The organism is Nonomuraea candida, assembly GCF_000725485.1.
GTDB classification, from domain to species: Bacteria; Actinomycetota; Actinomycetes; order Streptosporangiales; family Streptosporangiaceae; genus Nonomuraea; species Nonomuraea candida.
In genome coordinates, this window is sequence record NZ_JOAG01000048.1 from 56456 (window position 1) to 113946 (window position 57491).

48 protein-coding genes and 3 pseudogenes (1 of these 51 cut by a window edge) are annotated in these 57491 nt (G+C 73.1%); 22 read left to right on the top strand and 29 right to left on the bottom strand.

Annotation, left to right across the window (positions count from 1 at the left end):
* Positions 1-99: 99 nt before the first annotated feature.
* Together IO39_RS35990 and IO39_RS35995 are read right to left on the bottom strand one after the other, a co-directional pair.
* Positions 100-1923 carry a flavin-containing monooxygenase gene (locus IO39_RS35990; protein WP_043633250.1) on the bottom strand — a complete coding sequence of 608 codons (1824 nt, stop codon included), beginning with the start codon at positions 1921-1923 and terminating at the stop codon, positions 100-102.
* A 234-nt stretch (positions 1924-2157) separates the two neighbouring features.
* A complete protein-coding gene (locus tag IO39_RS35995; RefSeq protein ID WP_043633253.1) occupies positions 2158-2907 on the bottom strand; it encodes an SDR family NAD(P)-dependent oxidoreductase in 750 nt (249 codons plus the stop codon).
* 191 nt (positions 2908-3098) lie between these two features.
* On the opposite strand from IO39_RS35995, the gene IO39_RS36000 reads away from it, so the two are divergent.
* Positions 3099-3341, top strand: coding sequence for a hypothetical protein (locus IO39_RS36000; protein WP_043633261.1), 243 nt, complete (start codon positions 3099-3101; stop codon positions 3339-3341).
* Positions 3342-3386: 45 nt separating this feature from the next.
* Here the strand turns inward: IO39_RS36000 and IO39_RS36005 are convergent, their stop codons facing one another.
* Positions 3387-3767 (bottom strand): STAS domain-containing protein, encoded by a 381-nt coding sequence (locus tag IO39_RS36005; RefSeq protein WP_052423806.1) that lies wholly within the window; start codon positions 3765-3767, stop codon positions 3387-3389.
* 263 nt (positions 3768-4030) lie between these two features.
* Here IO39_RS36005 and IO39_RS36010 point away from each other — a divergent pair, with 263 nt between their 5' ends.
* On the top strand, positions 4031-4357 hold the full coding sequence (locus tag IO39_RS36010; RefSeq protein ID WP_245642486.1) for a helix-turn-helix domain-containing protein: 327 nt from the start codon (positions 4031-4033) through the stop codon (positions 4355-4357).
* Between the two features lie 109 nt (positions 4358-4466).
* Here the strand turns inward: IO39_RS36010 and IO39_RS36015 are convergent, their stop codons facing one another.
* The 9 genes and pseudogenes from IO39_RS36015 to IO39_RS36050 all read right to left on the bottom strand — a co-directional run bounded on the left by IO39_RS36015 (position 4467) and on the right by IO39_RS36050 (position 13094).
* On the bottom strand, positions 4467-5657 hold the full coding sequence (locus IO39_RS36015) for a DUF2786 domain-containing protein (RefSeq protein WP_043633266.1): 1191 nt from the start codon (positions 5655-5657) through the stop codon (positions 4467-4469).
* 263 nt (positions 5658-5920) lie between these two features.
* The gene (locus tag IO39_RS36020; protein WP_439331496.1) at positions 5921-6379 is read right to left on the bottom strand and encodes a transposase; all 459 of its coding nucleotides are present in this window, start codon (positions 6377-6379) and stop codon (positions 5921-5923) included.
* Between the two features lie 168 nt (positions 6380-6547).
* Positions 6548-6952 (bottom strand): hypothetical protein, encoded by a 405-nt coding sequence (locus tag IO39_RS51310; RefSeq protein WP_211267289.1) that lies wholly within the window; start codon positions 6950-6952, stop codon positions 6548-6550.
* Positions 6953-7003: 51 nt separating this feature from the next.
* Positions 7004-7942 (bottom strand): alpha/beta hydrolase, encoded by a 939-nt coding sequence (locus tag IO39_RS36030; protein ID WP_342671464.1) that lies wholly within the window; start codon positions 7940-7942, stop codon positions 7004-7006.
* Between the two features lie 6 nt (positions 7943-7948).
* A pseudogene (locus IO39_RS59175) lies at positions 7949-8125 on the bottom strand (SDR family oxidoreductase); the annotation flags it as partial.
* A gap of 71 nt (positions 8126-8196) precedes the next feature.
* Complete coding sequence (locus tag IO39_RS36035) at positions 8197-10404, bottom strand: xanthine dehydrogenase family protein molybdopterin-binding subunit (protein ID WP_043633269.1); 2208 nt, start codon at positions 10402-10404, stop codon at positions 8197-8199.
* On the bottom strand, positions 10401-11378 hold the full coding sequence (locus tag IO39_RS36040; RefSeq protein WP_043633270.1) for an FAD binding domain-containing protein: 978 nt from the start codon (positions 11376-11378) through the stop codon (positions 10401-10403). The genes IO39_RS36035 and IO39_RS36040 overlap by 4 nt, the downstream gene beginning before the upstream one ends.
* Positions 11379-11380: 2 nt before the next feature.
* On the bottom strand, positions 11381-12013 hold the full coding sequence (locus tag IO39_RS36045) for a (2Fe-2S)-binding protein (RefSeq protein ID WP_043633273.1): 633 nt from the start codon (positions 12011-12013) through the stop codon (positions 11381-11383).
* A gap of 58 nt (positions 12014-12071) precedes the next feature.
* Positions 12072-13094 (bottom strand): zinc-dependent alcohol dehydrogenase family protein, encoded by a 1023-nt coding sequence (locus IO39_RS36050; protein ID WP_043633275.1) that lies wholly within the window; start codon positions 13092-13094, stop codon positions 12072-12074.
* A 265-nt stretch (positions 13095-13359) separates the two neighbouring features.
* Between IO39_RS36050 and IO39_RS36055 the strand changes: the two genes are divergently transcribed.
* Positions 13360-14277 carry a helix-turn-helix transcriptional regulator gene (locus IO39_RS36055; protein ID WP_043633442.1) on the top strand — a complete coding sequence of 306 codons (918 nt, stop codon included), beginning with the start codon at positions 13360-13362 and terminating at the stop codon, positions 14275-14277.
* 65 nt (positions 14278-14342) lie between these two features.
* Here IO39_RS36055 and IO39_RS36060 read toward each other — a convergent pair whose 3' ends face one another.
* Entirely contained in the window at positions 14343-17522 is a 3180-nt protein-coding gene (locus IO39_RS36060; protein ID WP_043633277.1) for an alpha-L-rhamnosidase, read from the bottom strand.
* A 399-nt stretch (positions 17523-17921) separates the two neighbouring features.
* On the opposite strand from IO39_RS36060, the gene IO39_RS36065 reads away from it, so the two are divergent.
* The 5 genes from IO39_RS36065 (at position 17922) to IO39_RS36085 (ending at position 23114) form a co-directional block, all read left to right on the top strand.
* A complete protein-coding gene (locus tag IO39_RS36065) occupies positions 17922-18959 on the top strand; it encodes a LacI family DNA-binding transcriptional regulator (protein WP_157549376.1) in 1038 nt (345 codons plus the stop codon).
* Positions 18960-19160: 201 nt separating this feature from the next.
* Entirely contained in the window at positions 19161-19694 is a 534-nt protein-coding gene (locus IO39_RS36070; RefSeq protein WP_043633282.1) for a 2,4'-dihydroxyacetophenone dioxygenase family protein, read from the top strand.
* Between the two features lie 37 nt (positions 19695-19731).
* A complete protein-coding gene (locus IO39_RS36075; protein ID WP_043633284.1) occupies positions 19732-20982 on the top strand; it encodes an MFS transporter in 1251 nt (416 codons plus the stop codon).
* Positions 20979-22016, top strand: a complete 1038-nt coding sequence (locus tag IO39_RS36080) for a 2,3-butanediol dehydrogenase (protein WP_043633287.1) — start codon at positions 20979-20981, stop codon at positions 22014-22016. The genes IO39_RS36075 and IO39_RS36080 overlap by 4 nt, the downstream gene beginning before the upstream one ends.
* Before the next feature lie 81 nt (positions 22017-22097).
* On the top strand, positions 22098-23114 hold the full coding sequence (locus tag IO39_RS36085) for a helix-turn-helix domain-containing protein (RefSeq protein WP_043633445.1): 1017 nt from the start codon (positions 22098-22100) through the stop codon (positions 23112-23114).
* Between the two features lie 79 nt (positions 23115-23193).
* Here IO39_RS36085 and IO39_RS36090 read toward each other — a convergent pair whose 3' ends face one another.
* Together IO39_RS36090 and IO39_RS36095 are read right to left on the bottom strand one after the other, a co-directional pair.
* Positions 23194-24279 (bottom strand): FAD-dependent oxidoreductase, encoded by a 1086-nt coding sequence (locus IO39_RS36090; RefSeq protein ID WP_043633288.1) that lies wholly within the window; start codon positions 24277-24279, stop codon positions 23194-23196.
* Positions 24280-24363: 84 nt separating this feature from the next.
* Positions 24364-24804, bottom strand: a complete 441-nt coding sequence (locus tag IO39_RS36095) for a MarR family winged helix-turn-helix transcriptional regulator (RefSeq protein ID WP_043633290.1) — start codon at positions 24802-24804, stop codon at positions 24364-24366.
* 53 nt (positions 24805-24857) lie between these two features.
* On the opposite strand from IO39_RS36095, the pseudogene IO39_RS55210 reads away from it, so the two are divergent.
* Positions 24858-25016: pseudogene (locus tag IO39_RS55210) on the top strand (VOC family protein); the annotation flags it as partial.
* Between the two features lie 90 nt (positions 25017-25106).
* Positions 25107-28211, top strand: a complete 3105-nt coding sequence (locus tag IO39_RS36100) for a DUF7824 domain-containing protein (protein ID WP_157549382.1) — start codon at positions 25107-25109, stop codon at positions 28209-28211.
* Between the two features lie 294 nt (positions 28212-28505).
* On the opposite strand, the gene IO39_RS36105 is transcribed toward IO39_RS36100, so the two are convergent.
* On the bottom strand, positions 28506-28982 hold the full coding sequence (locus IO39_RS36105; protein ID WP_043633297.1) for a winged helix-turn-helix transcriptional regulator: 477 nt from the start codon (positions 28980-28982) through the stop codon (positions 28506-28508).
* Between the two features lie 88 nt (positions 28983-29070).
* Between IO39_RS36105 and IO39_RS36110 the strand changes: the two genes are divergently transcribed.
* Together IO39_RS36110 and IO39_RS36115 are read left to right on the top strand one after the other, a co-directional pair.
* Positions 29071-30288: an MFS transporter gene (locus IO39_RS36110; protein WP_043633300.1), complete on the top strand. Its 1218-nt coding sequence runs from the start codon at positions 29071-29073 to the stop codon at positions 30286-30288.
* Positions 30289-30329: 41 nt separating this feature from the next.
* Entirely contained in the window at positions 30330-31256 is a 927-nt protein-coding gene (locus IO39_RS36115; RefSeq protein ID WP_245642487.1) for an FAD-dependent oxidoreductase, read from the top strand.
* Between the two features lie 36 nt (positions 31257-31292).
* On the opposite strand, the gene IO39_RS36120 is transcribed toward IO39_RS36115, so the two are convergent.
* The 4 genes from IO39_RS36120 to IO39_RS36135 all read right to left on the bottom strand — a co-directional run bounded on the left by IO39_RS36120 (position 31293) and on the right by IO39_RS36135 (position 34678).
* Positions 31293-32711: an oxygenase MpaB family protein gene (locus IO39_RS36120; protein ID WP_043633302.1), complete on the bottom strand. Its 1419-nt coding sequence runs from the start codon at positions 32709-32711 to the stop codon at positions 31293-31295.
* Positions 32708-33433 carry a polyprenyl diphosphate synthase gene (uppS, locus tag IO39_RS36125; protein WP_245642488.1) on the bottom strand — a complete coding sequence of 242 codons (726 nt, stop codon included), beginning with the start codon at positions 33431-33433 and terminating at the stop codon, positions 32708-32710. The genes IO39_RS36120 and uppS overlap by 4 nt, the downstream gene beginning before the upstream one ends.
* A 108-nt stretch (positions 33434-33541) precedes the next feature.
* Complete coding sequence (locus IO39_RS36130) at positions 33542-33904, bottom strand: hypothetical protein (RefSeq protein ID WP_052423809.1); 363 nt, start codon at positions 33902-33904, stop codon at positions 33542-33544.
* 99 nt (positions 33905-34003) lie between these two features.
* Positions 34004-34678, bottom strand: a complete 675-nt coding sequence (locus IO39_RS36135) for a Dph6-related ATP pyrophosphatase (protein ID WP_043633307.1) — start codon at positions 34676-34678, stop codon at positions 34004-34006.
* 208 nt (positions 34679-34886) lie between these two features.
* Here IO39_RS36135 and IO39_RS36140 point away from each other — a divergent pair, with 208 nt between their 5' ends.
* Entirely contained in the window at positions 34887-35993 is a 1107-nt protein-coding gene (locus IO39_RS36140; protein WP_157549385.1) for a WD40 repeat domain-containing protein, read from the top strand.
* 70 nt (positions 35994-36063) lie between these two features.
* On the opposite strand, the gene IO39_RS55215 is transcribed toward IO39_RS36140, so the two are convergent.
* Together IO39_RS55215 and IO39_RS36155 are read right to left on the bottom strand one after the other, a co-directional pair.
* A complete protein-coding gene (locus IO39_RS55215; RefSeq protein ID WP_157549388.1) occupies positions 36064-36516 on the bottom strand; it encodes a hypothetical protein in 453 nt (150 codons plus the stop codon).
* A 281-nt stretch (positions 36517-36797) separates the two neighbouring features.
* Positions 36798-37655 (bottom strand): helix-turn-helix transcriptional regulator, encoded by an 858-nt coding sequence (locus IO39_RS36155; protein WP_043633320.1) that lies wholly within the window; start codon positions 37653-37655, stop codon positions 36798-36800.
* An 87-nt stretch (positions 37656-37742) separates the two neighbouring features.
* Between IO39_RS36155 and IO39_RS36160 the strand changes: the two genes are divergently transcribed.
* Positions 37743-38579 (top strand): SDR family NAD(P)-dependent oxidoreductase, encoded by an 837-nt coding sequence (locus IO39_RS36160; protein ID WP_084774069.1) that lies wholly within the window; start codon positions 37743-37745, stop codon positions 38577-38579.
* A gap of 385 nt (positions 38580-38964) precedes the next feature.
* Positions 38965-39651 carry a hypothetical protein gene (locus IO39_RS36165; RefSeq protein ID WP_043633321.1) on the top strand — a complete coding sequence of 229 codons (687 nt, stop codon included), beginning with the start codon at positions 38965-38967 and terminating at the stop codon, positions 39649-39651.
* 74 nt (positions 39652-39725) lie between these two features.
* Here IO39_RS36165 and IO39_RS36170 read toward each other — a convergent pair whose 3' ends face one another.
* Both IO39_RS36170 and IO39_RS36175 read right to left on the bottom strand, forming a co-directional pair.
* Positions 39726-40760: an arabinan endo-1,5-alpha-L-arabinosidase gene (locus IO39_RS36170; RefSeq protein ID WP_211267291.1), complete on the bottom strand. Its 1035-nt coding sequence runs from the start codon at positions 40758-40760 to the stop codon at positions 39726-39728.
* A 337-nt stretch (positions 40761-41097) separates the two neighbouring features.
* On the bottom strand, positions 41098-42117 hold the full coding sequence (locus tag IO39_RS36175; protein WP_245642489.1) for a LacI family DNA-binding transcriptional regulator: 1020 nt from the start codon (positions 42115-42117) through the stop codon (positions 41098-41100).
* Between the two features lie 337 nt (positions 42118-42454).
* On the opposite strand from IO39_RS36175, the gene IO39_RS36180 reads away from it, so the two are divergent.
* The 5 genes from IO39_RS36180 (at position 42455) to IO39_RS51945 (ending at position 49134) form a co-directional block, all read left to right on the top strand.
* On the top strand, positions 42455-43804 hold the full coding sequence (locus IO39_RS36180) for an ABC transporter substrate-binding protein (RefSeq protein ID WP_043633326.1): 1350 nt from the start codon (positions 42455-42457) through the stop codon (positions 43802-43804).
* The gene (locus tag IO39_RS36185) at positions 43801-44772 is read left to right on the top strand and encodes a carbohydrate ABC transporter permease (RefSeq protein ID WP_084774072.1); all 972 of its coding nucleotides are present in this window, start codon (positions 43801-43803) and stop codon (positions 44770-44772) included. Before IO39_RS36180 ends, IO39_RS36185 begins: the two co-directional genes overlap by 4 nt.
* A complete protein-coding gene (locus IO39_RS36190; RefSeq protein WP_043633331.1) occupies positions 44769-45668 on the top strand; it encodes a carbohydrate ABC transporter permease in 900 nt (299 codons plus the stop codon). Before IO39_RS36185 ends, IO39_RS36190 begins: the two co-directional genes overlap by 4 nt.
* Positions 45669-45715: 47 nt before the next feature.
* Positions 45716-47239 carry an arabinosylfuranosidase ArfA gene (gene arfA / locus IO39_RS36195; protein WP_043633334.1) on the top strand — a complete coding sequence of 508 codons (1524 nt, stop codon included), beginning with the start codon at positions 45716-45718 and terminating at the stop codon, positions 47237-47239.
* A gap of 200 nt (positions 47240-47439) precedes the next feature.
* Positions 47440-49134 (top strand): family 43 glycosylhydrolase, encoded by a 1695-nt coding sequence (locus IO39_RS51945; protein ID WP_063765411.1) that lies wholly within the window; start codon positions 47440-47442, stop codon positions 49132-49134.
* Between the two features lie 118 nt (positions 49135-49252).
* Here the strand turns inward: IO39_RS51945 and IO39_RS59750 are convergent, their stop codons facing one another.
* From IO39_RS59750 to IO39_RS36210, 3 genes and pseudogenes are all read right to left on the bottom strand, one after another.
* Positions 49253-49495, bottom strand: a complete 243-nt coding sequence (locus IO39_RS59750; RefSeq protein WP_369332899.1) for an RICIN domain-containing protein — start codon at positions 49493-49495, stop codon at positions 49253-49255.
* Positions 49405-50709 (bottom strand): annotated as a pseudogene (locus IO39_RS36205) (RICIN domain-containing protein); the annotation flags it as partial. The gene IO39_RS59750 and the pseudogene IO39_RS36205, both read right to left, overlap by 91 nt.
* A gap of 177 nt (positions 50710-50886) precedes the next feature.
* Positions 50887-52254, bottom strand: a complete 1368-nt coding sequence (locus IO39_RS36210; protein ID WP_043633337.1) for an ankyrin repeat domain-containing protein — start codon at positions 52252-52254, stop codon at positions 50887-50889.
* Positions 52255-52642: 388 nt separating this feature from the next.
* On the opposite strand from IO39_RS36210, the gene rph reads away from it, so the two are divergent.
* Together rph and IO39_RS36220 are read left to right on the top strand one after the other, a co-directional pair.
* Positions 52643-55264 carry a rifamycin-inactivating phosphotransferase gene (rph, locus tag IO39_RS36215; protein ID WP_245642495.1) on the top strand — a complete coding sequence of 874 codons (2622 nt, stop codon included), beginning with the start codon at positions 52643-52645 and terminating at the stop codon, positions 55262-55264.
* A 153-nt stretch (positions 55265-55417) separates the two neighbouring features.
* Entirely contained in the window at positions 55418-55786 is a 369-nt protein-coding gene (locus IO39_RS36220; RefSeq protein WP_043633342.1) for a hypothetical protein, read from the top strand.
* Positions 55787-55881: 95 nt separating this feature from the next.
* On the opposite strand, the gene IO39_RS36225 is transcribed toward IO39_RS36220, so the two are convergent.
* Both IO39_RS36225 and IO39_RS36230 read right to left on the bottom strand, forming a co-directional pair.
* The gene (locus IO39_RS36225; protein ID WP_043633345.1) at positions 55882-56493 is read right to left on the bottom strand and encodes a TetR/AcrR family transcriptional regulator; all 612 of its coding nucleotides are present in this window, start codon (positions 56491-56493) and stop codon (positions 55882-55884) included.
* Between the two features lie 113 nt (positions 56494-56606).
* On the bottom strand, positions 56607-57491 hold the 3' portion of the coding sequence (locus tag IO39_RS36230; RefSeq protein ID WP_043633465.1) for a hypothetical protein. Its footprint extends 366 nt past the window's final position; the window shows 885 of its 1251 coding nt (coding positions 367-1251); its start codon lies beyond the right edge, outside the window — the gene reads right to left on this strand; its stop codon occupies positions 56607-56609.

Genomic DNA, 57491 nt, shown 5'->3' on the forward strand with positions numbered 1-57491 from the left:
GCTGCCCGCCCGCCGGCTGCCCGCCCGCCGGCTGCGCGCCCGCCGGCCGCCCGCCTCCCCGCTGCGCGCCTCCCGGCCGGTCGTCCGCGTCCCGGTCGCTCATCGGCCGGCCGCCAGCACCTCGTCCATGCCGCCCTCGGCGCGCCAGCGGCGCAACAGGTCGTGGAAGGCGACCGGGCCGGGCCCGTACGTCATGGTGACCGGGCGGGGCATGCCCTCGTTGTTGTAGTAGCCAGGCGTGCACTCGGCCTGGAACCGGCTGTTGTCCGGCGCCAGCTCCCGGATGGTGGCCACCCACGCCTCCTCGGCGTCCTTGGTCGGCTCGATCACCGCGACGCCGCGCCGGCGGGCCTCGGCGACCACGGCGCCGATGTGCGTGGCCTGCTCCAGCAGGATGTGCACGAAGTTGACCGCGGTGGCGTTCTGCAGCGGGCCCAGGTGGAACAGGTTCGGGAAGCCGTGGCTGTAGAAGCCGTGCAGCGTGCGCGGGCCGCCCCGCATCCAGGTGTCCAGCAGCGACTCGCCGCCCCGGCCGGTCACCGGCAGGGCGCCGGAGACGATGCCGGAGACGCCCACCTCGAAGCCGGTGGCGAAGATGACGCAGTCCACCTCGTACTTCTGGTCGCCGACGACCACCGCCGACTCCGTCATCGCGGTGACGCCGCCGTGATCGGCGGTGTCGACGAGGGTGACGTTGGGCCGGTTGAACGTCTGCAGGTAGTGGTCGCTGAACGTGGGCCGCTTGCACATGTAGCGGTACCAGGGCTTGAGCAGCTCCGCCGTGGCCGGGTCGTGGACGACCTCGTCCACCCGGGCGCGGATCTCGTTCATCTTCTGGAAGTCGGCGATCTCGTCCAGGTACGCGCGCTGCTCGGGCGACAGGCTGGTGTCGATCGTGCCGGCCATCAGATTGCGCTGCAGCCGCGCGGTGCTGGTCCAGCCGTCGTCGATCAGGTCCTGCTCGGCGTGCCCGCCGGTGACGACGGTGAGGAAGTTGTCCATGCGCTCGCGCTGCCAGCCGGGCTTGAGCGAGGCGGCCCAGGCCGGGTCGGTGGGGCGGTTGCCGCGTACGTCGACCGTCGAGGGGGTGCGCTGGAAGACGTACAGGTGCTGCGAGTCGCGGGCCAGGTGCGGGATGACCTGGATGCCGGTGGCGCCGGTGCCGACGATCCCGACGCGCCTGCCGGCCAGCTTGTGCAGGCCGCCCTCCGCCGAGCCGCCGGTGTAGCCGTAGTCCCAGCGGCTGGTGTGGAACGTGTGCCCCTTGAACGTCTCGATGCCCGGGATGCCGGGCAGCTTCGGCTGGGCCAGGGTGCCGGCGGACATCACCACGTAACGCGCCCGGAAGTCGTCGCCCCGGTCGGTGCGCACCTGCCACTCGTCGGCGTCGTCGTCCCAGCGCAGCTCGGTGACCCGGGTGTGGAACATCGTGTCGCGGTACAGATCGTAGAGCTTGGCGATCGCGACGGCGTGGCGGCGGATCTCCTCGCCGGGCGCGTACCTCATGGTGGGCACGTAGCCGACCTCTTCGAGCAGCGGCAGGTAGATCGACGACTCGATGTCGCAGTGGATGCCGGGGTAGCGGTTCCAGTACCAGGTGCCGCCGAAGTCGCCGGCCTCGTCCAGCATCCGGATGCCGGCCACGCCGGCCTGGCGCAGCTTGGCGCCGGTGAGCAGCCCGCCGAAGCCGCCGCCCACCACCAGCGCCTCGACCCGGTCGCGCACCGGCTCGCGCTCGACCCGCTCGGTGTACGGGTCGGCGGCGTAGTAGCCGAACTCGCCGCGGGCGCCCCGGTACTGGGCGTTGCCGTCGGGGCGCAGCCGGCGGTCGCGCTCGTGGCGGTACCGGGCGCGCAGCTCGTCCGGGTCGAAGCCCAGGTCCGCGACGGTGAGGCGGGCGGGCGGCGTCGGGGAGTGGTCCATGGATGCCCTTCCGATCAGGGGGTGGGGGAGTGGAGGTGGTCCGGCTCGGCGGTGTGGCGCGAAGGCGTTCCCGTGGTGGCGGCCGGCGGCGCGGGCGTACCGGCCCCTGACCGGCATCCTCCTCCTCGGGCGCGCCGGCGCACACCCGCCGGACCACACCGGACCACGGCCTCGCACGGCCCCGCGCGGCCTCGTCCGGTTTCGCGCGGTACGCGTGGCCTTTGTGGGGCCGGGTCAGGCCGCTGACCAGCCGCCGTCCACCGGCACGATCGCGCCGTTGACGAACGAGGCCGCGTCGGAGGCCAGGAAGAGCGCGGCGTCGGCCATCTGCTCGGGCTGGGCCAGGCGCTCGCCCAGGGCGAGCACGGGCCCGAGCCGGGCCGCGCCGGCCGGGTCGAAGGTGGCGCCGGTGGCGATGCCGGTCATGGTGGGGCCGGGCAGGATGGCGTTGCAGCGGATGCCGTCCTTGGCGTACGCCCAGGCGACGCTCTTGGTCAGGCCGACCACGCCGTGCTTGGAGGCGGTGTAGGCGGCGCCGGCCGCGCCGCCCCTGATGCCGGCCTCGGAGGCGGTGTTCACGATCGCCCCGCCGCCCTGCCGCAGCAGGTGCGGCAGCACCGCGTGCGTCATGAGGAACGTGCCGGTCAGGTTGACCCGCAGGACGCGGTCCCACTCGGCGGGGGTGAGGTCGGCGGGCAGGGCCATCGTGTCCATGATCCCGGCGTTGTTGCACAGCACGTCGATCCGGCCGCACGCGTCGATCGCCGTCTCCACCAGGGCCGCGACCGCAGCCTCGTCGCCGATGTCCGCGCGCACCGCGAGCGCGGCGTCGCCGATGGCGGCGGCGGTGCGGCGCGCGCCCTCCTCGTCGACGTCACAGACGACGACGCGGGCGCCGGCCCGGGCGAAGGCGACCGCCATCGCCCGGCCGATGCCGGAGGCCGCACCGGTGATCAGGCACACCTTGTTCTCGAAAACGGTCAAACGTCCTCTCCCATCCGAAGCGGGGACCACAAACCGGACAATGTTGTCCGGTAACAAGGTAGCCCGCCTGACTGATCGTTGTCGAATGACGAGCGCGCCGCTGTTAAGCCTGTTGTCCGATGGGCGGCATGTGACTCACGTCGGTGCGGCCGGCGGTGTTGTTGCGGTGGGTGAGTCGTCAGGCTCGCAGGGTGACCCATGCGCTGGCCCGGGGCCGGCGCGGCAGCGTCGGCGTGGTGTTTCGCGCTCCGGAACGGTCGTGGCGGTCGCTGTCCGCCTGCTCCGGCGCGTCGGCGGCGGCTGACCGGGCCCGGGGGTGTGAGCCGGAGTTCGACCGCATCACGCGGGTGTCGTCGGCCGGCGATCTCGCCGCTCTCGGCGGGCCGCACGTGGACTACCTCGAACCGGTCGTGCGCCGATACGTGTGCCGGTGACGGGACGGTCACCGCTGCGGCGTACCGGGTGGAGACGGTTCCGTCTCAAGACAGCCGCCGCAGGCGGCGCGCCGGTGCGGAAGGGTCGATCAGCGCGGTGATGGCGGCCTCGGTGCTGGGATGGATGTCGAGGGCGTCCCACACCTCGGTGATCTGCAGCAGGCGGGCGGGCAGATCCTGGACGGCCGCCAGGTGCAGGGCCGTGCCCTGCTCGCGCACCTCGGCGTGGACGCGGAGCAGGACGTGCAGGCCGGTGCTGTCCATGAAGGTGAGCCCGCCGAGGTCGAGCACCAGCGGGCGGCCCGGATGCCGCATCCGGCCGATGTAGGACTCCAGGTGACCGGCGTTGGTCGCGTCGAGCTCGCCGGTGACGGCGATCACCGTGCAGGCGGTGAGCAGGCGGGAGTCAAGATCGAGAGCCGTCATGCCGGCCCCGGCCGAGTGCCGGCCGTCGCACGTCGAACGCTGGCGATCATCACCGTCTCGAAGGGTAGGCCCTGCTGGTCCGGCGGCATCAATGCCGTCACCGTCGAGCTTATGGGTGAACGGTGGTACAGGAAAGCCCGTTCGGCATATGGTCGTGAGACAGCCACGTTGGATCCGTCCCGCACGTTCGGGAGGCGTGTCAGGCCGTGAGCGCAGCCGAGGATCGTCCAGCCACCTGGACCTTCCTCACGCATCATGCCCGGGTGCTGGTGGGGATCGCCCGTGACCCCGAGGCCCGGGTGTGCGACCTGGCCGAGCGCATCGGCATCTCACAACGAGGCGTCCAGAAGATCCTCGCCGACCTGTACCTCACGGGGTATCTGGAGCGTGAGCGCGTCGGCAGGCGCAACCACTACAGCCTCAACCTCGACCAGCAGTTCCGCTACCCGACCGAAGCGGGGCGGCCCATCCGCCTGCTGATCGACACCTTCGTCGGCCGGGGTGCGGCGGCCCGGGATGCGGCGAGCCGGGATGCGGCGAGCCGGGGTGCGGCGGCCCGGGAGGCGCCGGACCGGGACACGCCCCGCTGAGAGGCTGGACCGACCGACCGACCGACCGACCGGCTGACCGGCCGACCGACTGACCGGCATGGCACAAGCGCCTGCCACGGCGGACGATGGACGTTCGGCAGCCGGAGCGTTACCGGTCTCGCGTCCCCAGGCTGGCCTGATCGGCGGCGGTACGGCCCGCCACCCAGCCCTCCTGGTCCCAGGACGCGCGCATCCTGTGCGAGACCAGGTTCGGGAACATACGCTCGACCGCCTGCTCCACCTCCTGCTCGCGGGCCGCCAGCACCGGCACCAGGTCGGTGCCCCGGCTGGCGCTCTCCTGCGCGACCGCGCCCGCCGTGGCCTCGGCGAGCCGCTCCCCGATCCGGGAGGCGAACGCCGACAGGAACGACTGGCGGAACTGCTTGTTCCTCGACCGGCCGCCGCCGTGCTTCTTGGTGCCCGAGTTCACCAGCGCGGTCTGCGCCTGCACCAGCAGCGAGGTGAACAGCATCTCCACCCAGGACAGGTCCGCCGCGAACCCCAGCACGGTGGCGAACCCCAGCTCCTTGGACCAGATCACCCGGCACCGGTTGGCCTCGGCGACGAGGTTGAGCAGCACGGCCTTGGGCTGCTCGTATGGTGCGTCGATGCCGACCCGGATGCCCGACGGGGCCTCATCTCCGCCCGGCTGCGCGTCCAGCATCGCCGCGTCGATGCTGTACTTCGCCATCAGGCTCTGCGCCGCCGACGTGAACGTCTCGGCCTCCGCCTCGTACGTCGTCGACTCCGCCTTGGCGAGCAGCGCCCGTACCCGCGCGAACGTCTTCTCGCTGACCCCGCGCGGGCGTGCCCGGACCGCACGGCGCGCGGCCCCGGGCGGCGGGATCAACGATTCCAGCCGGGGCAGCCCGGTCAGCAACCCCAGCAGCTCCAGCACACCGGAGACGGTCACGAGCCGGCCGGCCCCCGCCCCGTCGCGCGCCTGCCGCGCCGCCAGATAGCCGCCCTTCCACCACACCGCGGCCTCCAGGCGGGCGAGCTGGTCACGCCAGCGCTCGTCCACCGTGGCGGGGGCGTAGCCGCGCAGCTCCCAGGCGATGAGGTCGGCCGCCACCCGCCCGTGCCAGTCGCTCAGCCGCCTGGCCGCGATCCTGACCACGTCGGCCGGCTGCCAGCCGTCGCGCCACAACCCTGAGATCGCCCGGGTCAGGGCCTCCACCAGCGCACGATCGGCGTCGTCGCGGTCGGCCAGGAAGGCGGCGGCGGAGTCGAAGGCCGCCTGATCCTCCCGGGCAAGCGCCTCCATCGCCGCGCCGATCAGCTCATTGGCCCTGTTCACCCGTGCCGTCCATCTTGAGGAAAGTCCGCCAGAACCTTACCGTGACGCAGCCCCGTCCCTGCTCACCGGCACGGCAGAAGGCACGGAGACCCTGACCGAGACCGGCCGTGCCGTCATTCCGACCAGCACAGTCGACATGAGCCCGGCTCTCGATCCGTGGAAATGCGATGTCCCGTCTCCTGTGATTCTGGTGCAGGGCACGCTGAGTCATGCCGGCCGAGGTTGTCACTTCAGGGGCTCTGCCAAGATTCCCGTGGTAACGCTCAGTTCCTGGCGATGGTGAGAAGTATCCGTTTGCGGAGCAGGGCGAGGCCGGCTCGTCCGTACAGCTGCCGTTTCAGTAGTTTGATCTTGTTGATCACGCCTTCGGTGGGGCCGTTGCTGTAGGGCAGGGTGAGCCCGGCGGCGACGGCGTCGTGGTCGATGAGCAGCCCTTCGGCGAAGGAGCGCAGGGGTTGCAGATTGCTGGCGCGGACGTCGTTGACCCAGTCGTCGAGCCGGTGTCCCTGGCGCTGGGTGAGCAGGTCGGCGATGGCGCGTACGTGTCCGGTGGCCTGCTTCAGCTCCTGGCAGCGGTCCAGTACGTCCTGCAGCTGAGCGGTGTGGCCGGGGCTGAGGTGGGCCGGGTCGGTCATGATCCAGATGGCGACGCGGCGAGGTGAGGGCGGTGGCTGGGCATCTTCGGCGTGTCCTTGGCCCAGGTGGCGATACAGCAGGTTGATACCCCATTGACTTGATCTCCTGCAGTAGGGTCTGCACGGTCACGCCGGGTTCGGCGGCCCGGCGTCCGCGCAGGTGGCCGCGGAACGGGTCGACCAGCGTGGCACCCCGTTTGGAGCCGCCGATCAGCTGCTCGGCCCGTGGGGCACGGGCGTACTTCTTGACGGTGTTCAGAGCGAGGTTGAGCCGGCGGGCGACTCGCGGTTCGGCACGTGCTGGCTGAGCAGGGCGTGGATGGCCGCATGCCGGCTGCGGGTGCGCCGCGCGGTGGGGCCTTCGGAGCGGCCCTGGCCTGTGGCGATGTCGCGGAAGCAGCGGACATCCGGCGCCGGCTCCGGCACTGCCATCAGGACGCTCAGCACGCTGGTGCGGCTGAGCAGGAACCCGATCGCGGCTGGCAGAGCGGCGCCACCTCGCCCGGCCGGCGCCAGTCCGCACGCGATCACCAGTGCCGTCGCGCCCGGCGTGCGACGCCCGTAGCGGCCGGCCAAACCAGGGACCTGCTCATGGAAGGTCTGCCGCGTGCAGTCCAGGTTGACGCACGTCAGGCGCCGTAACCTGAGCTCGATCACCACGGGCATCCCGTCCACCGGACGGTCGGCCAGGCGGCGCCGGTGATAGCGTGCTTAGCGGTTCTCGTTCGTCAGCCATCCGGCCACCGTCCGAATGACGAAGGCCTGCCACTCCTGACTCTGCGGATCGAGGTACTGCGGGTCGTCGTGCACGGCGAAGCCGTGCTGAGCCCCATCGATCTCGACGAGCCGGCACGGCGCCCGGAACTGCGATACCGCCGCTCTGGACGCTTCCACCGGCACGAAGGTGTCCTTGGTGCCGTGCACGATGAGCGTAGGCGCGGCCACCTCGCCGAGCGCTTCGTGGGGACGCAGCCAGAACACCTCGTTGTAGATGGCCCGTCCGTGCTTGAGGGTGGGGGAGTGGAAGAGGTAGCCCTGGGCGCGGAGCTGCGCCGCCGCCTCCTCGGTCAGATGGTCGTCCTGCCAGAACGGGCGGCTGTCGACGGTGCGCTCCTTGTAGTCCAACCGGGGGTTGAGCAGCACCAGGCGAGAGACCTCGTCCGGGCACTTGGCGGCGTAGTAGGCCGTGACGCCGCCGGTGAAGCTCGTACCGACCAGGCTCAGCTCTTGCGCGCCCGTCACGTCACGGAGATGCCGCAGCGCTACCCGGATGTCGTTGAGGATGGCCGCGAGCGTCAGTTCTTCTTGCCGGCCTTCGCTCTCTCCGTGACCCCGCAGATCGAAGCGCAGAGACGCCAGACCGAATTCGCTCAGACCCCTGGCCAGGCGGGTGAAGAACCCGCCCTCCTCACGCGTCACCCCGCCGCCGTGCACCAGGACGACAGCGTGGCGGGATGGTCCGGCGGGTGTGACCACTGTTCCGGCAAGGTGAAGGCCGTCGAGGGTGCGGAGCGTGATCTCTTGCTCGGTAGGAGCCACTACAGCAGCATAAGGACGGCCCTGCCGGCGTGGAAGCGTCCTCGACGGCCCGGCGGGAAGAAGCCGCCAGGCGGCGGCTTTATGCAGGTGTGGGCGCCTTTCAAGGCCCACGACGCGGTCCCACTCCTCCTCGGTGATGTCGGTGAGCGGTTTGACCGGCTGCTCGAGGCCGGCGTTGTTGAAGGCGACGTCGAGGCGGCCGAACCCGCCGGCGGCGGCGTGCGCGGCCGCCCGCACGTCCTGGTCGCTGGTGACGTCGCAGGTGACCGCGAGCGCGCGGCCGCCCTGGTCGCCGGCGGGCGCTGTCCGGCAGGTCCGTACGGTGGTCGTCGCTTGCCCGGCGGGGGTCGCCGCTGGCGATCACCTCATAGGAGGGCCTCGAGGGTGATGGGCAGGTCGCGGACGCGGCGGCCGGTGGCGTGGAAGACGGCGTTGGCGATGGCGGGCGCCACGCCGACGATCACGACCTCGCCCAGGCCCTTGACGCCGAGGGGGCCGGCTTCGCGGTCCTCGCCGTCGAGGTAGACGGCGTTGACGTCGGGGACGTCGGCGTTGGTGGGGACGAGGTAGTCGGCCAGGTTGGCGTTGACGACGCGGCCGTCGCGCGGGTCGGTGACGGTGTGTTCCAGCAGGGCCATGCCGATGCCGCCGACCAGGCCGCCGATGGCCTGGCTGTGGGCGAGCTTCGGGTTGATGATGCGGCCGGCGTCGTAGACGCCGAGCACCCGGCGTACGCGGACCAGGCCGAGGCGCTCGTCGACGGCGACCTGGGCGAAGACCGCGCCGTAGGCGTGGGTGGAGTAGCGTTCGGTCTCCTCGCCGGGGGTGTAGCCGCCGCGCGCCTCCAGGCGAGGGCGGCCGGTGCGGGCCAGGAGCTGCTGGTAGGTCTCGCCGCGGCCGGGGTCGTCGCGCAGGCTCAGGCGGCCGTTCTGGACGACCACGTCGCCGGCGGAGGCGCCGTGCAGGGGCGAGCCCGGATCGGCGATGGCGAGCCGGACGGCCTGCCGCCGGAGCTTGTCGCAGGTGTCGGCGACGGCGGAGCCGACGCTGGCCATGGTCATGGAGCCGCCGTGGGGCGGGGCCGGCGGCATGGCGGAGTCGCCGAGCTGGAACCGCACCCGGGAGACGGGCAGGCCGAGGGCGTCGGCGGCGACCTGGGTCATGGAGGTGTAGGTGCCGGGTCCCATGTCGGAGGTCGCGGACTGGACGGTGGCGGTGCCGTCGGCGTGCAGCCTGGCCAGCGCCTGGGCCGGGGCGCGCGCGGTGTGGTACGTGGCCACGGCCATGCCCATGCCGAGCAGCCAGTCGCCGTCGCGCGTGGAGCGCGGCTCGGGGGCGCGGTCGTCCCAGCCGACGGTACGGGCGCCGGTGCGCAGGCACTCGCGCAGCCGCCGGGTGGAGAACGGCGCCCCGGTGCCGGGATCCCGTTCGGGCTCGTTGCGCAGGCGCAGCTCGATGGGGTCGATGCCGGTTTCGTGGGCGAGCTCGTCCATGGCGCATTCGATGGCGTAGGCGGCGGTGGCCGCCCCGGGGCCGCGCATCCAGGTGGGGGTGTTGATGTCCAGCGGGATGGATCGGTAGGTCTGGCGGACGTTGGGGGTGGTGTACACCATCTGCCCCTGGGTCAGCAGCGACTCGCGGTAGTCCTCGTAGGCGGAGGTCTCGGCGCGGATGTCGTGCACGGCCGCGGTGAGCCGGCCGCGCTCGTCGGCGCCCAGGGTGAGCTTGTACTCGGTGACCGGGCGGAAGCCCGTCCCGGTGTACAGCTGCTCGCGGGTGAGGACGACCTTGACGGGGCGGCGTACCTGGCGGGCGGCCAGCGCGGCGATGGTGACGTGCGGCCAGGCGCGCAGGGCGCTGCCGAACGCGCCGCCGACGAACGGCGAGACGACGCGCACCGCGTCCTCGGCGATGCCGAAGACCGAGGCGAGGGCGGCGCGGGTGTTGAGCACCACCTGCGTCTTGTCCCACACGGTGAGCCGGTCGCCGTCCCAGCGGGCGATGGTGGCGTGCGGCTCCATCGGATTGTGGTGCTCGCGCTGGAGCCGGTAGGTCTGCTCGATGCGGGTGCGGGCCTGCCGCAACGCCTGGTCGACGTCGCCCCGCTGGTAGTTCTCCGGCTCGTTGGGCGATCCGGCGGGGGCGTCCAGGCCGGTGGCGGGACGTTCGGCGGCATAGGTGACCTTGACCAGGCTCGCGGCGTGCTGGGCGGCCTCCAGGGTTTCGGCCACCGCCACGGCGACCGGCTGGCCGAAGAACCTGACTCGATCGTCCTGGAAGACGCGCAGGTGCTCACCCCGGGGAGGGTCGGTCACGCGGCGGAAGGGCCGGTAGGGCAGCTTCGGCGCGTTGGCGTGGCTGATGACCGCGAGCACGCCGGGCAGCGCGGTGGCGGCCCGGGTGTCGATCGCGGTGATGCGTCCCTTGCCCACCGTGCTGGTCACGATCACGCCGTGGACGGCGCCGCGTACGGCGTCGTGGGCGTCGTGTTCGGCGGCGTAGGCGGCCTGGCCGGTCACCTTGAGCCGGCCGTCCACCCGGGACACGGGCGTGCCTGCCGCAGGTCTCATCATCGGGTGCCTCCCACGGTACGCAGTTGACGTTCGACGGTGCGTCGCAGCAGCTCGGCCTTGAAGGCGTTGTGGCGCAGCGGCCGGGCGCCGTCGGCCGCGACGGCGGCGGCCCGCGCCCACAACCGCTCCGACGGGCGCTCGCCGTTCAGCCGCTTCTCCACCGCGGTCAGCCGCCAGGGCACCGTGCCCACGCCACCGGCGGCGACCCGAGCGTCGCGGATGACGCCGCCGGTGACGTGCAGCACGACCGCCGCGGAGGTGAGCGCGAACTCGTATGACTGCCGGTCGCGGACCTTCAGGTAGCCCGAGCGTAGCGGTGCCGGGTGCGGCGGGATCTCCACGGCGGTGATCAGCTCGCCCGGCCGCAGGTCGTGCTCGCGGTCGGGGGTCTCGCCCGGCCGCAGCAGGAACGCGGTGAGCGCGACGGCGCGTTCACCGTCCGGGCCCAGCAGGTGCACGCGCGCGTCCAGCGCCGCCAGCGCCACGGTCAGGTCGGAGGGGTGGGTGGCCACGCACGCGTCCGAGGTGCCCAGGATCGCGTGGGAGCGGTTGTAGCCCTCCAGCGCGGCGCAGCCGGAGCCGCGCTGCCGCTTGTTGCAAGGAGCGCTGACGTCGCGGAAGTAGGTGCAGCGGGTGCGCTGCAGGATGTTGCCGCCGATGGTGGCCATGTTGCGCAGCTGCGCCGAGGCGCTCAGCTCCAGCGCCTGGGCGATCAGCGGGTAGGCGGAGCGCACCCGGGGATGGGCGGCGACCTCGGCCATGCTCGCCAGCGCCCCGATCCGCAGCCCGTCCCCGGTCATCCGGATGTCCCGCAGGGGCAGGCCGCTGATGTCGACCACCGTGCCAGGGCGTTCCACCGTCTCGCGCATCAGGTCCACCAGAGTGGTGCCGCCGGCGATGTAGCGTCCGCCGCGTGCCCCGGCCGCGAGGGCAGCGCGGGTGTCGGCGGGCCTGGTGTAGGCGAAGGGGTACACGGTCAGCTCCCCTGCTTGCGGGCGGCCTGCTGCACCGCGTTGACGATCTTGACGTAGCAGCCGCACCGGCAGATGTTGCCGCTCATCCACTCCCGGATCTCCTCCCGGGAGCCGGTGTGCCCCTCCCGGATGCAGCCGACGCCGGACATGATCTGCCCCGGCGTGCAGTAGCCGCACTGGAAGGCGTCCTGCTCGATGAACGCCTGCTGCAACGCGTGCAGCTCACCGCCGGCGGCCAGGCCCTCGATCGTGGTGACCTCGACGCCCTGGCAGCGCACCGCGAGCGTCAGGCAGGCGTTGACGCGGCGGCCGTTCACCAGCACCGTGCACGCGCCGCACGCCCCCTGGTCGCAGCCCTTCTTGGTGCCGGGCAGGGCGAGGCGCTCGCGCAGCAGGTCCAGCAGCGACGTCCGGTTGTCGATCGTCACCTGGTGCCGCCGCCCGTTCACCGTCACCGACAGCGTGCTGCTGTGCGGGCCGGGCGCCCCCGCCGGTGCGGCGCCGGCCGGTCCGGCGAGCACGGAGGGCAGGACACCCGCGGCCACACCGCCGGCGGCGGTGGCCGACAGGAAACCCCGCCGCGACACTCCCGGCGCTTCGTCGTGGTGGTCTTCGTCAGCGAGTCGGTCGGACATGCGTGCCTCACTTCTCCTTCGGATCAGCGGGAGGGCCCCTGACCTCCGGTGGCGGGGGTCAGGGCTGGAGGAGGACCTTGACGGCGCGGCGTTCGTCCATCGCCCGGTAGCCCTCGGCCGCCTGCTCCAGGGGCAGGGTGAGGTCGAAGACCTGGCCGGGGTCGATGGCGCGGCCGCAGATCAGGTCGATCAGGTGCGGCAGGTACTGGCGGACGGGGGCGGGGCCGCCGTGCAGGTGCACCAGGGAGTCGAACATGAGGTCGCCGGGCAGCGTGACGTCGTGGGCGACACCCACGAAGCCGACGTGCCCGCCGGGGCGGGTGGCGCGGATGGCCTGCAGCATCGACTCCTGGGTGCCGACGGCCTCCAGGACGCTGTGCGCGCCGAGCCCGTTCGTCAGCTCCTTGATCCGCTCCACCCCCGCGTCGCCGCGCTCGGTGACGATGTCGGTGGCGCCGAACCGGCGGGCCAGCTCCTGCCGGGGTGCGTGCCGGCTCATCGCGATGATCCGTTCCGCCCCGAGCTGCCGGGCGGCCAGCACCCCGCACAGGCCGACCGCGCCGTCCCCGACGACGGCGACGGTCCTGCCCGGCCCCGCCTGGGCGGCGACGGCGGCGAACCAGCCGGTGCCCAGCACGTCGGAGGCGGCCAGCAGGCTCGGCACCAGGTCCGCCTCCGGCATGCCGGGGGTGGCCACCAGGGTGCCGTCGGCCAGCGGGATCCGGGCGAGCTGGGACTGGGTGCCGATCGTGCCCATCAGCACCCGCCGCACGCACGCGCACTGGTAACCGGAGCGGCAGATCTCGCAGGTGTTGTCCGAAGCCCAGAACGAGCCCACCACGAACTGCCCCGGCCGCACCGTGGTGACCTGGCTGCCGACCTCCTCGACCACGCCGACGTACTCGTGGCCCATCGGCGCCGGCCCGCCGGGCTTGTCCGCCCCGCGGTAGGGCCACAGGTCCGAACCGCAGATGCAGGTGGCGCTCAGGCGGATGATCGCGTCCGTCGGTTCGATGATCTGCGGGTCCGGACGGTCCTCGACGCGGACGTCGCCCGGAGCGTGCAGAACTGCTCCACGCATGGATGAATCTCCTTCGCTGGATGGTCGGGCGGCCGGTGGCGGGGCGCGCGGCCCCGTGCCGGGGCGAGCGTGGCGTCCAGCCGATACGCCGGCCGCAGCCCCGGCGTCGCCGGCGTGCTCCGGCCTCCCGGCCGGACGTGCACCGCCCCGGCCCGGGACGGCATTGCCCAGCAAACCGGGTCCATCGCCCGTGCGGGAGGGCGCGTTTATCGGGGGGACATCCTCTACCCCCATACGCCTCCGGCCGCTGTTTACAGTGGGCAAGGTGGACAACCGTGATGAGATCCGCGACTTCCTCGCCAGCCGGCGCGCCAGGATCACCCCGCAGCAGGCCGGCCTGGCCCCCGGCGGCCGCCGCCGGGTGCCCGGCCTGCGCCGCGAGGAGGTCGCCGTGCTGGCCGGCGTGAGCACCGACTGGTACACCCGCCTGGAGAAGGGCCACATCACGGGCGTCTCCACCGACGTCCTGAACGCCGTCGCCCGCGCCCTGCAGCTCGACGACGCCGAACGCGCCCACCTGTTCGACCTGGCCCGCGCCGCCACGACCGGCCCCGCCCCCCGCCGGGTCCGGAAGGTGCGGCCCGGCCTGCAGCGCATGCTGGACGCCATGACCGACGCGCCCGCGATCATCCGCAACGGCCGGATGGACATCGTGGCCGCCAACCGCCTGGGCCGCGCCATGTACTGGCCGGTCTACCACGCGCGCATCCCCGCCCCCGGCCGCGGCCCGCGCCCGGACGCCGCCCGCTCCCAGCCGGCCAACATCGCGCGCTTCCAGTTCCTCGACCCGGCCGGCCCCGACTTCTTCCCCGACTGGGACAGCGCCGCCGACATCACCGTGGCCCTGCTGCGCACCGAAGCCGGCCGCGACCCCTACAACAAGGAGCTCACCCAGCTCATCGGGGAGCTGTCCACCCGCAGCGACGACTTCCGCGGCCGGTGGGCGCAGCACAACGTCCGCCTGCACCACACCGGCACCAAGGCCTACCACCATCCCGCCATCGGCGACCTGGTCCTCGACTACGAGTCCATGGACCTGCACGCCGACCCCGGCCTGAACCTGACCGTCTACACCGCCGCCCCCGACACCCCCTCCCACGACGCCCTGCGCCTGCTGGCGAGCTGGGCCGCCACCCTCGACCGGTCCGAGCGGCCGCACAACGCGGAGGCCCGGCACGGCTGACCGGCGCCCGGGTGGCGGCCGGTCGTCCTCCTGCCGGCCGGGCGCGGGGTCAGCCGGGCGCGGGGTCAGCCGGGCGTCGCCGTGAAGGTGTAGGAGCCGGGCGGGACGGCGTAGACGGCGTGGCCGCCGTCCATACGCAGGAAGCCGGCCCGCCGCGAACTGGCGGTGGGGCGGTCCTTGGCCGGGACCCGCACCTCGGCGGTGGTGTTGGGCGGGATCTCGACCGTCAGCTCGAACGTCCCCCGCGCGCGGCTCCACTCCGATCGCGCGACGCCCTGCGGGGTGTGGTAGCTGCCCTTGACGAAAGTGAGGTCGCCGACCGGCTTGGGGTGGATGACGAGGCGGCGGTAGGCGATGGAGCCGTCGGCCGGGCGGATGCCGGCCAGGCCGCTGTGGAACCACTCCTCGACCTGGGCGAGGATCATGTGGTTCTTGGAGTCGCCGCGGTTCCAGCGTTCGCCGATGGTGGTCATGCCGCCGGGGTTGGCGGGGGTGGCGGCCATGAAGTGGCCGTAGCTGGGCTGGGCGTCGCTCTGCAGCAGCTCCCACAGCACGTCGTCGCGGCCCCCGGCGGACAGCGCCCGCACGATGGGGGCCATGCCGATGGTGCCGCCGCTGAAGTGCGGGCCTTCGCCGTTCGGGTGGTAGGCCCGGACGAGCTCGACGAGGGCGTCCAGGACGGCCTGGCGTTCGCCGTCGGGGACGAGGCCGGCGTCGAGGGCGAGCGCCTGGGCCGTCTGCGTCGCGCTCGCGGCGCCGTCGGTGTAGCGGCGCAGCTCGCGGTTGTAGAAGTGGTGGTTGAAGGCGGTCTTGACGTCGGCGGCGAGGGCGCGGTAGCGGGTGGCGTCGGCGGCGTGGCCGGTCAGCTCGGCCATCATCGCGAGCTTGCTGATCATGACGTGGTAGCCCCAGGTGCCGGTGATGCGGCCGGAGGTCTGGTCGGCGGCGACCCAGTCGGCCAGGGCGGCGTCCACGATGTGCGCGTTCTCGCCGGTGCCGGCCTTCTCTCGCTGGATGTAGTCGGCGAACAGCACCATCCGGTCGTAGTGGCGGGCCATCGTCTCGGTGTCGCCGTACAGCTCGTACAGCATCGCCGGGACGAGGATGATCGCTTTGCCCCAGTTGATCTCGTCGCCGAAGCGGCCGCTGTAGCCCCAGTCGTAGACGGGCGTCTTCAGCGCGACGTTGCCGCGCATCGGGGTGTCGGCGATCGACTGGCCCTCCACGAGGTGCCGCATCGTGGTCTTCAGGTACGCGGCCAGGTCGTGGTTGCGATGGATGGCGCCCATCGGCATCGTGTAGTCGGCCGGGTAGGAGAGCTTCTCGCGGCCGGGGCAGTCGGTGAACACCGACATGATGTTGCCGGCGAAGGAGTAGCGGGCCATCGTGTGGATGCGGTTGACCCGGGCGCTGGAGGTGGTCACCTCGCCGGCGACGGGGGTGTCGGCCTGCAGCCGGACGCCCGTGATCAGATCCTTGCCCGGGGTGTGGCCGTCGGGCAGGCCGGTGACCTGGACCCATTGCATGCCGAAGTAGGTGAAGTCGGGGTGCCAGCGCTCGCCGCCGGGCAGCCCGGCGGTGGTGTAGGTGTGGAACAGGTCGCGGCCGCGGTTGCCGCCGCCGCCCATCAGGGACGCCTGGTCCACGGTGCCGTCGGCGGCCAGGGACTCGGCGGGCGACATGCGGATGACGGTTCCGGCGGGCACAGCGCCCTTGAGGCGCAGCTCGGGCCGGCCCACGATGTTCTGCCCGAGGTCGAACATCCAGGTGCCGGGCGCCGGGTTCGTCACCGACACCGGCCGGAAGATCTCCACCGCCTTGATCGGCTCGGCCGTGCGGGCGACGAGCCGGGTGGCGAGGTTCGGCGGGGGTGCGAGGCCGGCGGAGGTCCAGTCCATGGCTGACCCGTCGCGCCGCCTGGCGGCAGGGGACAGGTCGGCGCAGGGGGAGTCCCAGCCGGGCTGCTCGCGGCGGGCGTCGTGGTCGGAGCCGGAGTACCAGGCGTCGGTGACCAGCGGGCCCAGCGCGGTGCGCCAGCTCCGGTCGGAGACGATGACGTGCGACGAGCCGTCGCCGTAGGTGATCTCCAGGCGGGCGATCAGGCGCGGGGTCACGGCCGCGCCGGCGCTCGGGTCACTGGCGGCGATGTTGTTGCCGGAGCCGGTCACCCGCGCGCCCGCCGGGTGCGGCTTGTCCAGCGGCGGGGTGAAGGTGATGCCGGAGGCGCCGATCGCGGTGATCGTACGGGACTCGAGGTCGTCGCCGCCGTTGCCGGTGTCGATGTTGACGGTGCCGCCGACGTGGTAGCCGGTCACGTTGTCCAGGGCCACGGTGGTGGCGCCGGGGGCGGTGCCGGCGGTCAGGGCGCCGCTGCCCTTGAGCTGGCTCTGCCACCAGGAGTAGGGGGAGGTGCGGCCGACGGCCGGGTTGGTGACGCTGCGCCGCACGTACGCCGGGCCGTTGCCGAGCCGCACCCCGAGCGTGTTGGCGCCGGCGCGCAGGTGCCGGGTCAGATCGTAGGTGCGGTACTCGCTGGAGAGCTGGTAGTTGGCGTTGCCGGGGGCCAGGACCTCGTCGGTGAGCCGGCGCCCGTTCAGGGTCGCCAGGTGCAGCCCGACGCCGGACAGGTAGAGGCGGGCCCTGGCCACGCGCTCGCGCCGGCCGAGGTCGAACGCGCGGGCGAAGATCGGCATCGGCTGGGTCTCGGTGCGGCCGGCGTGCTCGATCCAGCGCGCCGCTCCCCAGTCGTCCTGCCGCAGCAGGCCCGTCTCCCAGGACGACGGCCCGCTCCAGCGTGAGGGCCGCTCGTCCGCGTCCCAGACCCGGACCTGCCAGACGGCCTGCTGCCGCGAGCCCAGGGGCCGGCCGCCGTAGCGGACGCCGGACTGCACGGCCGAGCCCACCTTGCCGGAGTCCCAGAGGAGCCGGCCGCGCCGCAGCCCGCTCTCGTCCGCGGCCACCCGGATCTGGTACGCGGTCTGCGCGTCGGCCGGGCAGGCCGCCCGTGATCCTGGTCGCAGGCAGGGATGCCCGCCGGAGGGCCGGGCCGGTGCCATCCGCCAGTCCAGGAGGGGAGCCGGGTTGCCGATGCCCAGGGGCTGGTCCCGCCTGCCGTCCACCCGCAGGTCGACGACCTCGACGGGGGACTGCCGGGCGGCGCTCGCGGGCGGGGCCGGGGCGAGGACGAGCGAGAACGCCAGCCCCAGCCCGGCCAGCGTGCGGAGGCGGCGATGCGGTGAGGTCACGGGGTACTCCCTTCCGGTCGCGCCATCAAGCGGGACGTTGGGATCTACAACGTAAAGGCGCCCGGATCGGACACTAAGTGACGGTGCCGTCAACGTAAGCACCTCCTGACCACTCGTCAAGGGCCCCCGCGAGCAACGATGCACGGTGCATCCGCACGTCGGAGCGCTTCACCGTGCACTTTTTGGGTAACGGTACCCACCGTGATCAGGCCCGTGACCAGGCGCGACGCGCCGGCCGGGGAGCGCCGGTGGCGGCAGGGCCGACGACGGCGGCCGAACGGGTGCCGCCCGTGCCGTTCGCCTCTGGCGTCGTGGCGTTCGTCCACGCGCCGGAACAGCAGGGCCGGGGTCTCGGCGCCGCTCGTACAATCGGATCACGCCTCGGGGAAATGGAGTCTCATGGTCGCGTCCGGTCGACGGCGGCGCGTGACGATCGCCGACGTGGCGAGCCACGCGCAGGTCTCCGTCACGGCAGTGTCCAAGGTGATCCGCAACGCCTACGGCGTCAGCCCGGCCATGAAGAGCAAGGTCAGGACGGCCATCGAGGAGCTCGGCTACCGGCCGCAGGCCGTGGCCCGGGGCATGCGCGGGCGCACGTTCACGATCGGGCTGGTGCTGCCGCACATCAGGAACCCGTTCTTCGCCGACATCCTCGACGGGCTGACCGCCTACCTGGAGACCACCAACTACCAGGCGTTCATGATCCAGGGCGGGGTCACCCGCAAGGTCGAGCGGCGGGCGGTCGACGCGCTGGTGGACCGGCAGGTGGACGGCATCATCATGGTCGCGCCGCTGGCCGCCAGGGCCCGCCTGGAGGAGGTGGCCAAGGAGAAGCCGCTGGTGGTGCTCGCCCGCCACGAACGCTCGCCCCACTACGACTCGGTGTACGGCGACGACGAGGCCGGCGCCGAGCTGGTCGTCAACCATCTCATCGAGCTGGGCCACCGCCGCGTCGCGCACATCACGCACCAGGACGACAGCGTCGCCCGCCCCGGCGACCTGCTGCACACCATCCGGTCGGCGACCTACGAGCGGGTCATGACCGAGCACGGTCTCGCCGCCGAGATCGCGGTCGCGACGAGCTTCTACGACGAGCAGGGCGGCTACGACGGCGCCCGCGAGCTGCTCGGCCGGACGCCGTGCCCGACGGCGATCTTCGCCGGCGCCGACCAGGCGGCGCTCGGCGCGCTCGCCGCGCTGCACGAGGCCGGGCTGGCGGTGCCGGCGGACGTGTCGGTCGCCGGCTACGACAACACCCACCTGGCCGCGCTGCCCAACATCGCGCTGACCAGCGTCGATCAGGACGGCGGCGAGATGGGGCGGGCGGCGGGCAAGCTCCTGCTGGAACGCGTGGAGGGCCGGACGACGCCGGTGCGCTTCACCGTCACCCCGAGCCTCGTCGTCCGCTCCTCCACGGCCGCGCCACCCTCTTCATAGCGCCCCGGCCTCGGACTCCTCTCCCGCCCTGAAGCGGGCACCGTCCTCGCCGCGCCCGCCGCCCCGGCGAGCGCGGGCCCGCTCGCGCTCGCCGCCGGCCGATGTCCGAAATCTGCAAGCGGGCAGGTCTTCCACGGGAAAGACGGCACCGGCCCCTCCGGGATTCACTTCCGGAAACACGTCACGAAAGGGGTCGTTCACATGCCCGACACGCCCACCGGAGAGTTCTGGAAGGACCTCAGGCCGATCGAGAACTCCTTCCGCCCCGACGCCCTGCCCGAGGTCTACCTGTCGCAGGTGGCCACCGACGACGACCGCTACTACGTGCCGTTCACCGAGACCGTCGGCTCCCGGCCGCTGTGGATCAACGTCAAGGACAACAGCTGGGCCGACATCCTGCGCGCCAAGGAGGCCGGGCTGGTCAACCGGCACTACCACCCGCACGAGGTGTTCGCGTACACGATCTCCGGCAAGTGGGGCTATCTGGAGCGGCCCTGGACGGCGACCGCGGGCGACTTCGTCTACGAGGCGCCCGGCGAGGGGCACACGCTGGTCGCCTACGACAGCGGCGAGCCGATGAAGACGTTCTTCATCGTCAAGGGCCCGCTCATCTGGCTGGACGAGAACGGCGAGCCCGACGGCTTCTTCGACGTCCACGACTACATCAAGATGTGCCGCGAGCACTACGAGAAGGCCGGGATCGGCGCCGACTACGTCAACTCCCTGTTCCGCTGAGCCGCGGCGCGCACCCCCCTTCCGAAGTGAGACCGTCATGACCGACACCCCCACCGCCGCGCCCGACTCCCGCGCGGCCGACCGGTACGAGCTGCGCCTGCTCGTCATCCTCTTCCTGTCCTTCGGGTTCGTCTTCTTCGACCGCCAGGCGCTGGCGTTCCTGGCGCCGTACATGGACAGGGACTTCGGCCTGTCCAACGCCGAGCTGGGCACCCTGTCCGGCGTGCTCGCGCTCACCTGGGCGCTGGCCGGCATGTTCGCCGGCCGCCTGTCGGACGCGCTCGGCCGCCGCAAGCCGATCCTCGTCGTGGCCGTGGTGCTGTTCTCGCTCTTCTCCGCCTCGTCCGGGCTGATGAGCGGCTTCGCCGGGCTGCTCGTGGCGCGGGCGCTGATGGGCACGGCCGAGGGCGCGGTGCTGCCGATGGCGCAGTCGCTCATGGTCGAGGCGTCCAGGGAGAGCCGCCGGGGCCTCAACATGGGCCTGCTGCAGGGCTCGTCGGCGGGCCTGCTCGGCGGCATCCTGGCGCCGCTGGTCGTGGTGTGGATCGCCGAGACGTACGACTGGCGCGTCGCGTTCTATGTCACGATCGTCCCCGGGCTGATCCTGGCCGCGCTCATCTGGAGGTTCGTGCGCGAGCGTGCGCCCCGAGCCCCCCAGGTGCGGGAGGAGGAGCCGGCGGTCAAGGTGCCGCTGGGCGAGGTGCTGCGGCTGCGCAACATCGTCGTCTGCATGCTCATCGCCTGCTGCTACCTGACCTGGTTCGTCACCATCATCACCTTCACCCCGACGTACCTGACCGAGGTCAAGGGCTTCGGCCCCGGCACGATGAGCGGGGTCATGACCTGCCTGGGGGTGGCGTGGGTGTTGTGGGGGTTCGCGACCCCGGCCCTCTCCGACCGGATCGGGCGTAAGCCGGCGCTGATCGGGTTCACGGCGCTGGCGGTCTGCTGCCCGCTCGCCGTCGTGTACGTCGACAGCCCCGTGCTGCTGGGCGCGCTGATGGTGGTCACCTACACCGGGCTGGGCTGCTTCACGCTGTTCATGGCCACGATCCCGGCCGAGACCGTGCCGCGGGCGGCGCTGGCCACGGCGCTCGGCGTGATCATGGGCGTCGGCGAGCTGGCCGGCGGGTTCCTCGGGCCGATGGTCGCGGGCTGGGCGTCCGACCGGTGGGGGTTGCAGGCCGCGATGTTCATCGCCGCCGGCGGCGCGCTGGCCGTGGTGGCGCTCTGCTTCGCGCTGAAGGAGACGGCTCCGGCCGTGCTGCGCCGCCGGGCGGCCGCATGAGGGCGGCACTCTGGTACGGGGCCGGGGACGTCCGGGTCGAGGACGTGCCGGTGCGGCCGCCCGGGCCCGGGGAGGTGACGATCGAGGTGGCGTACTGCGGCATCTGCGGCAGTGACCTGCACGAGTACGCCGACGGGCCGCACGCGATCCCCGTCGGCGCGCCGCATCCGGAGTCCGGCGTGGCCGCGCCGATCGTCCTGGGGCACGAGTTCTGCGGCACCGTGCGCGACGTGGGCGGCGGCGTCACCGGTCTCGTCCCGGGCGACCGGGTGGCGGTGGAGCCGCACTACCGGTGCGGGATCTGCCCGCGGTGCCGGGCGGGGGAGTACAACATCTGCCGGCATTTCGGGTTCGCCGGGCTGATGGGGCACGGCGGGCTGGCCGAGTGCGCGACCGTGCCCGCGTACATGCTGCACCGGCTGCCCGCCGCCGTCTCCCTGGAGCAGGCGGCGGTGTTCGAGCCGGCGGCCGTGGCCCTGCACGCGGTGCGCCGGGCCGCGGTCCGGCCCGGCGAGAGCGTGGCCGTCCTCGGCCTGGGGCCGATCGGGCTGCTCGTCACCCTGCTCGCCGCCCGCCACGGCGCCGGCCGCGTCGTCGCCGCCGACCGTTCCCCGGCCCGCCGCGAGCTGGCCCTGCGCCTGGGCGCCGCCGAGGTGGGCGCGGACCTCGCCGGCGTGACCGGCGGCGAGGGGGTGGACGTGGCGTTCGAGGCGGCCGGCTCGCAGGACACCCTGCGCGCCTGCCTGGCCGCCACCCGGCGGGGCGGGCGGGTCATGTTCGTCGGCCTGGCCGGCACGGTCAGCCTGGACGCGTTCGCGCTGGTGAACAACGAGCACACCCTCCTGACCAGCGTCGGCTATCGCGACGCGTATCCGGAGCTGATCCGCCTGGTGGCCGAGGAGGGCGTGGACCTGGCCGGGATCGTCACCGCCACCGTCCCGCTGGAGCACGTCGTCCGTGACGGGTTCGAGGCGCTGCTGCGCGGACAGGAGCAGATCAAGGTGCTGGTACGCCCGGCGGAGCGGCGGCCGTGAGCGGGGACGGAGGCTACCTGGCGGCGTGATCCGTGACCTAAGCTGAGTCCCCCTGACATGCGCGAACATCAGGAGGTCGCCTTGTCCGCCCTCTCCGTGATCTCCCGGGCCACCACCGAGCACGTCGATCCCGCCGACCGCATCGACTACTGGCAGGACTACAACCGCAAGGCGCTGGTGGGCCTGTCCTGCACGTCCTACTCCGAGCGGGGCCTGCTGGCCAGGCAGACCAACCTGGAGCTGGGCGGGCTGCGCCTGGCCGAGATCACCGGCAACGCCCACGCCATCGAGCGCAGCCCGCAGACGGTCAGGTCGGCGCCCAAGGACTCGGTGTTCGCGACCCTGCTGCTCAAGGGGGAGGCGGTGTTCCTGCACGAGAACGGCTGCCTGGCGGCCACGGCGGGCGAGCTGGTCGTCTACGACACGCGCAGGCCGTACCTGTTCGGGTTCTCCTCCTCGATGCGGCAGATCCTGGTGGACGTGCCCCGCGAGGTGTTCGCCCGCGAGTGCGTGGGCGGCGGCGTGCCCGGGCCGGCATCGTCCCGTCCGGCGTCGTCGGGGCCGACGTTGTCCGGGCCGATGCTGTTCGGGCGGGGCACCGCGCGGGAGGGGGCGCTGGTGGCGGCGCTGGGCTCGCTGCTGGGCGGGCTGGCCGCGCTGCGTGACGGGCACGATCCCGCCGACGCCGAGCGGGCCGTGCTCGACCTGCTGCGGCAGCTCGCCGAGGAGCGCACGGGCGGCCGGCCGGGGCCGGGCGCGTACCGCTCGCAGCTCATCGTGGCCGAGGACTACATCGAGCGCCACCTGCACGACCCCTGCCTGGGCGCGGCGCAGGTGGCCGGCGTCATGGGCGTCTCCGTACGGCACCTGGCGCGCATCTTCGAGCCGAGCGGCACGACCCCGGCACGGCACATCATGGAACGCCGCCTGACCAGGGCGTACGAAGCGCTGACCGGCCCCGGGGCGGCGGCGACGACGATCGCCGACGTCGCGCACCGGTGGGGGTTCTCCAGCCAGGCCCACTTCGCCCGCCTCTTCCGCGCCCGGTTCGGCCTCACCCCGAGCGAGGCCCGCGCCCGGCGGGAGCCGGCCACGTAGGCGGGGCGCCGGAGACCGGCGTGCCTGCCGGGTCCGTGCCTGCCGGGTCCGTGCAGGCACCCTTGCCCGGGGAGCTGGGTCAGTGCGGTGTGAAGTCGGGGTAGTAGGCCGCGGCCGCGGTGGCGGTGTCGATGTTCCGCGGGAACAGCGCGGCTTCGTAGGCGCGGATCGCCGCGTCGATGTCCTCGGGCCGCTCGGCGATGGCGTTGCCGAGCCGGCCGGCGTCGTACAGCGCCCAGTTCGCCCCTTCGCCGTCCGGCGGCGCCAGGTGGGCGGCGTCTCCCATGAGCGTGACCCCGGGGACATGCTCCCAGCGGTGCCCGATCGGCAGCCCGTACAAGGGGCGGAAGATCGGCGGGATGTCGCTGTCGGCGACCAGCGCGACCAGCTCCGGCGCCCACCCCTCGAACATCGCCGCGACCGTGCGGGCGGCGGCGGGGCCGTCGGTGAAGTCGATGCCGTCGAACCAGTCGAGCGGCTGGTCGAACATGGCGTAGGAGTGCAGGGTGTCCGCGCGCTCGCGCTGCACGCCCAGACCGATGCGGGTGGTCTCGTCGTAGGCGGTCATCGACCCGCCGCCGACCAGCGCCAGGGTGGCCGGGTGCCGGGTGTCGCTCTCGTACAGGTACGTCTCGACCATCGAGCGTCCGGCGTAGGAGGGCGTGGCGTCGGACAGCAGCGGCCGGACCTTCGACCAGGCGCCGTCGGCGCCGACGAGGACGTCGGTGACCACCGTCGATCCGTTGGCGAAGGCCACTTCGTGACGACCGTCCGGGAGGGTCCGAACCGTCTGGGTCTTGTGGCCCCAGACGACCGTGCCGGCGGGCAGGGACTCCAGCAGCAACTGCCGGAGCTCGCCGCGCTGCACCTCGGGGCGGCCTGCGGCGGGGTCGTCGGGCCGGTCCGCCAGGATGGTGCCGTCGGGCGCCACGTCGCGGGATGCCTGGCGGCCTTCGAGGATGAGGGATCGGAAGCCGTCCATCAGGCCGGCGGCACGAATTCCGTGCTGCCCGTTGTAGTCGTGGATGTCGAGCATGCCGCCCTGGCCCCGGGCCTGCGCGGACGCCTCCGCCTCGTACACCGTGGACGGGATGCCGTGCACGGCCAGGGTTCGTGCCAGTGTCAGTCCGGCAAGACCGGCACCGATGATCGTAATCTGAGTCATGCGTGCGTTCCTTACTGTTCTTGGTCGAACCGGCGGTCCTGCCCGCGAGGGCTCCCGGCCGTCGCGCGGGGTGACAGGGCCGGGTCAGGGGGAGCCGGGCGGCTCGATCCTGGAGGCGAGCTGCTCCAGGAGGTCGTGGAGCAGCGCCCGCCCTTCGGGGCCCAGCGGCGCGAGGATCGACTCCTCGACGCGGTCCATGGCCTCTTCGAAACCCTGGATCAGCTCGGCGCCCGCCGGGGTGACCCGCACCCGGCGGCTGCGCGTGTCGCCCTCCTGCGTCCGGCGTTCCACGAGTCCGCGCCGCTCCAGCCCGGCCAGAAGCCGCGAGACACCCGGCGCGCTGGTGCGCATGGCCCGGGCGACGTCACGCTGGATGGCCTCCGGGTTCTTCGACAGGTACGCCAGCACGGCGCTCTGCTCGTGGGTGAGGCCGCGTTCCCGTATCCAGTCGTCGGCGATGCGCCGCTGGCCCCACACGACCCGCCGCATCAGCTCCAACGTGCTCTCTCGCGCCAACCCGCTCATAGTTAACACGTTAACCATTGCGCTGTTAACTATCAAATCGGACACCTAGCACCGACGGCGAGGTGACCAGGCTGCTCGGCCTCGGCGCCGTCAAGAGGGATGTGGGCCAGGGCCCGGGCCGAAGCTGGGTGGTCATGGCCGACCCCGAGGGCAACGAGTTCTGCGTCCTGCGCACCCTGGCGGTGACGCGCCCCAGCCAGGCGTGGTGGTGAGGGTGAGGTGCGCGGCTGCGGGGGATTGTCGGAGATGATCTCTAGGGTGCCACGCATGACGTGTGCACCTACTCGTACGGAGGCGTCCTCATGACGGCATGGACGCGCATCAGCGACCTCATCACCGCCCGCGACGCCACCGGCCTGGCCGACCTCGTGATCACCCTGTCCGGCGACGACCGCGCCGAGGCCGCGCGGCGCCTGCCGGACCTGCGCAGGACCCTGCGCGCGGCCGCCGACCGGGAGGCACACGCACGCTGGTCCGGCGGAAGCGGCGAATGGGACGGCGAGGGCTGGGACGGCGAGGGCTGGGACGGCAGGTCGGGGGATGGCATCGGCGGGCACGGGGAGGTGCTGCGGATCGCGGGCGCGGGCGTGCTGGGCGGTCCGGCCACCACGGTCGCCTGGCTGACCAGGCGCGAGTTCGCCGGCCGCGGGTCCAGGGTGACGGAGGTGGCCAGGGTGCTGGCCGCGCGCCCGGCCGCCTGGCAGGCCGAGGTCGCCGTACGGCTGGCGAAGAAGATCCGCACGGCCGACGACCGCACCGCACCACTGGCACTGGCGCTGCTGCGGGCCTGCGGCGCCCCGCCGCCCGAGCACGACCCGCTCGTGCTCGCCTGGCTGCGCGCCGGGCCGTCCGACGACGACCCGCTGATCGGGCCCCTGCTGCCGCGCGTCTTCGAGGCCGAGGGCGCCGGCCGCGAGTTACGCGAGGAGCGGATCGAGCCCCGGCCCACCCGCTGGCCGGCCCTGATCGTCCGGCTCCAGGCCGCGGGCCGGATCTCGCGTGCGGAGCTGCTGGACGGGTGCCTGCGCCGCTTCCTGTGCGGCGGCGACGCGATCAGCCTGCGCTTCTTCGTCCGCCTGCACCACCTGCTCGACCCCACGCCGCAGGAGAGCGCGGCCCGGCGCCGCGACTACCTGCGGCTGCTGCCCGCCGCACCCGGCACGGTCGCCGAGCTGGCCCTCGCCCAGCTCAGGAGCGCCGGCCCGGACCCGGCGGACGAGGCCGCCGAGGCGATCGGCGCGCTGACCTTCCGGCCCGAGGCCAAGCTCGCCCTCGAGGGCCTGCGCCGGCTCGAACGGGAGCTGCCACGCGCCTCCGCACTGGCCTCCGCACTGGCCTCCGCGCCGACCTCCGCGATGACCTCCGCGCCGACCTCCGCGATGACCTCCGCGCTGGCCTCTGCGCTGGCCTCTGCGCTGGCCTCCGCGTTCGGGCACGCCTCGTACGAGGTCCAGGGCCGCGCGGCCAGGATCGCACTCAAGCACGCCGCCGCCCTCGCCCCGGCGGGAGAGGTCATCGCCGAGGCCGTGCCGATGCTGCCGGCGGCGCTCGGCGCGCGGGTCGCGGCTGTGTACGGCGGGCAGGCGGCGGCCCCGGAGCAGACCGAGGTGTTCACCCCGCCGCCGCTGCCCGCGCCGTCCGTGCCCGGGCCGCTCCCCGAGCCCACCCTGGACCTGCCGTGGAACATCTACCAGTGGCCCGACTACGAGCGGTGGCTGGCCGCCTTCGTCCGGGCGGCGGCCGGTGACCGGGAGAAGCTGCGGCGCACGCTGGCCGAGGGCTCCGGGCGCGACGCCTCCTACCTGTTCCAGCGCGACACCTGGGCCGACACCCGATCCTGGTTCGCCGCGATGGAGCAGGAGGTGTTGTCGCCCGGCGCCGACCCCGGCCCGGCCGAGCCGGAGCCCGTCGACCCCTGGGCGGGGATGAGCTTCCAGGTCCACGTCACCCCCGTCCCGGAGGACGAGGACCCGGAACTCGACGCGCCCGGGCAGCCGGACCTCGGTGCGGCGGAGCAGATCGAGGGCGATGCGGCGGACCCGGGGGAGCAGATCGAGGGTGATGCGGCGGAGGAGCCGGAGGAGCCGGGGCGGTTCTTCGGCGAGCTGCCCGACCACGTACGCGAGGAGATCTTCGAACAGCTCCTGGGCATCGGCGTGTCCAAGGAGCGCGTGGCGGCCATGCGCGACGGGCTGCCCATCCCCCCGCCCGCGCCCGGCGAACCACGCGGCTACCGCGTCGGCTTCGCCTACAGCGGGCCCCGGCCGCTGTTCGCCAAGCCCGAGCCGCCCGACCCGGCGGTGGAGTCGCGGCGCAGGCGCCGCCTGCCGCAGCCGGCGTGGGTCTCGCCGCCGCACCTGTTCCTGCTGCACCGGCTCTGCGAGATCTACGAGGCGCTGCGGGCGGGGACGCTGCCGCCCCTGCTGCTGTCCACGCCCACGCTCATGACCGGCCACCTCGACCCGGACGTGCTGGTGGACCGGCTGGCCGAGTGCGCGGCGGCGGGCGCCGAGCCGCTGCCCGCCGACCTGGCGCAGGCGCTGATACGGCTGCCCCGGGGCCGCCACCCGCACGCCGCGGAAGGAGCCGCGCGCGTCGGCTCGGCGGCCGGGGCCACGGCAGCCGCCTGGCTGGCGGGGGAGGGGCTGCCCGACCCGGAGACGGGCCTGCGGTGGGGTTACCTGGACGGCGCCATCGACCGGTACTTCGACGAGCACCCGCCGGGCCATCGCCCGTACGAGATCCGGCTGGTGCCGCGGCTGCGGGCCGAGCCGACCGGCCACGAGCTGATCGACGAGCTGCTGCTGAGCGAGCCGTCGCGGTGGCGCTGGGACGACCACGGCACCGAGCAGGGCTGGTGGCCGGCGGTCCTGCCGTCGCACCGGGAGGTCGTGGCGCTCAACTACCTGCCGTTCCTGATGTATCCGACGGTCGCGCCGCAGTTCGTGCACGCGCTGGCCGACGCCGACGGGCCCGCGGGGGAGGCGATGGCGCTCACCCTGGCCTGGTTCGTGGCCGCCGGGCACCAGGAGGCGGCGCCGCTGCTGCTGCGCATGGCGGCCAGGGGTGACCTGCCGGCCGAGGCGGTGGGTGAGCAGGTCGCGCTGCTGCTGCGGCGCTCGCCGCGGTTCGAGGAGCGCCGGGTGGTCCGGGTGCTGGCGGAGGCGGCGCGGCAGGGCGCGTACGCCGCGGTCTGGCGGCTGCTCACCACCTTGCTGCCCGTCCTGCTGCCCGCCCCCGGCGAGCGCCCGCTCACCTGGCACACCGAGGCGATGACGCTCGCGGCCGACACGGCGACCTGGGCGGGGGCGCGCGGCGCGATCCCGCAGGTGACGGCGTACGTGGCGGCCGGGGGCCGCAGCCGCTTCGTCCGAGAATGCGCCCGCCTGCAGAACCAGCTCGCCTGACCCGCCCCGCCCTCCGGCTGCGCGACCGGCTCGCCCCTCGCCCGGCGGGACCGGCTCGCCCGGCCCCATCCTGCGGGACCGGCTCGCCCGACCTCCCGCGGCGGGACCGGCCCGCCCGACCCTGCCCGGCGGGACCGGCCCGGCCGGCCCGCGCCGCCCCGCCGGTCCGTCGTTTCTGTCGCGACCTCGTCCACCGGGCCGACCACGATCCCGTACCGGTCCCCGCTGCGGCACGCGTCAACGGTGAGGCGGGGGCTTGCCGGGGGAAAACCCCGGCGCGGCCTCCGACATCCGTCAGCGGTGCGGCCCGCCGCTGTCGGCCCTGCGCACGCGGGTGGTGCCGGTGTCGAGGAGGGCGCCGTCGGCGCCGGCCGGCGCGATGCGCGGCACCGGCACGCCGTGCTGGTCGACCAGGGTGGAGTGGGCCTCGCCGGGCGCGAAGGCGTGGCGTTCGCCCCACTGCCGCAGCGTGAGGATGACGGGGAACAGATCGCGGCCGGCGTCGGTGAGCACGTACTCCTGGCGGCGCCCGGAGGGTGCGGCGCGCTGGGCGAGCAGCCCGTACGCGGTGAGCTTGCGCAGCCGGTCGGTGAGGATGTTGCGGGCGATGCCGGTGCGCCGCTGGAACTCGGTGAACGACCGGGCCCCGTCCATGGCGTCGCGGACGATCAGCAGGCTCCACCTGTCGCCGACGAGGTCGAGCGTGCGGGCCACGGGACATTCGGGGTCGGTCCAGTCGAGATCCGGGACGCGCGTGGCGGTGCGCGGCATGACACCTCCCGATGAATTGCGGATTGAAACCATTATGCCGTACGGTCCAATCAGTTTCGAATTGCAACTGATTGAGGTCGGGGGTGCCATGAACGGATGGCGGCGGGCGCTGCTCGCGACGGTGTGCGGTGTGGCTGTGTCGGGCGTGTATGCCGCGCAGCCGGTCCTGGAGCCGATGGGACGCGCTCTCGGCGTGCCGCCGGACCTCGCCGGGTGGATCGTCGCGACCGGCCAGATCGGCTACCTGGCCGGGCTGGTGCTGCTGGTGCCGCTCGGCGACGTGGCCGACAGGCGCCGGCTCATCGCCGTGCACCTGGCGCTCGTCGCGGCGGGCGCGACCCTGACGGCCGCGGCGCCGGCCGCCTGGGCGGCGTTCGCGGGGCTCGCGGTGGCCGGGGTGTTCGCGGTCGTGGTGCAGACCACGGTGGCCTACGCCGCGTCGATCTCCCCGCCCGCCGCACGCGGGCGCACCATCGGCGTCGTGACCTCGGGCGTCGTGGCCGGCATCCTGGGCGGGCGGGTCGTCGCCGGCACGCTCGCCGAGGTGTGGGGCTGGCGGAGCGTCTACGCCGTGCTCGCGGTGTCGTCGCTCGGGCTCATGGCCCTCGTCCTCGCCGCATTGCCGGCGGACGAGCGCCCCGGCCGCCCCCTGGGGTACGCGCGGGCCGTCGGTTCACTGCGCGGGCTGTTCGGGCAGCGCCTGTTCCTGACCCGCGGGCTCATCGCGTTCTTCCTGTTCGCCTCGTTCGGGACGCTGTGGAGCGGCCTGTCCCTGCCGCTGTCGGGCGCGCCGTGGCGGCTGGGCGAGAGCCAGATCGGGCTGCTCGGCCTCGCCGGGCTGGCCGGCGCGCTCGGCGCGGCACGCGCGGGACGGTGGGCGGACGCGGGACGGGCGACCCCGGTCACCGGTCTCGCGCTCGCCCTGCTCGTCCTGGCGTGGGCGGCGATCGCGCAGCTGCCGTGGTCGCTGTGGCTGCTGGTCGCGGGGATCGTGCTGCTCGACCTCGCGGTCCAGGTCGTGCACGTGAGCAGCCAGCACCTGCTCACCACCGCGCATCCCGAGCGCGCCGCCGGCGTCATCGGCGGCTACATGGTCTTCTACTCGCTGGGCTCCGCCCTCGGCGCGGCGACGTCCAGCGCCGCCTTCGCCGCGCACGGCTGGACGGGCGCCAGCCTGCTGGGGGCCGGGTTCGCGGCCTGCGCGCTGGCGGTCTGGGTGGCCGGCGGGCGCCTGCCCGCCGGCGGCGCGAACCTCCGGCCCGAAAGCCCCCGGGCGCGGTCGCGCCGGGGGCTCCCCCTCACGTGAGCGCGCTCCAGCCGTGTTCCAGGAGGTCGAAGGCCCGGCTGATGGCCGTGCGGGGATGCCCCGAGGGGCAGGAGATGCGCCAGCTCGACCCGCCCGGCGCCACCCTCTTCCACCACGTCCCCGAGCAGGACGAGCGGTTCAAGCCGGAGATCGACCGCGCCCGGCTGCGCGACCTGCTGCTCGCCTCGCTGCGGCCCGGCACCGTGCGCTGGGGTCACACCCTGCGGGCCGTCGGCGGCAGCGCGGCGGGCCCCCGGCTGCTGCACTTCGCGAACGGCGCCACCGTCGAGGCCGACCTGATCATCGGCGCGGACGGCGCCTGGTCCAAGGTCCGCCGCGCCGTCTCCCCGGCCACCCCCCGCTACACCGGCGTGAGCTTCCTGGAGGCCTGGTTCCACGACGTCGAGACCCGCCACCCCGGCATCGCCGAGCTGGTCGGCCAGGGCAGCGCCGCCGCGGCCGACGGCGACCGCGGCCTGTTCGCCCAGCGCAACGGCGGCGACCACATCCGCGTCTACCTCATCCAGCGCGTCCCCGCCGACTGGATCACCGCGGCCGGTCTCACCCCGCAGGACACCGGCGGCATCCGCGCCCTCCTCCTGGAGCGCTACCGCGACTGGTCGCCCCGCCTGCGCCGGCTGGTCACCGACAACGACGGCCCCTACGTCGACCGCCCGATCTTCGCCCTGCCCGTCCCGCACGAGTGGGCGCACGACCCCACGGTGACCCTGCTCGGCGACGCCGCCCACCTCATGCCCCCGCTCGGCGTCGGCGTCAACCTCGCCCTGCTGGACGCGTGTGAGCTGGCCCCGGCCCTCGCCCGCCACGACACCCCCGGCGAAGCGGTCCGCGCCTACGAGCGGGCCATGCTGCCCCGCTCCACGAAGATGGCCCGCCTCCTCGACGGCGCCGCCGAGGGGCTGATCTCCACCGAGCTGCCCGACTTCGCCACCACCGGCGACCGCTGACGCTCCGCGCGCCCGGCGTGGGGGAGCCGGCCGCGCTCACCCCGAGGTCAGCAGCGAGGTGTAGGCGGCCGAGTGCTGCTGGCCGGACATGAAGGAGACGAACTGCCGGACGAAGTCGGCGCGGGTGTAGCCGTCGCCGCTGCCGGCCAGGTCGCGGTGGAAGGTGGTGCGGAACAGGTCGCGGTATTCCGTGGCGTCGATCTTCCCGTCGTCGTCGGTGTCGGTGACGTCGAACAGCACGTCGGCGATCCTGATGAGCCCGGTGCCGGGCAGGCGGGCGGCCCCGGCGGCGTATTCGGCGCGGGTGACGCGCCCGTCGCCGTCGCCGTCGAGCGCGGCCTGCAGCTCCCGCCACCAGGTGGCGTACGCCTGGAACAGCCGATCCTCCTCCTGCTCGCCCAGGTCGAGCCGGGTGGCGATCTCCCGGGCCATGGCGGCCAGATCGGGCCAGCGCAGGCAGCCGTCGCCGGTCTGGTCGAGGACCTCGGCGAAGAACCGGTCGGCCGACCGGGTCACCTGGTCGTCATCGCCCGCGGGGGTGAGGAGGCGGGCCAGCGCCGCGGCCTTGCCGGCCCGCCGGCGTACGGCCTCCCACGGGTCCGCGCCCCCGGGGGAAGGGTCCAGCAGGCCCATGACGAACTCCACCCGTGTCCAGCTCTCCGGCAGGTAGCGGGTGGCGAGGGCGGCGCCCAGGTAGGTGGTCTGCATGAGCGTCCGGGCGCCCGGCAGGTCGGGCAGGGCGACGCGCCGGCTGAAGGCCTCGGGCAGCGAGGCGATGGTGATCGCGGCGGCGACCGGGCCCGCCACGGCCCGGCCCGCGGTCCACAGCGCGGGATGGGCGCGCAGCACCGGGGGCGCGGGCACGTTGGCGAAGAGCCGGTAGAGGATGACGCCCACCGCCTCGTTGTTCTCCAGGCGGTGCTCGACGACGTCGTCGTAGTAGGCCCAGAACTGCGGCAGCGTCTCGGGGAGGCGGTCACTGCTGCCGTCGATCAGGGCCAGGAGGGTGCGGTGCTCGTCGTAGAGCCGCCGCATCGCCTCGGCGTCGAGCGCGTCGCCGCTCAGCCGGCACATCGTCACCGTCGACTCGAACAGCGTCGCCACCACCCAGGCGCGCGCCTCGGGGTCTGTCGCGTCGTAGGGCCGGCCCTGGGCGTCGACGCCGGACATGTGGGCGTGCAGCCGGTTGAGCCGGGCGGCCTCGCGGTCGCGGACGCGCGGGTCGGGGTCGAGCAGCCGCCGCGAGCTCATCGTGGTGTTGCGCAGGCGCCGCCACGGGTGCGTCAGGAACGTGGAGTTCTCCATCAGCGCCGCGCCGATCTGCGGGTGGGCGGCCTCCAGCAGGGTGGCCCGGGCCACCGCGAGACCCCAGCGCGCCTCGTTGACCAGGCGGCGCAGGAGGGAGCCGGGCCCGAAGACGTCGACGTCGGCCGGCGGGGTGGTGGTCTGGCTCATCGGAGACCTTCTCCTGTCATGGTCGTGGGGCGGCGCACGTCGCCGAACCGGCGCTGGCGCCGCAGGTAGGTGTCGAGGCATTCCCAGAAGTGGGTCGCGCGGAAGTCGGGCCAGAGCACCTCGGGGAAGACCCACTCGGCGTAGGCCACCTGCCAGAGCATGAAGTTGGAGATGCGCTGCTCGCCGGAGGTGCGGATGACCAGGTCCACGTCTGGGGTGTCGGGGCAGGGCAGGTGCGCGGCGAAGCTGGCCTCGGTGACCTGCTCGGCCGGCGTCGCCGACCGGATCAGCGAGCGCGCGGCCTCCACGATGTCGCGGCGGCCGCCGTGGTCGAAGGCGACGGTCAGCGTCATGCGCCTGTTGTCGCGGGTCAGCGTCATCAGGTCGGTGATGTCCTGGACCAGCGGCGCCGGGATGCGCGGATCGGTCATGCCGAGGAACCGGCAGCGGATGCCCCGCGCGTGCAGCACCGGCGCGTGTTTGCGGATGGCCCGGCGGACGAGCCGCATGAGGATGTCGACCTCGGCGGAGGGGCGTCGCCAGTTCTCGGTGGAGAACGCGTACAGGCTCAGCCAGGCCACGCCGGCCGAGCGCGCCGCCTCGATGACGTCCATCACCGCGGCCTCGGCGGCCTCGTGGCCCGCCGTGCGCGGCAGCGAGCGCTGCGCGGCCCAGCGGCCGTTCCCGTCCATCACACACGCCACGTGACGCGGCACGACCATGACCACCCCAATAGCCGAACGTTACTGCGACGATACTCTATGTGCTCGCCGTTCGGGACGTTCAGGCATGGCCGGGCCCCGCCGCCCGCGCCTTCACGCGCCCCGCCGTCAGGCCGCCGAGGCCAGCGCCAGGCACATCAGGAACGGCGCGGGGATGAGCACGGCGGAGCCGAGCCAGGCCGCCCGCCGCCGGCCGTGCCAGCGCGGGAGGGCGACGTCGATCACGATCACCTGCGTCAACGAGAGCAGGCCCGTCACCACCAGCAGCACGGTGAGCACGAACCCGTTGTCGAGGGTCTCGTAGTCGCAGTTGGCGGACTCGGGCAGGCCGCAGTCCATCGGCAGGTACTCGGTCAGCAGCCACCACGCCAGAGAGAGCGGCACGACGGCGGGCACGCCGAGAGCGAGGTTCGCCAGCGCGGGCTCCCAGAGGGCGTCCCGCGCCCGCCCCTTCTGCGCCTGCATGGTCACGCTCTCACCCCGCCCCCTGATCGGTGCTCAACCCTCCCATGAACGGCGCCCGGGTCCTGACGGCGGCCCGCCGCGCCGGGAGGGAGGCGGGCGGCGGGCTCACCGATCCCCGGGGCTGCCCGCCGTGATGTCGACGAACCACACGCCGTCCCTGAGGACCTTCTCCCCGAGCGTGACGGGCAGGGGACGCCGGAAGATCGGCCCGTCGACGACGACGGTGTGGTATTCGCCCTTCTCGCCGGCCAGGTCCACGCCCGCCTCGCCGAAGTGGCGGATCATGTCGCGGTCGATGACCTGGCCCAGCAGGTCCGGCGACAGCAGCGGCTCCCTGACGGCGACCAGGACCGCCTGGAACCCCTCCGCCACCAGCTCCGCCATCAGCCCCGCCCGCTCACGCCCCCACAGCGGCAGCTCGGCCGCCGCCCCCGCGCGGGCGCAGGTGGAGACCACCCATTCCCGATGGGATTCGATATCCATATCGCCGAAAACGCCAATATGAAGACCTTCCTGGACGGCGCCCGAAACCGTCTTCTGGAACGTGTCCTCGTAATCGGCCCAGGTGGCCGCGGCGAAACGGACGGGAATGCCGAGAGCCTGCGCCTGGGCCGTCAGCAAGTCACGGCTGAGACCGTGGGAACGCGACCGTTCTCCCGTCTCGGTCATCATCGTGATGAGCAGTTCGGGAATCCCGCCGTCCCGCACCGCGTGGTGCAAGGCGATCGCGGAGTCCTTGCCACCGCTCCAGGACGTGAAGAAACGGTCTCCTGTTTCCATATGGGCCAGTGTATTTCTTGTGCCCGATCATCGGCGGTGCGATAGTGACGAGGTGTCCAGCGAGCCTTTGGCGCCACGCCCGGGCCATCCGGTAGGGCGGCGGCTGGTGTTACGGGGCGGCCTCCTTTCGGCGGCGGCCCTGGCGGGCATCACCGTGCCGGCCCCGGCGCCGGCGGTGTCCGCGACGACGGGGGAAGGACGGCGGACGATGGCGGCTGATCGAGGCGTTCCCGCGGTCGTGCGCTCGCGGCAGGAGCTCATCGAGCGCGGCGTCGCCTTCCCGGCGCCGGCCAGGGCGGCCACGGCGCTGCCGATCACCTCCAACGGCACCACCTACGAGATGGCCCAGCAGCTCACCTGGCTCGACCAGGAGCACTTCGTGGTCGGCCGCTGGGACGGCTCGATGAGCGTGTTCAGGTTCACCGACTCCAGCGTCACGGGCCCGGTCATCAGCGAGGCGGTCACCAGCCCGGCCTTCCAGGGGGTGCGGATGCTCGCCGCGCTGCCCGGCCGGGCGTTCGCCAGCTCCAACGACGACCGGTCGATCGCGCTGTGGGCCGCGGGGCCGGGCGGCTGGCCCGACCTGCGCGCGGCCGGCACCCATGGCTACGACCCCGCCCTGGGCGTCGCCACCGGGGCGATCGGCACCGGGCAGAGCCTGGTCGTCGGCCACACCACGGGACACGTCTCGATCTGGAAATACGCGCAGCAGGAGCGGCGGCTGCGCTTCCTGCGCGCCGTCGACGTGCGCAACCCCAGCCCGGTCAACCCCTGGGGCCTGCACGACATCCACGCCATCCGCGTCGTGTCCGAATCGTCCGGCAGGTCCTGCGTGGTGGCGGGGTCGGAGGACGGATACCTGTCGGTCGTCGAGGTGCCGTCCGGGGCGATCCTCTCCCAGACGGTGTTCAACCCGCAGGCCCAGCGCGGCATCAACAGCCTGTCCGTCAGCGGCGACAAGCTGCTCGTGGCCAACTGCTCCGTCGGCCCGCAGGACCACAACCTCTGGTACTACTCGATCGACCCCGGCACCTGGCAGATCACCCTGCTCGACCAGGCCAACCTCATCGTCGACACCCAGCGGCCGCAGGCGTTCAACTTCGCCACGACCTGGGGCGCCTACTCCGGGGGGCCGTGCTGGTTCGCCTCCACCGAGGAGGGCGCGCTCTGGATGGGCACCGCCGGCGCCGGCCTCAGCACCCTCGGCTACCAGGCGGTCACCAGCCCGCTCGGCTCGACCCTGGGCTACGCCTCCGGCCCTGGCCGGCTCGTGATGGTCGCCTACGACCTGTACGAGTACACCACCGGCGCCTGAGAGGACACCTCCGCGAGCGGCTGCCGGGAGGTGCCGGCCGCGGCGCTGGCCCGGGCTCCGGCGTCTCGGCTCAGCCGACCCAGGGGGAGACGAAGCCGATGGTCTCGAACGGCCCCACGGTGAACGAGCCCTCCGCGCGGTCGAGCTCGAAGGGGTCGTTGTCGGCGACGATCCGCGTGGCGACGGTCCCGGTCCGCTGCTGCCGGATGATGATGTCGTACGCCGCTCTGTATCCGCCCAGCGGATCCAGAGCGGCGGTCACCGGGGAGATGACCTGGATGGCGCGCGAGCCGTTGTGGATCTCCGTCACCGCCTGCTTCCAGTTCGCGCCCGCGCCCCGGATGCAGATCCGCCCCATGAGGCCCGGGGCGGACCTGCTGGAGGCCCACGATCCGCAGGTCGGGTCGGCGGCCGCGGCCGGACGGGGGATGATCACACCCGGCGCGAGCGCCGCCGCGAGCAGGGCGGCGGACAGGAGGATCGCTGACCTTCTGGGCCTTGACGCGAAGATTCGGGGGGCCATTCTTCGTCCTTCCGGAAGCCGGGGGTTCTCCAGGCGACATCCGCGGCCGTATCTCTTGGTGATTTAGCCAGCACATTCTGTTAGGAGGCGTCGGGGTCGCGCAATGCGGTGTTCCGCTGAGCGGACCGCAAGAACTGCTGTCGGAGAGCTCCGGGACGCGTTCCGCCCGCTGCGCTGACCCCCTGGCGCGAGGGCCGGCGTGGCGTCACCTCAGCCGGTACGCCGACGGCCGCACCCCCGTCTCGCGCTGACAAGGCGGCCGCCCGCCATCGGGTGCCCCGTCAGAGGTGCCCGCTCGTCCTGGCGTACTCGGCGCCGAGGACGCTCAGCAGGGCCAGCGCCTCGGCCGAGCGGGAGCCCTGCGGCGCGCTGTAGAGCACGAGGTGCTGGTCGCGGTCCGCGAGCGCGAGCGCGTCGCAGTCGACGGTGATCTCCCCGACCACCGGGTGGCGGAACGTCTTCGTCAGCGTCGGCGCGGCCCGCACGTCGTGCCGCTCCCACAACCGGGCGAACTCGGGGCTGCCTTCGCGCAGTTCGTCGATCAGCCCGGTCACGGCCGGGTCCGACGGGTAGCGGGCGAGGGTGGCGCGCAGCTCCATGACGGCGTGGTGCCGGAACTCGGCGGCGTCGGAGAGCCCGTACGGCATCGCGTCGGCGTCGTCCGGGGTGAGGAAGGCGCGCCGGGCGAGGTTGCGGTCGCGCGGCGCGAGCTCGCCGAAGTCCTCCATGAGCGCGGCCGCCAGGTCGTTCCAGGCGAGCACCTCGAACGTGGCCGAGATCACGATGCCGGCCGTCTGCGGCAGCCGATCGAGGAGCGCCAGGATGCTCGGCCGGACGTCGCGTCGATGCCGCCCGGTACGGCTCGGCGCGGTGCCCGCCAGCACGTGCAGGTGCTCGGACTCGGCGTCGGTGAGCCGCAGCGCGCCGGCGATCCCGGCGAGGACCTCGCCCGACGGACGCGGCGCCCGGCCCTGCTCCAGCCGGACGTAGTACTCCGTGGAGATGTGCGCGAGGACCGCCACCTCCTCGCGGCGCAGCCCCGGGGTGCGGCGGCGCGGGCCCGAGGGCAGGCCGACGTCCTCCGGCCGGAGCCGTTCGCGGCGGCTGCGGAGAAACGCGCCGAGTTCCTGTTTGTCCATACCGTCAGTGTGCACCCCGGGCGGCGCCACATCCTGGTACCGCTTGTGCCTGCATCCGGTCCGGGGGCTCGCCTGACACTGGTCGGCATGACGAACGACATTCATGGCGACATTCGCAGCGACCTTCATCACGGCACTCATCACGGCACTCATCACGGCATCGCGCCCATCGGCCTGCTCACCGGCAAGGTGGTGTTCATCACCGGCGCCAGCCGCGGCATCGGGGCGGCCGCGGCCCGGCTCTTCGCCTCCGAGGGGGCCGCCGTCGTGCTCGCCGCCCGCAGCGCCGACGCCCTCCGGCACGTCGTCACCGAGATCCGCGACGGCGGCGGCGTGGCGGACGCCGTGCCGATGGACCTGGCCGACCGTGCGAGCATCCGCGCCGCGATCGACCGCGTCGAGGAGCTGCACGGGCGGCTCGACGGGGCGTTCAACAACGGCGCGACGATCCAGCAGCCCGGCCCGCTCGACACGACGAGCGAGGAGGACATCGAGGTGCAGTTCGCGGTGAACTTCCGCGGGCACTGGACCGCGATGACCGCCGAGGCCGCGCTCATGCGCCGCAGCGGCGGCGGCGCGATCGTCAACACCTCCAGCATCGGCAGCCGCCGCGCGAACCCCGCCCTGCCCGCGTACGGCGCGATGAAGCGCGCGCTCAACAGCCTCACCGAGACCGCCGCCGTGACCTGGGGCCGCGAGGGCATCCGGGTGAACGGTCTCACCCCCGGCGGCACCGAGACCGAGATGATCGAGGCGTGGGAGGCGGTGTCCCCCGGCGTCATCGAGCACATCAACGCGACGACGCCGCTGGGCCGCATGGCCGAGCCGCGCGAGGTGGCCGAGGTGGCCGCGTGGCTGCTCAGCGACCGGGCCTCGATGGTGACCGGCGCGATCGTCCCGGTCGACGGCGGCGCCGGCGCCTGAGCCCCGCCTCCGCCCCGCCCGATCCGCGCGACGGCCGGGCGGGCACGCGGCTGGGGCTCGCCGGTGCCTTCCAGCCGCGTTCCGTCGGCCGGATTCCGTCGGCCCGGCTCCGTCGGTGGGTTCCGTCGGCCGGGTTCCTGCGGCCGGTTCGGTCGGTCGGGTTCCGCCGGGCAGTTCCGCCGGGCGGCGAGATGTCCGCCATATGTCCGGCTGCTGTCCTGGCCTGGCGACCTGCGGTGCCGGAGGGTGAGGAGTGCGGTGCACACCGCCGGTCGACCGGCCTCGCGCCTTCTCGCCGGACCCGGGCGAAGGTCTTCGCGCAGGCCGTTCGCGACCCCGGCCCCCGTGGTGGCGGGGCGTCCCACGCCAGCAGAAGGAGACTGACATGCGTACTGACCGGAACCGGAGCCTGCCGGCGATCGCGGCCACGGCGGCCGGGAGAACCGCGAAGGCGGCCAGGAGCACGGCGGTCACGGCGGTTCTGGCGGCCCGCGGGCACGGCCGCGCCCTCGCCGTGCTCGCCCTGGTGGCCTGCGGCGTCGCCACCGCCCCGGCCGCGGCGTCCACCCCGGGCCCGGCGGCGGCGTCCGGCGCGGGACAGACGGGAGAGTCCGCCCCGGAGCGGGCGCCCGCGCGTTCCTGCTCCGTCCTGCTGGCGCCGATCAGGCCGGGGGAGACGTTCTCCCGGGTGCTCAAAGAGGCGTGCGCGGACACCATCGAGCAGGCGGACCAGGCCGCCGTCGGCGCGGCGCGCACCTCGGCGCAGGCCGCGTCGACGCTGCTCCTCGAAGCCGCCGACAACATCAACCAGGGCCTGCCGAGATACCGCTGGTGGGGCTCCGCCGGCCCGTGCGACACCGCCGGGTACGGCATCCGCGACCTCGGCGTCATGTGGAACGATCGCATCTCGTCCTGGCGGCAGGGCCACTCCCGCTGCAACTACCTCAACGTGTGGGAGCACAACTCCTACCAGGGCGCCAAGACCTACTGGCACAACTGGACCCAGGTGAACTACGTCGGCAATGCCTGGAACGACCGGATCTCCTCCATGCACATCCACTACGAGCCGTAGGCCGGAACGGCACGATCCCGTCGCGCTCCGTTCCGGCGGAGCCCGGAGGCGGACCCCTCCGGGCTCCCGGCGATCTAGAAGACGTAGGGCCAGCCGGCCGAGTCCCAGCCGAGCCTGTTGATGCCGAGCAGGGACGCGCCGTTGTTGGCGTAGTAGTGGTAGAAGAGGACGGATCCGTCGTTGTCGTCCAGGTAGGTCTGGTGGCCGGGGCCGTGGATGCTGCCCTGGCCCGCCAGGATCTCGGTGCCGCCGCCCGAGTTCATCGCCACCCCGTTGCGGTCGGTGAAGGGGCCGTTGACCGAGGTGGAGCGGCCCACCATGATCCGGTAGTTGCTGGCGGCGCCCCGGCAGCAGTAGTCGAAGGAGACGAACAGGTAGTAGTAGGCGCCGCGGCGGATGAGGGTGGGCGCCTCGATGGCGCCGCCGCCGCGGCCGGCGACGCTGGTGAGGGTGGTGCCGGTGCGCCTGCCGGTCGCCGGGTCGAGCTGGATCTGCTTGATGCCCGACCAGAACGAGCCGAAGGTCAGCCACCAGCGGCCCTGGGCGTCGATGGTCATGCTCGGGTCGATGGCGTTGAAGTTGTCGCTGGTGCGTGACTCGATGACCAGGCCCTGGTGAGTCCATGATCCCGAGGCGCCGGTGGTGCTGGTGGCCAGGAAGATCGCCGAGCGGTTGGAGCCGAAGCTGGAGGCCGAGTAGTACAGGTAGTACCGGCCGTTGACGTAGGAGATGTCGGGGGCCCACACATGGTTGCTGTTGTTGGTGTAGGGGTGGGCCCACGGCACTCCGCCGGGGAACGCCGAGCCGGCGTTGCGCCAGGCGGTGCGGTCGGTGGAGGTCTTCAGCGAGATGTTGTTCCCGGTGTGGGCCAGCAGGTACGTCCCGTCGGGCCGTTTGGTCACCTCGGGGTCGTGCACGCCGATGTCGCCGGTGACATGGCCGGGCAGGGGGTAGGCCAGGGTCGTGCCGGAGGACTTCCCGCCGGTCGCGGCGGCGGGTGCGGCGGTCACGACCGACGACGACAGGGCGAGCAGCGCCACGGCGGACGAGGCGAGGGCGGCAATGATCCGGCGACGGTACGGCCGCCGGGCGCGTGCGGGTGTCTTCACAGCGGGTCTCCTTACGGACGATGGGCCGGGTGACGTGCACGACTTCCTTTGTTAGCGCTAACATTCACCTCTGTTCTTGACACCCCTGGGTGGGCAGGTCGGGGAGGCTTTGCGGTCGGACCATGGCCGGCGGCTGTGGTATCGCTAACACTCCGGTTGAACGTGGAGCGGGTCCGCGCTTCCCCAGGGGCGTCCGGACGCCGATGTCCGCGCATCTCACGCGGGCCTGACGCCGATCTTGACGGGCGCGCCGGCCGTTGCAGCGCTGCAAGAAGCATGCACGGACCGCCGGGCGAACGCAAGGGAAACAAGCCGGAAACTTCCGGGGAGGTCTCCGTCACCCCGTTCGGGGGGACGCCGGCGCGCCGCGTCCCGCGGTGCTCTCTCTCACGATCAGCCGGTGCGGGGCGCGTACCTCCAGGCCGGGCGGGGGAGTGGCGCTGCCGATGCGCAGCAGCAGGCGCTCGACGGCGGTGGTCGCGATCATCTCCTTGTCCGGCGAGATCGTGGTGACGGACGGGTTGGAGTAGCGGCCGTCCTCGATGTCGTCGTAACCGATCACCGCCACGTCCTCCGGCACCCGCAGGCCCCGGGCCAGCAGCGTGTGGATCGCGCCCAGCGCGACCAGGTCGCTGTAGCAGAAGACGGCGTCCGGCGGGTCGTCGCGGTCGAGCAGGCGGGCCATCGCCTGGGCGCCGTCGGGCCGGGTGAAGCGCGGGGTGTGCACGATGAGGTCCTCGCGCACCGGCAGGCCGCGCCGCTCGTGCGCCTCGCGGAAGCCGCTGGTGCGCAGCTGCGCGCACTCCCCGGTCGCGTACGGCTGGTCGCCGATCGCGGCCAGCCGGGTGCGGCCGAGGTCGAGCAGGTGCTCGGTGGCCTGCCGGGAGGCGGCCACGTCGTCGATGCCGACATGGTCGAACGTGCCGTCGCTGACCCGCTCGCCGAGGATGACCAGCGGCAGGCCGGGGTCGCGGTCGGCGAGGGCCTCCTGCGACAGGCCGAGCGGGCTGAAGATGACGCCGTCGAAGAGCAGCCGGCTGGAGCCGCGGTTGATGAGCATGCGCTCGTGCTCGGGGTCGCCGTCGGTCTGGTCGATCAGCACGTTGTAGCCCTGCACCCGGGCCGCCCGGATGATGCCCTGCAGCAGCTCCGAGAAGTACGGGGTGTCGAGGTACGGCACGACGACGGCGATCTGCCCGGAGCGCCCGCTGGCGAGGTTGCGGGCCAGCACGTTGGGCCGGTAACCGAGCTGGTCCACGGCCTGCTGCACGCGGGCCCGGGTGTGCTCGGTGACGTTGGCGTAGCCGTTGACCACGTTGGACACGGTACGGCTGGACACACCGGCGAGCTTCGCCACGTCCCGGAGCGTGACGTCTCGTCCTCGTCGCATCTGTTCCCCCGCCGGCGTCTCGGCCCGAACCTCGTGAACGGTCCCTTGGCCGAAGTTTCCGACAGGTTACCTCTTGCCGTCCACGAGGTCTGCGTGCATGCTGCTTGCAGCGCTGCAAAAGATGGTAGAACAGGACCCCCGTCCTGCCCATCAGGCAGGGCGTGTGACCGCGGCCACATCTCACACCGCTCGGGGGCGCCGGGTGGGCGGCTGGGGCATGACGGCCGGCCCATGGTGTGCCAGCACCAGGGCCGGCCTCCCTCACACATCGAACGAGCCACTGGAATCCCTGCGGAGGGACCCCATGAGTGTCAGGTACTTCAGTCTAGAACGGCGACGCCGCCGACCGGTCCGGGCCGCGGCGGTGGCCGTGGTCACCGCCCTGGTGATGGTGGCGGCCGGCTGCGGCGGCGCCGAACCCGCCGCCGAGCCCGGCGGTCCCGTCAAGATCAAGGTGTGGGCGTGGTATCCCGCGTTCAAGCAGGTGGTGGACCTGTTCAACAGGACCCACACCGACGTGCAGATCGAGTGGACGAACGCCGGCACCGGCCAGGACCAGTACACCAAGCTGCAGACCGCGCTCAAGGCGGGCAAGGGCGCGCCCGACGTGGTGATGCTGGAGTTTCAGGAGATCCCCACCTTCCAGCTCACCAAGCACCTGGTCGACCTGGGCAAGCACGGCGCCAACGCCATCAAGGGCGACTACGCCGACTGGGCCTGGAAGCAGGTCAGCAACGGCGAGTCGGTGTACGCGATCCCCGTGGACGCCGGGCCCATGGCGATGCTCTACCGCGAGGACGTCTTCAAGAAGTACGGGCTCACCGTGCCGAAGACCTGGGCGGAGTTCAAGGAGCAGGCGCAGAAGCTCAAGGCCGCCTCGCCCACCAGCTTCATGACCGACTTCGGGGCCAACGACGGCGGCTTCATGACCGGCCTGATGTGGCAGGCGGGGGCGCGCCCGTTCGACTACAGCGCCGCCCGGGCGCCCGCCATCGGCGTGGACGTCAACAGCGAGCCGGCCAAGAAGGTGATGGCGTACTGGGAGGACATGGTGGACAACGGCCTGGCCGACACCGCCGCGTTCGCCACCACCGACTTCTACAACGGGCTGACCACCGGCAAGTACGCCACCTACCTGGCCGCCGGATGGGGCCCCGGCTACCTGGCCAGCGTGGCCAAGCAGACCTCGGGCAAGTGGCGGGCCGCGCCGCTGCCGCAGTGGAACGCCGGGGAGGACGCGCAGGGCGACTGGGGCGGCTCGGCCTTCGCGGTGACCGACCAGACCAAGCACCCGAAGGAGGCGACCAAGGTCGCCATGGAGCTCTTCGGGGCCGGCAACAAGGACGCCTGGAAGATCGGCATCGACGAGGCGTTCCTGTTCCCGACGGCGAAGCCGATCCTGGAGTGGGACTACTTCCGCGACAAGGAGTACGAGTTCTTCGGCGGCCAGAAGGTCAACGAGGTGTTCGTGCCGGCGTACAACGGCATCGGCGAGTTCGGCTGGAGCCCGTTCAACAGCTACTACTTCAGCCAGTTGACGACGGCGCTGAACCAGGCGGTGGAGAAGAAGTCGTCCTGGACCGCGGCGCTGGACACGGTGCAGCAGAACCTGTCCGCGTACGCCTCGCAGCAGGGCTTCAAGGTCGCGCCATGACCCCGGCGAACGGGTCGATCCCGACCCGGGTGCGGCCGCCCGGTCCCGCAGGCGGGCACCGGGCGGCCGGCCCCGACGGGCGGGGCGGAACGCGGCGCCGCCCCCGCCGCGCGGTGGGGCGGCAGGCGGTGGCCGGCTGGCTGTTCGTCACGCCGTTCACCGTCCTGCTCGTCGCCTTCCTGCTGCTGCCGATGGCGTACGCGGCCAAGCTGAGCCTCTACCGCTCGACGCTGGTGGAGGGGGAGGTCTTCGCTTGGCTGGACAACTACCGGCAGGCGCTGGCCGACCCCGAGTTCCTGCGCGGCGTGGGGCGGGTGATCGTCTTCGGGCTGGTGCAGACGCCGGTGATGATCGGCATCGCGCTGCTCGCCGCGCTCCTCATCGACGCGGCGACGTCCCGGCTGTCGCGCCTGTTCAGGCTGGCGGCGTTCGTGCCGTACGCGGTGCCGGTGGTGATCGGCACGCTGATGTGGGGATTCCTCTACAGCCCCGACACCGGCCCGCTCAGCTCCCTGACGGACGTGGACTTCCTGTCCGGCGACACGGTGCTGTACTCCCTGGGCAACATCGTGACCTGGCAGTGGGCGGGCTACAACATGATCGTGCTGTACGCGGCGCTGCAGGGCCTGCCGCGCGAGGTGTACGAGTCGGCCCGGATCGACGGCGCCGGGGCGGTCCAGATCGCCCTGAGGATCAAGACCCCGATGATCTCGTCGGCGATCGTGCTGGTCACGATCTTCACGATCATCGGCACGCTGCAGTTCTTCACCGAGCCGCTGATCCTCCAGCCGCTCAACCCGGGCGCGATCACCAACAGTTACACCCCCAACGTCTACGCCTACCAGCAGGCGTTCTCCTACCAGCAGTACAACTACTCGGCGGCGATCTCGTTCCTGCTCGGCGCGGTCGTCTTCGTCGGGTCCTACCTCTTCCTGTTCGCCACCAGACGAAGGAGCGCCCTGCGGTGAGCACGGTGACACACGCGGGCGCGCCGGCCACGTCCGCCGCGCCGGCGCGCCGGCCCGGCGGCGGCCGGATCGCCTCCCACGCGGTGATGGCCGTCATGACGGTGTACTTCCTGCTGCCGTTCTGGTGGCTGCTCGTGGCGGCGACCAAGGACAACGACGGCCTGTTCGGCTCGCAGCCGCTGTGGTTCGGCGACGGCTTCGCCCTGTTCGACAACCTGTCCCTGCTGGTCACGCAGGACGGCGGCGTCTACCTCAAGTGGCTGCGCAACTCGGCGCTGTACGCCGTGGTCAGCGGCGTCGGCGCGACCGCGATCGCCGCCCTGGCCGGGTACGCGTTCGCCAAGCTGCGCTTCCCCGGCCAGGGCGCGCTGTTCGCGGCCCTGCTCGGCCTCATCATGGTGCCGGCGACCGCGCTGGTCCTGCCGACGTACCTGCTGATGAGCGAGGCCGGGCTGGCCGACACGGTGTGGGCGGTCATCTTGCCGTCGCTGCTCAACCCCTTCGGCGTCTACCTGCTGCGCGTCTACGCGCACGACTCCGTGCCGGACGAGATGCTGGAGGCGGCCAGGATCGACGGCGCCGGCGAGCTGCGGGTCTTCACCCGGGTGGCGCTGCCCACGATGCGGCCGGCGCTGGTCACCGTGCTGCTGTTCACGATGGTCGCCACCTGGAACAACTTCTTCCTGCCGCTGGTGATGCTCAGCGACAACGAGCTGTTCCCGCTCACCGTGGGCCTGCGCACCTGGTACATGTCGGCCATCATCGGCAACGGCGGGCCGGCCCTGTTCAACGTCATCGTCGTGGGCGCGCTGGTCGCGATCGTGCCGCTGATCATCGCCTTCCTCCTGCTGCAGCGGTACTGGCGCGGCGGCCTGACCGTCGGAGCCCTCAAATGACGGCCACCCGCCAGCCCGCGGCAGCGACCCCGTCCCGAAGGGAAACCATGCTCCTCGCCTCTGTCGTCCTCGACCCGGCGGCGGTCGTGGCCCCGGTCAACCGCCGCACGTTCGGCTCCTTCGTCGAGCACATGGGCCGGTGCGTCTACACCGGGATCTACGAGCCGGACCACCCGCTGGCGGACGAGGACGGATTCCGCACCGACGTGCTGGCGCTCACCCGCGAGCTGGGCGTCACGCTGGTGCGCTATCCGGGCGGCAACTTCGTCTCCGGATACCGCTGGGAGGACGGCGTCGGCCCGCGCGAGCACCGGCCCCGCCGTCGCGACCTGGCCTGGCACTCCGTCGAGACCAACGAGGTCGGCATCGACGAGTTCGCCCGCTGGGCGGCCAAGGCCGAGGTCGAGATCATGTACGCGGTCAACCTCGGCACCCGGGGGGTGCAGGAGGCCCTCGACGTGCACGAGTACGTCAACCATCCCGAGGGCACCACGCTGTCGGAGCTGCGCCGCGCCAACGGGGCCGCCAAGCCGTACGGCATCACGCTGTGGTGCCTGGGCAACGAGATGGACGGCCCCTGGCAGCTCGGGCACAAGAGCGCCCACGAGTACGGGCTGCTGGCCGCCGCCACCGCCCGCGCGCTGCGCTCCGCCGAGCCGGGCCTGGAGCTGGTGGCCTGCGGCAGCTCCAGCTCCGGCATGCCCACGTTCGGCACCTGGGAGACCACCGTGCTCGAACACGCCTACGAGCTGGTGGACTACGTCTCCTGCCACGCCTACTACGAGGAGCTGGACGGCGACCTCGGCTCCTTCCTGGCCAGCGCGGTCGACATGGACCACTTCGTCGACAGCATTGTCGCCACCGCCGACAGCGTGGGCGCCCGCCTGCGCAGCAAGAAGAAGATCAACCTCTCCTTCGACGAGTGGAACGTCTGGTACCTGTCCCGCTTCCAGGGGCAGGAACCGCCCACCGGCTGGGACGTCGCGCCCCGCGTGATCGAGGACGAGTACAACGTCGCGGACGCGGTCGTGGTCGGCAACCTGCTCATCTCCCTGCTGCGCCACAGCGACCGGGTCACCGCCGCCTGCCAGGCCCAGCTCGTCAACGTGATCGCGCCGATCCGCACCGAGCCCGGCGGGCCGGCGTGGCGGCAGACCATCTTCCACCCGTTCGCCAAGACCGCCGCCCTGGCCCGCGGCAACGTGCTGCGCACCCGGCTCACCTCGCCCACGTACGGCACCGCCCGGCACGGGGAGGTGCCCATGGTGGACGCCGTCGCCACCCACGACGCCGAGAGCGGCGACGTGGTGATCTTCGCCGTCAACCGCGACCAGACCGATCCCGTGGAGCTGACCGTGGACCTGCGCCTGTTCGACGACGAGCCGCGCCTGGCGGAGGCGTGGACGCTGACCGACGACGACCTGCGCGCCACCAACACCGCCCGGCACCCGGACCGGGTCACGCTCCGCGCCACCGAGCGGGTCTCCTTCGACGGCCGGACGCTCACCGTCGTGCTGCCCCGCGTGTCGTGGACCGCGGTCCGCCTGCGCTCCGCGGGAGGCGAACGATGAGCCGCCACCCCGGCTCGCCGGGGCGGGCGGCCGGACGGGTGACCGGGCTGGTGGCCGCGCTGCTGCTCGGCGCCGCCCTGGCGGTCCCGTCCGCCCCGGCGTCGGCCTCTGCGGCGGCACCTGCGTCGGTCTCTGCGTCTGTCTTTGCGTCGGTCTCTGCGGCGGTCTCTGCGGCGGCGGTGCCGGCCGGGGCACCGGCTGTGGCGTCCGCCGCCGTGCCGGCCGAGCGGCCCTCCCCGGACCCGATCGCCCACGACCCGACCCTGATCAAGCAGGGCCGGTACTACTACGAGATCATCACCGGCGACATCGACACCCGCACCTACCTGCCGATCCGCCGCTCCACCGACCTGGTGCACTGGACGCCGCTCGGCACGGTCTTCACCACGCCGCCGCAGTGGGTGGTGGACGAGCTCGGCACCACGCCGGGCGACTTCTGGGCGCCGGACCTCAGCTACTTCGACGGCGAGTACCACCTCTACTACGCCGCCTCCTCGTTCGGCACCAACAACTCCGTCATCGGGCTGGCCACCAACGCCACCCTCGACCCCGGCAGCCCGGACTACCGGTGGGTGGACCGCGGCCTGGTGCTGCGCTCGGACACCTCCGACGACTTCAACGCGATCGACGCCGACGTCGTCCTGGACGAGGACGGCGTGCCGTGGTTGTCGTTCGGCTCGTTCTGGGACGGCATCAAGCTGCGCCGCCTCGACCCGGCGACGGGCCTGCCGTCCCCGGCGGATTCGACGCTGTATTCGCTCGCCTCCCGGGGCGGCGCGGCGATCGAGGGCCCGTCGATCGTCCGCAAGGGCCGGTACTGGTACCTCTTCGCCAGCTTCGACTTCTGCTGCCGGGGCGTGAACTCCGACTACCGCGTCGTCGTCGGCCGGTCGGCCGCCCTGCGCGGCCCGTACGTGGACCGCGACGGCGTGCCGCTGCTGGAAGGCGGCGGCACCGAGCTGCTGCGCGGTTACAACGGTTTCCACGGCACCGGCGGCGGCGACGTCCTGCCGCGCCCCGGCAGGGGCCCCGACCTCTTCGTCCACCACTACTACGACGCCGCCGACGGCGCGCTGCCCAAGGGGTCGGTCCGGCCGATCTCCTGGGAGGGCGGCTGGCCGCGCCTGGGCGACCCGCTCAGCGGCAATCGCGGTCACGGGCGCGGCCCCGCGTACCTGACGCTGGTGAGCCGCGACGGCGCCGGCTCGATCGACAACCCCACCTGCGGCTACGAGGGCGCCGACCTCCGGGTGACGGCGCCGGAGAGCCTGGCGGCGCCGTCGGGTCTGGCGGGGGCGGAGAGCCGGGCGGCCCCGGCGGGCCTGGCGGCGGTGGAGGGGCCGGCGGTGCGGGCGGGCCGGGACGCGTGCCGGCAGTGGCGCCTGGAGCACCGGGGCGGCGGCTGGTCGAGCATCCTCAACCGGCACAGCAACAAGGTCGCCGAGGTGGCCGCCTGCGTGGACGCGGACGGCGCCCGCGTCGCGCAGTGGGGCTGGCTCGACAACGACTGCCAGCGCTTCCGGGTCCTGCCCACCGACGGCGGATGGTCCCGCATCGAGAACAAGCTGGCCGGCCGCGTGCTCGACGCCTGCGACCGGCCGGACGGGAACGTGCGGACCGTCGCCTGGCGCGGGGAGCCCTGCCAGCAGTTCCGCCTCCAGCCTGTGGGCGACGTGCTGATCACCGGCCCGGCCAACCGGGAGCGGCTCGGTGACGCCTGGCGCTTCGTGCACGCCGGTGAGGGCTTCTACCGGATCGCGGACACGCGCACCGGCCGTCCCCTCGGCGGGCGCGGCGCCACCTGGCGCGTCGAGGTGACGGACGCCGGCACGTACCGGCTGGTCAGCCGCGACGGCGGCCCGGCCAGGGAGGTGCTCCTGCTCACGCCCCGCTGACTGGGCCGCCGCCGGTCGGGCCGTGCTCCTGCTCGGCCCCGGGTGGCCGGGCCGCCGCCGGTCCGGTCGGGCCCTGCTCCTGCCCGCACCTCCGGTGGCCAGGTCGCCGTCCGCCCGGTCAGGTGGCGTTACGGGTGAACTGCTGGTTCTGCCCGCCGCCGCAGGCGTACTGGATCAGGCGGGCGCCGTCGGCCGTGGAGTGGCCGGTGACGTCGAGGCACTTGCCGGAGTGGCGGGCGACCAGGCGCACCCGGCCGCTCCGGCGTCCTGCGCCTGCCACTGCTGGTTCTGCCCGCCGTTGCAGGACCACTGGAGGATCCTGGCGTTGTCGGCGGTCGAGGCGGCGTCCACGTCGAGGCACTTGCCGGAGTGCGCGGCGACGATCTGGTGGTAGCCGGCGCCGAGGTCGCGGAACTCCCAGCGCTGGTTGGCGCCGCCGTTGCAGCCGTACTGGGCGATCTCGGCGCCGTCCGCCGTCGACGCGCTGACCACGTCGACGCACTTGCCCGAGTGCCGCGCCGTGAGCGTGACCAGGCCGGCGGCTCCGTCGCCCCAGCCGTGCCGGAGACGGGCGGCGCCGGTCGGGTTGCGGATGCCGAGGGTCAGGCCGGTGCCGCTGCCCTGGAGCGTGAACATGGAGTAGCGGTCGTAACCGTACTCGCTGATCTTCCCGCCGAGCGCGGGCCAGTAGATCGAGCCCATGCGCAGGTCGCGCATGGAGTCGGTGACGGCGCGGAAGTAGCGGACGAAGTTGTTGGCGGAGGCGGGGTCGCCGTAGTCCAGGCCGAAGTCCATCTGGGCGCCGAACTCGGTCGTGACCGCGCGCGTGGCGCAGGCGCCGAGCCGCTCGCGGAAGCTCTGGACCCAGCCGGCGTAGTCCTTCTCGCCGTAGAAGAAGGCGTAGTGGTGATAGGAGAGCAGCGTCCCGGTGAGGCGGCTGTCGGCGCAGACGGGCCTGAGGTCCTGGCTGTACCCGGTGCCGCCGACGAGGACGCGGCCCCTCGGGATCGACGGGCGGGCCTCGATCCACGCGGCGGCGAGGTTCGTCCACTCCGTGGCGGTGTAGCCGTGGGGCTCGTTCATCGGCTCGAAGTGGACCAGATCGTTGGTGCCGTACTGGGCGGTCACGGTGTTCCACATCGCGGTGAAGGCGGCCATGTCGGTGATCCGGCCGCCGGAGGCCGCGCCGTCCTCCCAGTAGGCGAGGACGACCTTGAAGCCGCGGGCGGTGGCGGCGTCGATCGTGCCGCGGTAGGCGTTCCACCACGACGACCCGACGGTGTGGGTGTTGACGGGCAGCCGGACGGTGTTGACGCCGAGCAGGCTCTCGAACCCGTTGTAGACGGCGTCGGCCTTGGCGCGTACGGTCGCGTAGCTGTCGGACTGGGCCAGCCCGTCGAGGACGAGCGGGCCTTCGACGAAGTTGTCGCCGGGCACCGCCCAGTTCACGCCTCTGAACTGGCGGGTGTCGGCACTGGCGGGTGTGGCGCCCGCGAGGGCGGCCACCGGGGTCAGGGCCAGCGTGCTGAGGACGCTGAGCAGAATCCTGCGGAAATGACCGGAGCGATTTGTCATGGTGTTGGCCCATTTGCACAAGGCGCGGGGTGCGCGAGATCAAATGTTGGCGTTAACATCGCTGCGTTAAAACGGTTTAACCGTAAGAGGGGTGACGAGTGCCGTCAAGGCCGGCGCCGGGGCACCAGGACGGAACGCGAGATCGCCCTGGTGACCCGGCGCCCGACGGTGAAAGTTTCACGCCCGCCCGCGGCCGATCCATCCGGTCGCGATCAGCGTGCGAAGGCGGCGGGCCACGGGGTCGTGCGGGCGGGCGGCGAAGGTCAGGCGCAGCCAGCCGCCCGCGTCGGCCCGCAGGAGGTCGTCACGGACGGACGGGTCGGCGCCGCGCTCCAGGAGCAGGCGGACCACGTGGACCCGGCCGCCCGTGATCGCCCAGTGCAGGCCGGTCCGTCCCAGGTAGGGCGCGACGTCGGGACGCACGCCGTGGTCGAGGAACCAGCGCACCACCTCGGCCCGGCCGTGCTGGCAGGCGTGCACGAACGCCTCGCCCACGATCTCCTCCGGATCATCGGACGGCGGCAGCCGGGACGGGAAGCCCGCGCCGGTGTCGGCGAGGTCGGGGCGCGCCGCCGCGACCCCCGGCAGGAGGCCGCCGCCGGGGCCGAAACAGGCCCGCACGAGGTCGAGCCGGCCGCAGGCGGCGTACGTCCACAGCGCCCCCGGGACGATCGCCCGCCCGGCGAGCAGGTCGACGACCTCGGTGTTGCCGTGATAGATGGCGTTCTCCAGCGGGGTGACGCCCCACGTCCTGGCTCCGGGGTCGGCGCCGGCGTCGAGCAGCAGGCGTACGAACGCGACCCGGTCGGAGCGGGCGGCCCGGACGAGCGGGAGATCCAGGTCGGGAGCCTTGTCCAGCAGGACCTCGACTCCGGCGCGCGGCACGCCGAGCTCCTTCCCGAGCCGGACGCCGGGGACCGGCTCGGAGCCGGCGAGCAGGGTCAGCAGGGTGCCGGCCTGCTCGGCGGTCACCCCGGCCAGCCGCCCGAGGTCACCGGCCAGCAGCGCTTCGGCCTCGCGGCGCAGCAGCCGCCGCCGCTGCCGGTGTTCGGCGAGGTCGCGCCGGGACTTCTCGGTGAACGACACGAGCTCCCGCCAGGTCGGGAAGCCGAGCTCCCGCGCGATGACCAGCCGCGCGTCACGAAGCTCGGGCGTCGCGGTGGCGTGCCGGGGCACGTAGGCGCGCAGGCGTCGCAGCGCGGCGGGGTCGCCGCGGCGCAACGCGTCGAGGAGGGTGCCGGCCATCGCGGCGTAGATGCCCGGGCTGACCCCCATGAGACGCGAGACCGGCCGTTCCCCGGCGGCGCCACGGCCGCGCACGTGGGCGCGGAACTCGGCCCAGGAGCGGAACCCGTGTTCCTGGGCGAGCACGAACTGGGCGTCGCTGAGCAGGAACCGCCCGGCGGCGCGATCGCCCAGCACGTCGGCGACCCGGGCGCCCGCCGCCGCGTCGCCCGCCGCGTACGCGTGGCGCAGGTGCTTGGCCTGCTTGCGGTAGTGCTCCAGGCCCGGACGGGCCGGCAGCTCGAAATGACGATCGGACATCGCGACCTCCTTCGGCACCGGGGTCCGCTGGCCCGGCCGGAAAGAGGGTGGTCCTGATCCAGGATGCCGACGTGCTGATCGAGGTGGGAGAGTCCCTGCCCGCGGACTGGTGGCGCCCTCGCGCGCTCGCTTCCAGCGTAGGGACCGGCGCCACGCGGAGGCAACCGTCAGGAGAGCGGCGACGTGCGGAGGCGACCGTCACAAGGCCGGCGACGTGCGGAGGCGACTGTCAGAAGGCCCGGCGGGGTTTTCCGCGCGTCGCGCGTACACCTCCCCGCCACTTTCACTTTATAGCAGATCCCGGCGCCTCATGAGGCGCGAAAAAGTGCTCCATACTTGCCCGTTGCGAACCGGCCAGACGAACGATGGAGCGACGCAATTGGGTTACGTGCTGGGTTTCGAGCAGATCGACGCGACGCGGGCCGCGGACGTCGGCGGCAAGGGCGTGCATCTGGGTGAGCTCTCGCGGATCGACGGCGTCCGCGTGCCCGACGGCTTCTGCGTCACGACGGACGCGTTCCGGCGGGTCGTGGGCGCGGTGCCGGAGATCGACACGCGGCTCGGCCTGCTGTCGCGGGTGCAGCCGGACGACCGGGCCGCGATCGGCGCCCTGAGCGCCGAGCTGCGCCGCCTGATCGAGGGCGTCACCGTGCCGGACGACCTCGCGGCGGAGATCGGCCGGGCGCTGGCCCGGCTGGGGGAGGGGACGGCCTGCGCGGTGCGTTCCAGCGCGACGGCCGAGGACCTGCCGACCGCGTCCTTCGCCGGCCAGCAGGACTCCTACCTCAACGTGGTGGGCCGGGCGGAGATCCTCCGGCACGTCCGGCGCTGCTGGGCCTCGCTGTTCACCGAGCGGGCGGTGACCTACCGGTGCCGCAACGGCTTCGACCACCGCAAGGTGCGGATGGCCGTGGTCGTGCAGCGGATGGTGTTCCCCGACGCGGCCGGCGTCCTGTTCACCGCGGACCCGGTGACCTCCAACCGGAAGGTCGCCACGGTGGAGGCCGGGTGGGGGCTCGGCGAGGCGCTGGTCGCCGGCCAGGTGACCGGCGACGTCTACACGGTGCGCGGCGACGAGATCGTCGGCGCGGCGGTCGCCGACAAGCCGAGCCTCGTCCGGGCGGCGCCGGGCGGCGGCGTCCAGGACGCGCCGGTCGAGCCGGCGCGGCGCACGCGGCCGGCGCTGACCGACGCCCAGGTCATGCGCCTGGTACGGCTGGGCCGGCGCATCGAGGCGCGCTTCGGCCGGCCCCAGGACATCGAATGGTGCCTGGCCGGCGGCGACTTCCACATCGTCCAGAGCCGGCCGATCACCACGCTGTTCCCCGTGCCCGAGTCCGTGCCCGAGTCCGTGCCCGAGTCCGGGGACGAGGACAACCACGTCTACGTCTCCGTCGGGCACCAGCAGATGATGACCGACGCGATGAAGCCGCTGGGACTGTCGGTGTGGCAGCTGACCACGCCGCGACCGATGTCCGAGGCGGGCGGACGGCTGTTCGTCGACGTGGCCCCCATGCTGGCCACGCCCGCCGGCCGCACGTACCTCCTGGACACCCTGGGCAAGTCCGACCCGCTGATCAGGGACGCGCTCCAGACCGTCCTCGACCGCGGCGACTTCATCGCGCTGCGGGACGACGAAGGCCCCGGCGGCCCGCCCGCCGGTGACCCGCCCGCCCCGATCGAGACCGACCCGGCGATCGTCACCGAGCTCATCCGGCAGAACGAGGAGTCCGTCGCCACCCTGCGGCGCGACATCCAGGGGCTGTCGGGGACGGCGCTGCTCGACTTCATCCAGGCCGACCTCGGGGAGCTGCGGCGCATCCTGTTCGCGCCCCGGAGCCACCAGGCGATCATGGCGGGGATGGAGGCGGCCTGGTGGCTCAACGACCACCTGGAGTCGTGGCTGGGCGAGAAGAACGCCGCCGACGTGCTCACCCAGTCCGTCCCGCACAACGTCACCTCGGAGATGGGGCTGGCGCTGCTCGACGTCGCGGACGCGATCCGGCCGCACGCGGACGTCGTGGCGCACCTGCGGCGCGTCGCGGACGAGGGCCGGGAGGGCGACGGATTCCTGGACGAGCTGGCGGGGCTGAGCGGGGGAGCGGAGGCGCGCGCGGCCATCGGCGGCTTCCTCGACCGGTACGGCATGCGCTGCCCCGGCGAGATCGACATCACCAGGACGCGCTGGAGCGAGCGGCCCGCCATGCTCGTCCCCATCATCCTGGCCAACGTCAGGAACTTCGCGCCGGGCGCCGGCCGGCGCCACTTCGAGCAGGGACGCGAGGAGGCGCGGCGCAAGGAGCGGGAGCTGCTGGCCCGCCTGCGCGCCCTGCCGGAAGGGGAGCGGAAGGCCGAGGAGACCAAGCGGATGATCGACCGCGTCCGCACCTTCGCCGGCTACCGGGAATACCCCAAGTACGGCATGGTCAGCCGCTACTTCCTCTACAAGCAGGCGCTGCTGCGGGAGGCCGGCCGCCTGGTCGCCGCCGGCGTGCTGCGCGAGAGGACGGACGTGTTCTTCCTCCGGTTCGAGGAGCTGCGCGACGTGGTGCGCACCGGCGAGGTGGCCGCCGCGCTCGTTCCCGCCCGCCGGGAGGCGTTCCGATCGTACGAGGCGCTCACCCCGCCCCGGGTCCTCACCTCCGACGGCGAGGCCCTGAACGGCCGGTACCGGCGCGCCGACTTCCCGCCCGGCGCGCTGGCCGGGCTCGCGGTCTCGGCCGGGACCGTCGAGGGCCGGGCCCGGGTCGTCACGGACATGGCGCGGGCCGACCTGGAGACCGGCGACATCCTGGTCACCGCCTACACCGACCCGAGCTGGACGCCGCTGTTCGTCACCGTCGCCGGGCTGGTGACGGAGGTGGGCGGCCTGATGACGCACGGCGCGGTGATCGCCCGCGAGTACGGCCTGCCGGCCGTGGTGGGGGTGGCGGGGGCCACCCGGCTGATCAGGGATGGCCGGCGGATCCGCGTCCACGGCACCGACGGCTACGTCGAACTCCTCGACTGAACCACCGGGTGGCCGAGCTGCCGCGCCGCGGCGTCACAGGGCCGTTCCCGAGCGCCCGGCGATCCGGGGGTGACCGCCGGCCGCCCGGGGCGGAGGACTTTCGCGGGCTCGCCTGGGTAGGCGTGGAGGCTCGTCGAGAAAAGGAGCGTCGCGGTGCATTCCTCCCAGGAGCAGCTCGTCAGTCAGGTGCGGTCCGGCATGAAGGTCGTCGACAGCGACGGCAAGGAGCTCGGCAAGGTGGAGTTCGTCAAGATGGGCGACCCGCAGGCGGTGACGACCGAGGGGCAGGAGCCGGACGCCCGGCCCGGCGTCGTGCCGGTCCTGGCCGACATCTTCCGGGACCCCGAGCCCGACCTTCCGCCCGCGCTGGCGGCGCGGCTGGTGCGTACGGGGTTCGTCAAGGTGGACGCCAAGGGCCTGTTCTCCCGCGACCTCTATGTCGTCCCGGATCAGGTGGCCGACGTCGAGGGGGACGTCGTGCGCCTGAACGCCGGCGCCGGCTCGCTGGCCAGGGAGACCTGACTCGGCGGCTCCGCCGCACGGCCGCGTGCGCGGGGCGGGCGACGCCGGGTATGCGGGACGGGGGCGCCGGGTATGCGGGGCGGGTGGCGCCGGCTTCACCGCCGGGGGTGCGGCGGGAAGAGGGCGGTGACGGCGCGGATCACGGCGGCGCGGCGGGCGGCCGGGGTGGGGTCGGCGGCGGCCTTCGGGGCGAGGGCGGCGAGCTCGGTCTGGTCGCTCCAGGTTTGGGCGATCTGGGAGACCAGGGCCATGATGTCGACCGGGTCCCAGGTGGCGTCGAGGAGGCCGTCCCGCTGCGCGCGGCGGAGCCGGTCCAGCTTGGCGGCGATGGCGTTGCGGTACGGGCTGGGCCCGTCGCCCGCGGCGCCCCCGGAGGCGTCCGCGGCGCCGGTGGCGGCCAGTTCGAGGCGGCCCCAGGCGATGAACCGGTGCCGGCCGGGATGGGCGGTGAAGTAGTCGAAGAGCTGGGCGGCGTAGGAGGGCAGGTCGGCCGGGTCCAGGTGGATGGCGCCGGCCGCCTCGGCCAGCTCCGCCGCGGCCACGTGCCGGTACAGGGCCTCCTTGGTGCGGAAGTAGGCGTAGACGCGTTCCTTGCTGGTGCGGGCGGCCTTGGCGATCCGGTCCACGCGGGCGCCGGCGATCCCGTGCCGGGCGAACTCGTCGCGTGCGGCGGCGACGATCCGGTCGCGGGTGTCGGTGGTGGCCATGCCTCTCACCTTAACCAACCGAACAGTTCGGTTTTACGCGCGGCCCGGTCCGGCGCCCCGGTCACCACGCCACCGGCGTCCCGGCCCGCTCACCCGGGAGCGGGCCGGGAGGCTCAGTGCGCTCTGGCCGTGCGGCGGGCGGTGAGCCGGGCCGCGTACTCCTTGACGGTCAGCACGAGGGCCAGGGCCTCGGGGCCCAGGAGCAGGGTGACGCAGAGCAGGCGGTACCAGAAGGCGGCCGTCAGCGGCCCCTCGGCCAGCCCCTCGGCGGCCCAGGCCAGCGCCTCCGCGAAGACCGGCAGCAGCAGGACGCAGAACCAGACGATCACGCCGGCGAAGCCCGCCAGCCAGACCCACCGGAACCAGCGGCCCACGCGCAGGTCGGTGTCCGTCGCGTCCGCCAGCTCCGCCGTCTCCTCGGCCGTCAGCCGCCAGAGGGCGCGCTTGAGCATCAGCGACTTCACCCGCCACAGGTTCCGGCAGCCCAGGGCGTTGAGCAGCACCGCGTACAGGTCGGTGCGCAGGAAGACCAGGCTCTGCCAGAGCATCTGCATGACCTTGATGAACACCCAGGCGGCCAGCAGCTTCCCGGCCAGCTCCGGGGCGTGCCAGACGCCGGTGTCGATCAGCAGCCGCCCGGTGAGCAGCACGGCCAGCAGGACGGAGTCCACGGCCAGGCCCGCCAGCAGGGGCCCGTAGCGCTGACGGCGGGGAAGCGTCCAGAGCTGGGTGAGGTCCGTCTCGAAGACCAGCATCCACAGGCGGCGGTCGACGCCGAAACGGGTCTGGATGCCCAGCGCCCGCGCGCCGAGCCAGTGGCCGCACTCGTGGCTGGCCGCCGCGAACCAGACGAACGGCAGCCAGGCCAGCGCGCTCAGCCCCACGTCGTCGAAGGGGAACGCGTCCACCGCGGGATCGGGCAGCAGGCCGGGCCGGAAGACGAAGACGGCCACCGCGTAGACCAGGCAGGCGGCATAGAAGACCCAGGCCGTACGGCC

Excerpts from the sequence above, each read along its gene's own strand:
- IO39_RS36075 (WP_043633284.1), top strand. The coding sequence starts at position 19,732 with ATGACCGACACCCCCACCGCCGCGCCCGACTCCCGCGCGGCCGACCGG.
- IO39_RS36165 (WP_043633321.1), top strand. The coding sequence starts at position 38,965 with ATGCGTACTGACCGGAACCGGAGCCTGCCGGCGATCGCGGCCACGGCG.
- IO39_RS35990 (WP_043633250.1), bottom strand. The coding sequence starts at position 1,923 with ATGGACCACTCCCCGACGCCGCCCGCCCGCCTCACCGTCGCGGACCTG.
- uppS (WP_245642488.1), bottom strand. The coding sequence starts at position 33,433 with ATGGTCGTGCCGCGTCACGTGGCGTGTGTGATGGACGGGAACGGCCGC.
- IO39_RS36070 (WP_043633282.1), top strand. The coding sequence starts at position 19,161 with ATGCCCGACACGCCCACCGGAGAGTTCTGGAAGGACCTCAGGCCGATC.
- IO39_RS36090 (WP_043633288.1), bottom strand. The coding sequence starts at position 24,279 with ATGACTCAGATTACGATCATCGGTGCCGGTCTTGCCGGACTGACACTG.
- IO39_RS36005 (WP_052423806.1), bottom strand. The coding sequence starts at position 3,767 with ATGACGGCTCTCGATCTTGACTCCCGCCTGCTCACCGCCTGCACGGTG.
- arfA (WP_043633334.1), top strand. The coding sequence starts at position 45,716 with ATGCTCCTCGCCTCTGTCGTCCTCGACCCGGCGGCGGTCGTGGCCCCG.
- IO39_RS36045 (WP_043633273.1), bottom strand. The coding sequence starts at position 12,013 with ATGTCCGACCGACTCGCTGACGAAGACCACCACGACGAAGCGCCGGGA.
- IO39_RS36115 (WP_245642487.1), top strand. The coding sequence starts at position 30,330 with ATGGCCGTGCGGGGATGCCCCGAGGGGCAGGAGATGCGCCAGCTCGAC.
- IO39_RS36185 (WP_084774072.1), top strand. The coding sequence starts at position 43,801 with ATGACCCCGGCGAACGGGTCGATCCCGACCCGGGTGCGGCCGCCCGGT.
- IO39_RS36155 (WP_043633320.1), bottom strand. The coding sequence starts at position 37,655 with ATGGACAAACAGGAACTCGGCGCGTTTCTCCGCAGCCGCCGCGAACGG.
- IO39_RS55215 (WP_157549388.1), bottom strand. The coding sequence starts at position 36,516 with ATGGCCCCCCGAATCTTCGCGTCAAGGCCCAGAAGGTCAGCGATCCTC.
- IO39_RS36180 (WP_043633326.1), top strand. The coding sequence starts at position 42,455 with ATGAGTGTCAGGTACTTCAGTCTAGAACGGCGACGCCGCCGACCGGTC.
- IO39_RS36035 (WP_043633269.1), bottom strand. The coding sequence starts at position 10,404 with ATGATGAGACCTGCGGCAGGCACGCCCGTGTCCCGGGTGGACGGCCGG.
- IO39_RS36110 (WP_043633300.1), top strand. The coding sequence starts at position 29,071 with ATGAACGGATGGCGGCGGGCGCTGCTCGCGACGGTGTGCGGTGTGGCT.
- IO39_RS36050 (WP_043633275.1), bottom strand. The coding sequence starts at position 13,094 with ATGCGTGGAGCAGTTCTGCACGCTCCGGGCGACGTCCGCGTCGAGGAC.
- IO39_RS36135 (WP_043633307.1), bottom strand. The coding sequence starts at position 34,678 with ATGGAAACAGGAGACCGTTTCTTCACGTCCTGGAGCGGTGGCAAGGAC.
- IO39_RS36160 (WP_084774069.1), top strand. The coding sequence starts at position 37,743 with ATGACGAACGACATTCATGGCGACATTCGCAGCGACCTTCATCACGGC.
- IO39_RS36140 (WP_157549385.1), top strand. The coding sequence starts at position 34,887 with ATGGCGGCTGATCGAGGCGTTCCCGCGGTCGTGCGCTCGCGGCAGGAG.
- IO39_RS36065 (WP_157549376.1), top strand. The coding sequence starts at position 17,922 with ATGGTCGCGTCCGGTCGACGGCGGCGCGTGACGATCGCCGACGTGGCG.
- IO39_RS36120 (WP_043633302.1), bottom strand. The coding sequence starts at position 32,711 with ATGAGCCAGACCACCACCCCGCCGGCCGACGTCGACGTCTTCGGGCCC.
- IO39_RS36095 (WP_043633290.1), bottom strand. The coding sequence starts at position 24,804 with ATGAGCGGGTTGGCGCGAGAGAGCACGTTGGAGCTGATGCGGCGGGTC.
- IO39_RS36105 (WP_043633297.1), bottom strand. The coding sequence starts at position 28,982 with ATGCCGCGCACCGCCACGCGCGTCCCGGATCTCGACTGGACCGACCCC.
- IO39_RS36210 (WP_043633337.1), bottom strand. The coding sequence starts at position 52,254 with ATGTCCGATCGTCATTTCGAGCTGCCGGCCCGTCCGGGCCTGGAGCAC.
- IO39_RS36080 (WP_043633287.1), top strand. The coding sequence starts at position 20,979 with ATGAGGGCGGCACTCTGGTACGGGGCCGGGGACGTCCGGGTCGAGGAC.
- IO39_RS36100 (WP_157549382.1), top strand. The coding sequence starts at position 25,107 with ATGACGGCATGGACGCGCATCAGCGACCTCATCACCGCCCGCGACGCC.
- IO39_RS36225 (WP_043633345.1), bottom strand. The coding sequence starts at position 56,493 with ATGGCCACCACCGACACCCGCGACCGGATCGTCGCCGCCGCACGCGAC.